The organism is Paraburkholderia sp. HD33-4, assembly GCF_021390635.1.
In the GTDB taxonomy this organism is placed as follows: Bacteria; Pseudomonadota; Gammaproteobacteria; order Burkholderiales; family Burkholderiaceae; genus Paraburkholderia.
Window position 1 is genome coordinate 4,135,001 of sequence record NZ_JAJEJS010000001.1, and the last position, 55,602, is coordinate 4,190,602.

Genomic DNA, 55,602 nt, shown 5'->3' on the forward strand with positions numbered 1-55,602 from the left:
AACTGCCCCGGCGCCATATAGTTACCACCGCCGAGCTCGAACGCCCGCTCCTCCCACTTGCGCTGGAACGCAATGCCGGCGAGCGGGCCGCCCGGATAGTCGTCTGGCGTAATGCCGACCACGATGCCCGCGTTCGCGTTGCGCTCCGCGCGCGAGTACTGGCTCATGCCGTTCGTGACGACGCGCCCCGGTTCCGACGTGGCCGCCACCACGGTGCCGCCGGGACACATGCAGAAGCTATAGACCGCACGCCCGTTGCTGCAGTGGTGCACCACTTTATAGTCGGCTGCGCCCAGCTGTTTGTGACCGGCAAACTTCCCAAAACGGCTGCGATCGATCACCCCTTGCGGATGCTCGATCCGGAAGCCGAGCGAAAACGGCTTCGCCTCGACGTACACGCCGCGGTCATGCAGCATCTGGAAAGTGTCACGTGCGCTATGACCGACCGCCAGAACCACGTGGTCGCAGCGCAGCGTCTCGCCGGTCGACAGCTTCAGCCCGCGCACCTGGCCGTTATCGATGTCGATGTCCTCGACACGCGTCTCGAAGCGCACCTCGCCGCCCAGTTCGTGAATGCTCGCGCGCATCTTCTCGACCATGCTGACGAGGCGAAACGTGCCGATATGAGGCCGGCTCAGATACAGAATGTCCTCCGGCGCACCGGCCCGCACGAATTCGTCGAGCACCTTGCGGCCATAGTGTTTCGGGTCCTTGATCTGGCTGTAGAGCTTGCCGTCCGAAAAGGTGCCCGCGCCACCCTCGCCGAACTGCACGTTCGATTCGGGATTCAGCACTGATTTGCGCCACAGGCCAAACGTATCCTTGGTGCGCTCGCGCACGGCCTTGCCACGCTCGAGGATGATCGGCCGGAAGCCCATCTGCGCGAGGATCAGCCCCGCGAACAGGCCGCACGGTCCCATGCCAATCACGACCGGACGCGGCGTGCTCAGTTCGGCCGGCGCCTTGGCGACGAACTTGTAGCTCATGTCGGGCGTGACGCCGCAATGCGGCACGTCGGCGAGCCGCTTCAGCGCGGCCGCTTCATCCTTGAGTTCGACATCGATGATGTAGTTGAGCTTGATGTCGGCGCGCTTGCGCGCGTCGTGCGCGCGGCGAAACACGGTGTATCGGATGAGTCCGTCCCGCGCCACGCCGAGTTCCGCGAGACGCGCACGGATGGCGGCTTCGAGGGCGCTTTCGGGATGATCGAGCGGGAGTTTGATTTCGCTTAGACGTAACATGAGTACCGGAGATGCAAGTGGGCCGCAAATCGCGGCCAATTCGCAATTTTACCGGTAAGTGTCGGAGCAGGGTGACGGCCGGTCTCGAACCGCCGGCACATCGAAACCGCGGCAATCCAGCGCGCCTGCCTCGACGTGCTCAATGGCCCTATCAACCCCATCACCTGTCCACAAAAAATTTATTAACCGACCGGTCGGTTGATTTATACTACGCCGACACAGACCACTCCCTCAGAGAGCGTCCCTCATGTACACGCAATCCCTCGATATCCCCGGCAACGTCGCCCCGCTGGACGCGGACGCGAATTCGCCCGAACAGGCGCGTTTCGACGCGGTCATGGCCGCCGACGGCAAGATCGAGCCGCAGGACTGGATGCCCGACGCCTACCGCAAAACGCTGGTGCGGCAGATCTCACAGCATGCGCACTCGGAGATCGTCGGCATGCTGCCCGAGGGCAACTGGATCACCCGCGCGCCGAGCCTCAAGCGCAAGGCGATCCTGATCGCCAAGGCGCAGGACGAAGCCGGCCACGGCCTCTATCTGTACAGCGCCGCCGAAACGCTGGGCGTCTCGCGCGACCAGCTGATCGACGCACTGCATGCCGGCAAGGCCAAGTATTCGAGCATCTTCAACTACCCGACGCCCACCTGGGCCGACGTCGGCGTGATCGGCTGGCTGGTCGACGGCGCGGCGATCATGAACCAGATCCCGCTGTGCCGCTGCACCTACGGCCCGTACGCCCGCGCAATGATCCGCATCTGCAAGGAAGAGTCGTTCCACCAGCGCCAGGGGTTCGACGCGCTGCTCGCGATGATGGCCGGCACCGACGCGCAGCGTGAACTGGTGCAGCAGGCGGTGAACCGCTGGTGGTGGCCGGTGCTGATGATGTTCGGCCCGAGCGACAAGGATTCGGTGCACAGCAACCAGTCGGCGCAATGGGGCATCAAGCGCATCACCAACGACGACCTGCGCCAGAAGTTCGTCGACGCGACCGTCGAGCAGGCCAAGGTGCTCGGCGTCACGCTGCCCGATGCGGACCTCAAATGGAATGAGGCGCGTGGCCACTACGACTACGGCGACATCGACTGGGAAGAGTTCTGGCGCGTCGTCAATGGCGACGGCCCGTGCAACCGTGAGCGCCTCGCGACCCGCGTGAAGGCCCATGAAGACGGCGCCTGGGTGCGCGAAGCCGCGCTCGCCCATGCGGAAAAACAGCGCCAGCGCGCGCAGCAGCACGCCGCCTGAGCGGCACGGCGCGGTTGCCGACAGATCAGCGAAAGTCAGGAATCAGGAGATCAGCAAATGAACAAGGAATGGCCGATTTGGGAAGTGTTCGTGCGCAGCAAGCAGGGACTCGACCACAAGCACTGCGGCAGTCTGCACGCCGCCGACGCGCCGATGGCGCTGCGCATGGCGCGCGACGTCTACACGCGCCGCCAGGAAGGCGTGAGCATCTGGGTGGTGCCGTCCTCGGCGATCACGGCCTCGGCGCCCGACGAGAAGGCGGAGCTGTTCGAACCGGCGGGCGACAAGATCTATCGCCACCCGACGTTCTACACGCTCCCCGACGAAGTCAACCACATGTAAGCGCGGCCATGACCACTATGTCCACTACGTCAGTTACGCCCGAACATCTGCAGTACGTGCTGCGCCTCGCCGATACCGCGCTGATCCTCGGTCAGCGCAACACCGAGTGGTGCGGCCACGGCCCGATCCTCGAAGAGGACATCGCGCTGTCGAACATGAGCCTCGACCTGATCGGCCAGGCGCGCCTGCTGTACACGCATGCGGCCGCGCTCGAACAGCAGCTCACCGGCCGTCAGCGCAGCGAAGACGACTACGCGTACTTCCGCGCCGAGCGCGAATTCGCCAACTACACGCTCGCCGAGCTGCCGCACTACGGGCCGCTCGCCGGCACCGCGCAGGCGCAGAAGGATTACGCGGTCACGATCGTGCGCAACTTCCTGTATTCGGCGCTGATGCTGCATCTGTGGAGCGCGCTGACCACCTCCACCGACGGGCAGCTCGCCGCGATCGCCGCGAAGTCGATCAAGGAAACGCAGTACCACGTGCATCACGCGAGCGAGTGGCTGATCCGTTTCGGCGACGGCACCGACGAATCGCACCGTCGCGCGCAGGCCGCGCTCGACTACCTGATGCCGTACACGTACGAGTTCTTCAGCGCGGACGCGGTGGAAGACGCGATTGCCGCGGCCGGCATCGGCCCGCGCACCTCGGCGCTGGAAGCCGCGTGGCTCGACGACGTGCGCGCCACGCTCGACGCGGCCACGCTGACGCTGCCCGCGGCGCTGCGCCACGTGAGCACCGGCAAGCACGGCGAGCATTCGGAGCACATGGGTTTCGTGCTCGCCGAAATGCAGAGCCTTGCGCGCCAGCATCCGGGCGCCAGCTGGTAAGCCCGCGATGACGACCTCGAGCGCCCCGCAGCCCCCGTACCCCACCGCGACCATGACCCACGCCACGATGGACACCACGACCGACGCCACGCTCACCCGCGCATGGAGCGTCCTCGAAGCGGTACCCGACCCGGAGATCCCGGTGGTCTCGATCCGCGAACTGGGCATCCTGCGCGACGTACGACGCGCGGCGGACGGCGCGCTTGAAGTCGTGATCACGCCGACCTACTCGGGCTGCCCGGCGATGTCGCAGATTGCCGAAGACATCGGCCGTGCGCTCGAGGCCGCCGGGCTCACGCGCTACCGCGTCGCCACCGTGCTCGCGCCGGCGTGGACTACCGACTGGATCACCGCTGAAGCCCGCGAAAAACTGCGCGTCTACGGCATCGCGCCGCCGACGGGCAACTGCGGCTCAGGCGCCAGCGTACAAACCGCGCCGCAGGAAAAAGTGCTGCGCTTCGTGCCGCGCAAGCTGCCCGCACCGTCGTGCCCACGCTGCGGCTCGGCGCATACCGCCCTGCTCGCGCAATTCGGCTCGACCGCCTGCAAGGCCCTGTATCGCTGCCTCGACTGCCGCGAACCCTTCGACTACTTCAAACCGTACTGATATGGCCACCCCGCAATTCCATCCGCTGCGTATCCGCGAAGTGCGTCCCGAAACTGCCGATGCCGTGTCGGTCGCCTTCGAAGTCCCGCCCGAACTGCGCGACCAGTATCGCTTCACGCAGGGGCAGTTCGTCACGCTGAAGACGCATATCGACGGTGAGGAGACGCGCCGCTCGTATTCGATCTGCGTGGGTGTCACCGACTACGATCGCGACGGCGAGTTGCGCATCGGCATCAAGCGCGTGCGCGGCGGGCGTTTCTCGAACTTCGCGTTCGACACGCTGCAGCCCGGCCACACGATCGACGTGATGACGCCGGACGGCCGCTTCTTCACGCACCTGAACGCGCAACAGGGTCAGCAGTACCTCGCGTTCTCGGGCGGCTCGGGCATCACGCCGGTGCTCGCGATCATCAAGACGACGCTCGAAGTCGAGCCGCGCAGCACCTTCACGCTGGTGTACGGCAACCGTAGCGTCGACCAGATCATGTTCGCCGAGGAGCTCGAAGACCTGAAGAACCGCTTCATGAACCGCTTCGTGCTGTACCACGTGCTGTCGGACGATCTGCAGGACGTCGAACTGTTCAACGGTGTGCTCGACCAGCCGAAATGCGCGGCGTTCATCGAGCAGTTGCTGCCGGCCGACGCGATCGACGAAGCGTTCATCTGCGGCCCCGCGCCGATGATGGACGCGGCCGAAGCCGCGCTGAAAGCGGCCGGCGTGCCGCAGGCGAAGGTGCACGTCGAGCGCTTTGGCTCACCGCTGCCGCAGGCGGGCGTGCCGCCCGTCGAGATCAGCGCGGACACGCCCGCGGCCGACCTCGAGATCGTGCTCGACGGCAAGCGGCGCAAGCTGCGCCTGCCTTATGAGGGCGTGAGCGTGCTCGACGTCGGGCTGCGTGCCGGTCTCGCGCTGCCGTATGCGTGCAAGGGCGGTGTGTGCTGCACCTGCCGCGCGAAGGTGCTCGAGGGCGAAGTGAAGATGGAAAAGAACTACACGCTCGAAGAACACGAGATCCGCGACGGCTTCGTGCTGACGTGTCAGTGTCATCCGGTTAGCGACAAGGTCGTCGTGAGTTACGACGAACGTTGAGCCGAGGACTTTCATGGCTTGGGTGCAAAGTGGCTTCGCGTAACGGCCGTCGCCGCTTTCGGCCGTTTCGCGATCCGCTTACACTAGGGGCCGCTCATCGATCGGGACATCGGTTTCCAGTCGGCGAGCGGCCTCTTTTCGTTACAGCAGCTGGCGTCACAGCAAGCCCTTGCCCATGAGCACGATTCACCTCACCAACGGAGACGTCGCCGCCGAGTCGCTGCGCATCGCGCTGGCCCAGGCGGGCCGCGACGATCGCGTGCAGCCGTTGCGGGACGACCTGGCGGTCGGTCCGTTACGCGGCGTCGACGACGCTCAGCCCATGCGCGCCGACTTCTGGGCACGCGTCACCGCCGACACGCAACGCGACTTCGCGCGCGAGTTCCGCGATCAGACCGCGGTGCTCGACGGCCTCGTAAGCGACCCAGCGAATCTCGTGGTGTGGCACGGCGAAAGCGCGTCCGATCAGCTGATGCTGCGCCGCGTCTGCTACCTGGTGCGCAATAGCCCGCAGCGTTTGCATGAAGTGCGTCTGTCGATCGCCGACCTCACCGATCCGCAAGCTTGGGCGCATACCCGCAAGGATCGCGCGACGTCGGTCGGCATGTTTCCGCCAGACGTGCTGCAGACGCATCTGCCGGACGCCGCGCCGATTTCGGTGCTACGCATCAGCCGGCTCGCGCTCGAGTGGCAGGAGCTCAAGCAGGCGAACGGCGAGACGCGGCGCTGGCGCGACAACACCTTCACGAGCAGCAGCTTCGCCGAACTCGACGCGCTGATCCTGGAACGCGCAACCGACGACTGGCAGCCCGCCGCGCGGGTCGCCGCCTACGTCATGACCGCCGAGCTGTGGTTCCTCGTCAGCGACAGCATCGTACTGTGGCGCATGCGCGAACTCGCGGCGCTGCGGCGCATCCGCCTGCGCGGCGACGCGAGCGAATGGCGTTCGCTCGAACTGCGCGCGGCACCCGCCCCCTGCTCACCCTAATAAGATAAGAACAGATCAATATGGCCCGCACCCGAGCCCCAGACCACGAAACCCAACGCGAGCAGATTCTCGAATTGGCCGCCGCGAAGTTCGCGCAGACCAGCTATCCCAGCACGTCGATGGCCGATCTTGCCGCGGCGAGCGGCACCTCGAAGGCGCGTCTCTATCACTATTACGAGAGCAAGGAAGCGATCCTGTTCGACCTGCTCGATCGCTACACGAAGCGGCTGATGCTGATCATCGCCGAGGTGGAAGGCTCGAGCCAGCGGCGCGGCCTGAGCGAGCGCGAAACCTTCGCGGAGCTGATCCGCGCGTTCCTGTCCGAGTATGAGACGTCGCACAGCCGGCACGTCGCGCTGCTGAACGACGTCAAGTATCTGGTTGATTCGCAGCGAGAGATCGTCCTGAACCGCCAGCGCGACGTGGTCGCCGCATTCGCGCGGCAGCTCGCGCGCGCCTACCCCGAACGCGCGACACGCGACAACCAGACCGCGCTGACGATGATGGTGTTCGGCATGATCAACTGGACCTTCACATGGCTGAAGCCGGACGGCCGTATGGGCTATCGCGAGTTCGCCGAGCAGGTGGTCGGCATGGTCGAGCATGGCCTCGGGACGGCGCCCGTCAAGTGAGACGACGGTCTGAACCGATCGCCGCCCGCGCCCTGGATGACGCACGGCAACAACATTCAGACGAAATAAGCTCGCCCAAGGAATGCATGCGGCATCGTGACCCGAACGGGCGTTCATTTTGAATTTTTCTTTTAAATCAATTACCTAAATTTAGGGCTCCAGCATTCCAGGTAATGGCCTCGGTTTTTGGTACGGGTTTTCCCTAGTGAATACCCTGGGTTTCCGCTAAAATCGGTTTTGCGGTGCACAACACCGCCTGATTAAAAGGAGAACCCGACCATGAACACGCTGACCCATCGCACCGCCGAGCCGATCTCGTTGAACGATCGTGCGTCGTTGTCTGCCGGACGCGCGCACGTTCTGGTCCGTGAACTCACTGCTGCTGACCGCGAACGCCTGCTCACGCACTTTCTCGCGCTCGACGAAGACGATCGTCTGCTGCGCTTCGGCCAGGTCGTCCCGAACCACGTGATCGAAAACTACGTGCGCGCGATCGACTTCACGCGCGACACGGTGTTCGGCGTGTTCAACAGCAAGTTGGAACTGAGCGGCGTCGGCCATCTGGCCTACCTGCCGGCCGAAGGCAACAAGCGCACCGCCGAATTTGGCGTCTCGGTGCTCGAAAGCGCACGCGGCATCGGTATTGGCTCGAAGCTGTTCGAGCGCGCGGCGATCCGCAGCCGCAACACGCATGTGACGACGCTTTACATCCACTGCCTGTCGCGCAATTCGACCATGATGCACATCGCCAAGAAGGCCGGCATGAAGATCGAATACGCGTATGGCGAAGCCGACGCCTATCTGACGCTGTCGCCGGCCGATCAGTCGAGCATCCTCGCGGAAATGCTGCAGGAGCAGGCCGCCGTGTTCGACTACGCACTCAAGCGCCACGCGCGCCAGGCATCGCGACTGTTCGAGTCGTTCATGCCGGTGGCTGTCGCTGCCTGAATAATCGCTACGGGGAAATGAGAAGGGGGCGGCCGCAAGGTCGCCCTTTTTTCTATCGGGAACCAGGCCAACGCCACGCGCAGGCCGTTGCGCGAGAAGGCTACAAAATTGGTAGCGCAGTCGTTTCCTTGATCTTTTCGAGTGAAAAGCTCGATTTCACGTCGATCACCGACGGATGCCGCAGCAACTGATCCTGCACGAAGCGCGAGAAGTGCGCCATGTCCTCCACCTGGACGCGCAACAGATAATCCATCTCCCCCGTCATCGCGTGACACGCGACCACTTCAGGCCATGTCTGCACGGCCGCGCCGAACAGATCGGCGTGCGTGGCCTCGCCATGCGGACTGAACGCGCGACCGCCGCCCTTCTCCAGCCGCACGCTGACATACGCGAGCAGATCGAGCCCAAGACGTTGCGCGTCGAGCAACGCGACGTAGCCGCGGATCACGCCGCTTTCCTCGAGCCGGCGGATCCGCCGCAGGCACGGACTCGGCGACAGATTGATCCGCTCCGCGATCTCCTGATTCGACAGCCGGCCATTCTCCTGAAGGATGGCCAGAATGCGTCGATCGATCGCATCTATCTCGTTATTCGCCATGTTCTGCCACGTATCGCTTGAATAGAGCCATAAACTGGCTCAAGCGTATCGATGCACGACTAAGTTCGCAAGTTCTTGCCTGCATCACAGTTCTACACTTGCTCTATCCGGTCGCGCTCAGCCGACCGTCCCGCGCGCGCACCACCGGCGCATCACGGCAACCCTCTTGCATGGGATTGGAGACAGACAATGCAGGTTTCAACCTGGGAAAATCCGGTCGGCACCGACGGCTTCGAATTCATCGAATACACGGCGCCGGACCCGAAAGCGCTCGGCAAGCTGTTCGAGCGGATGGGCTTCACGCCCGTCGCGCGGCATCGTCACAAGGACGTGACGCTGTATCGTCAGGGCGACATCAACTTCATCGTGAACGCGGAGAAGCATTCGTTCGCGCAGCGCTTCGCGCGCTTGCACGGCCCGTCGATCTGCGCGATCGCGTTTCGCGTGCAGGACGCCGCGAAGGCCTACGCCCAGGCGCTCGAAAAAGGCGCGTGGGGCTTCGACAACAAGACCGGCCCGATGGAGCTGAACATCCCGGCGATCAAGGGCATCGGCGATTCGCTGATCTATTTCGTCGACCGCTGGCGCGGCAAGAACGGCGCGGCGCCGAATAGCATCGGCGACATCGACATTTACGACGTCGACTTCGAGCCGATTGCCGGCGCGAACCCGAACCCGGTCGGCCACGGCCTGACCTATATCGATCACCTGACACACAACGTGCATCGCGGCCGCATGCAGGAATGGGCCGAGTTCTACGAGCGCCTGTTCAACTTCCGCGAGGTGCGCTACTTCGACATCGAGGGCAAGGTGACGGGCGTGAAGTCGAAGGCGATGACCTCGCCGTGCGGCAAGATCCGCATCCCGATCAACGAGGAAGGCTCGGACACGGCCGGCCAGATCCAGGAATATCTGGACGCGTACCACGGCGAAGGTATCCAGCACATCGCACTCGGCACCGGCGACATTTACCGCACCGTCGACGGCCTGCGTGCGTCGAACATTTCGCTGCTCGACACGATCGACACGTACTACGAACTCGTCGACCGGCGCGTGCCGAATCATGGCGAGCCGCTCGACGAGCTGCGCAAGCGCAAGATCCTGATCGACGGCGCACCGGACGACCTGCTGCTGCAGATCTTCACCGAAAACCAGATCGGCCCGATCTTCTTCGAGATCATTCAGCGCAAGGGCAACCAGGGCTTCGGCGAAGGCAATTTCAAGGCGCTGTTCGAGTCGATCGAACTCGACCAGATTCGCCGCGGCGTCGTGCAGGACAAGGCCTGATCGCAATGACTCGCGCGTCATCGGCGTGCGGATGAAAAAAGGGCGAGGATCACAGGATCCTCGCCCTTTTTCGTTGCTACGCCGCCGCTCGCGTCGGAACGGCGGCCGATCGTCATAAGACGCGCGCGACGCGGCGCGTCATGAATTCTGCCGGTACTCGTCGCTGCCGATCGAACCGTCGATCCGGCTCGTCCCCGGTCGCGCCGGCGCGACCTTCGCGGTGCGGATGATCGCGTTCGACAGTGCCCCCGTGCTGCCCGGATTCGACCGCATCGGCGCGCTCATCGCGAAAAAGGCGGCGGAAACCATCAGAAAGGTCTGGATGTTTCGTGTGTTCATGCGTACTCCTTTTCTAACTGCCCTGCTGTCCTGAAGCTGCGCAGAATGCGCAGCGTTCGGCATCGCTCGCAGGTCGGGGTTAGACAGTGGTTTTCACTGCGGTTCCGCAGATTTGTAGGTTTTACAGCTTGTTACATGCGAGATCTCCAGATAAGCCCATCCCGCTTGGAAATCATCTACAACTGCGCACAACGCGTCGGTAACTTGCCGCGAAGCCGGCTCAAATCAGATCGTATGAAGGCGCTTTTTGATCTGCTGCGGCGGGTTTCCACCAGTGCTACCATCGCTTAAAACCCGTCAATATGACGACCCCGGCCCCAGCATTCACAAGATGCCGGGGGCCAGAAAAGTTTTGGTGATCCCAAGCTGCAGTGGAGGAGTACACATAATGAATGCCCCGCTAGACGCAGGTCAGCGAGCCTCGCTCGAAGCCGCGTTGTCTACCGTCACGCTCGACGACAAATACACCCTCGATCGCGGCCGCGCGTACATGAGCGGCATCCAGGCGCTGGTGCGTCTGCCGATGCTGCAGCAGGAACGCGATCGCGCCGCCGGCCTCAACACCGCCGGCTTCATCTCCGGCTACCGCGGATCGCCGCTCGGCGGACTCGACCAGTCGCTGTGGAAAGCGAAAAAGCATCTGTCCGCGCATCAGGTCGTGTTCCAGCCCGGCGTCAACGAAGACCTCGCGGCCACCGCCGTGTGGGGTTCGCAACAGGTCAACCTGTACCCGAGCGCCAAATACGACGGCGTGTTTTCGATGTGGTACGGCAAGGGCCCAGGCGTCGACCGTTCCGGCGACGTCTTCAAGCACGGCAACTCGGCCGGCTCGTCGCGGCACGGCGGCGTACTCGTGCTCGCCGGCGACGATCACGCGGCCAAATCCTCGACACTCGCGCACCAGTCCGAACACATCTTCAAGGCGTGCGGACTGCCGGTGCTGTTTCCGTCGAACGTGCAGGAATATCTGGACTTCGGCCTGCACGGCTGGGCGATGAGCCGCTATTCGGGCCTCTGGGTCGCGATGAAGTGCGTGACCGACGTGGTCGAATCGTCTGCCTCGGTCGATATCGACCCGCACCGCACGCAGATCATCCTGCCCGAAGACTTCGTGATGCCCGACGGCGGCCTGAACATCCGCTGGCCCGATCCGCCGCTCGTGCAGGAAGCGCGTCTGCTCGACTACAAGTGGTACGCGGGCCTCGCCTACGTGCGCGCGAACAAACTCGACCGCGTCGAAATCGATTCGCCGCATGCGCGCTTCGGCATCATGACCGGCGGCAAGGCTTATCTCGACGTGCGTCAGGCGCTGACCGACCTCGGTCTGGACGACGAAACCTGCTCGCGCATCGGCATCCGGCTGTACAAGGTCGGCTGCGTGTGGCCGCTCGAAGCGCAAGGCGCACAGGCCTTCGCACGCGGTCTCGACGAAATTCTGGTGGTCGAGGAAAAGCGCCAGATCCTCGAATACGCGATCAAGGAAGAGCTGTACAACTGGCCCGACGCACAGCGCCCGCGCGTGTTCGGCAAGTTCGACGAAAAAGACGGTGCCGGCGGCGAATGGTCGGTGCCGATGGGCAACTGGCTGCTGCCGGCTCACTACGAGCTGTCGCCCGCGATCATCGCGAAGGCGATCGCCACGCGGCTCGACAAGTTCGATCTGCCGTCGGACGTGCGCGCCCGCATCGCCGCGCGCATCACGGTGATCGAGGCGAAGGAAAGGGCGCTCGCGCGGCCGCGCGTCGAAGTCGAGCGCAAGCCGTGGTTCTGCTCGGGCTGCCCGCACAACACGTCGACCAACGTGCCCGAAGGCTCGCGCGCGATGGCCGGCATCGGCTGTCATTACATGACGGTCTGGATGGACCGCAGCACCAGCACGTTCAGCCAGATGGGCGGCGAAGGCGTCGCATGGATCGGCCAGGCGCCGTTCACGAACGACAAGCACGTATTCGCCAATCTCGGCGACGGCACCTACTTCCACTCCGGGCTGCTCGCGATTCGCGCGGCGATCGCGTCGAAAGCGAACATCACCTACAAGCTGCTGTACAACGACGCGGTCGCGATGACGGGCGGCCAGCCGGTCGACGGCGTGCTGACCGTGCCGCAGATCACGCACCAGCTCGCGGCCGAAGGCGCGGCGAAAATCGTCATCGTCACCGATGAGCCGGAGAAGTACGCGGCGAACGTCGGCCTCGCGCCCGGCATCGACATTCATCACCGCGACCAGCTCGACGACGTGCAGCGACAGCTGCGCGAGGTGCCAGGCACCACGATCCTGATCTACGACCAGACCTGCGCGACCGAAAAGCGCCGTCGCAGGAAGCGCGGCGCGTATCCCGATCCGGCGCGGCGCGTCGTGATCAACGAGGCGGTGTGCGAAGGCTGCGGCGATTGCTCAGTGAAGTCGAACTGCCTGTCGGTCGAACCGCTCGACACCGAGTACGGCACCAAGCGCCAGATCAACCAGTCGACCTGCAACAAGGACTTCTCGTGCGTGAACGGCTTCTGCCCGAGCTTCGTCTCCGTTGAAGGCGGCCAGTTGCGCAAGCCGAAGGCGGCCTCGGGCGCCAGCGCCGATATGCCGCCGGTGCCGGATCCCGAGTTGCCGTCCATCGAGCGTCCGTACGGGGTGCTGGTGACGGGCGTCGGCGGCACCGGCGTCGTCACGATCGGCGCGCTGCTCGGCATGGCCGCGCATCTCGAGAACAAGGGCGTCACCGTGCTCGACGTCACCGGCCTCGCGCAGAAGGGCGGCGCCGTGATGAGCCACGTGCAGATCGCGAACCAGCCCGCCGACATCCACGCGACCCGCATCGCGATGGGCGAAGCGAGCCTCGTGATCGGCTGCGACGCGATCGTGACCGCCAGCGACGAATGCGTGTCGCGCATCCAGGCGGATCACACGCGCGTCGTGCTGAACAGCGCGCACACGCCGACGGCCGAGCTGATCAAGAACCCGAACTGGCGCTTCCCCGGCAGCAGCACCGAAGCCGACGTGCGTGCCGCGGCCGGCGATGACAACGTCTCGACCGTCGACGCGAATCACTTCGCGGTCGCGCTGCTCGGCGACGCGATCTACACGAACCCGTTCGTGCTGGGCTACGCGTGGCAGCGCGGTTGGGTGCCGCTCACGCACGAGTCGCTGGTTCGCGCGATCGAGCTGAACAACGTGCAGGTCGAGAAAAACCTGGCGGCGTTCGAATGGGGCCGGCGTGCCGCGCACGATCTCGCCGCGGTGCGCAAGCTCGCGCAAACGCAAGGACGCGGCGACCCGGCTGACAGCGCAAGCGGCAAGATCATCGCGCTGCATACGCCGAAGGCGCTCGACACGCTGATCGACAAGCGCGCCGACTACCTGAGCGCGTGGCAGAACCGTGCGTATGCGCAGCGTTATCGCGCGCTGGTGTCGCAGGTGCGGGCCGCGGAAGAAGCGCTCGATTCCGCCGACGGCCAAATGCCGCTGACCGAAGCGGTCGCGAAGAATCTGCACAAGCTGATGGCGTACAAGGACGAATACGAAGTCGCGCGTCTGTACAGCGACCCGGCGTTCATCGAAAAACTGAACGCAACGTTCGAAGGCGACTGGAAGCTGCATCTGCATCTCGCGCCGCCGACGCTATCGAAGAAGGACTCGCACGGCCACCTGGTGAAGAAGAAGTACGGCCCGTGGATGTTCCGCGCGATGCACGTGCTCGCGAAGCTCAAGTTCCTGCGCGGCACCGCGTTCGACGTGTTCGGCAACACCGAGGAGCGTCGCACCGAGCGCGCGCTGATCGGCGAATACGAGGCATTGGTGCGCGAACTGATCGGCGGGCTGACTTCGCAAAAACGCGATCTCGCGGTCGAACTCGCGAATCTGCCCGACGGCATCCGCGGTTATGGGCACGTCAAGGAGAACAACCTGAAAGGCGTGCGCATCAAGTGGAACGAGTTACTCACGCGTTGGCGTTCGCCGGATGCGGGTAAGGCGGCACACGCGGCTTGATCGACTCTGGCAGTTGAATCGAAAGCGGCGGTCTTCACGGACCGCCGCTTTTTTTCGAGCCGAAAAAAAGCGCTACGGAACCGGAGTTCCGTAGCGCTTTTGCCGAGGCCGCCGCGCGCGCGTTACCGCCGCGCCCGCCTCGCCCTTACGCGATGCAGATTACTTCGCGTTCACCGACTTGCGCGCGTTCGCCGAAGCAACCGCCGTCATGTTGATGATCCGGCGCACGGTCGCGGCCGGCGTCAGGATATGCACCGGCTTTTCCGCGCCGAGCAGGAACGGGCCGACCGTCACGCCCTCGCCGCCCACGACCTTCAGCAGGTTGTACGCGATGTTCGCCGCTTCGACGTTCGGCATGATCAGCAGGTTCGCTTCGCCGGCGAGCGTCGTGCCCGGGAACGCGGCCTTGCGGATCGTCTCCGACAGCGCCGCGTCACCGTGCATTTCACCGTCGATTTCGAGCGACGGCGCGCGTTCCGTGATCAGCTTGCGCGCCGCGGCCATGCGCTGCGACGACGACGACGGCGCGCTGCCGAAGTTCGAGTTCGACAGCAGCGCGACCTTCGGCGTAATGCCGAACTTCTCGATTTCGCGCGCGGCGAGCATCGTCATGTCGGCGAGCTGCTCGGCGGTCGGCACTTCGTTCACGTACGTGTCGCAGATGAACAGGTTGCGGCCCGGCAGCATCAGCAGGTTCATCGCGGCGAAGTTCTCGACGTCGTCGGCCTTGCCGAGCACCTGCTCGATGAAGTTCAGGTGCGTGTGATACTGGCCGATCATGCCGCAGATCATGCCGTCCGCATCGCCGAGATGCACGAGGATCGCGCCGATCAGCGTATTGAACTTGCGCATCGCGGCCTTCGCGACGTCCGGCGTCACGCCTTCGCGCGCGCCGAGTTCGTGATACGCCTGCCAGCTCTTCTGATAGCGCGGATCGTCTTCCGGATTGACGATCTCGACATCCTCGCCGCACTTGAGCTTCGAGCCCATCTTCTTCAGACGCATCTCGATTACCGACGGACGGCCGACCAGGATCGGCTTGGCGATCTTTTCCAGCAGCACGAACTGCGCGGCGCGCAGCACGCGCTCGTCTTCGCCTTCCGCGAACACGATGCGCGCCGGCGCCGACTTCGCCGCCGCGAACACCGGACGCATCACCATGCCGGTGCGATAGACGGTCGTGGCGAGTTGTTCGCGATACGCGTCCATGTCCTGGATCGGACGGGTCGCGACGCCCGAATCCATCGCGGCCTGCGCGACGGCCGGCGCGATCTTGATGATCAAACGCGGATCGAACGGCTTCGGAATCAGGTATTCGGGTCCGAATTCGAGCGAGTGGCCTTCGTAGGCCTTCGCGACTTCATCGCCCTGGTCGGTTTCCTCGGCGAGTTCGGCGATCGCGCGCACGCACGCGAGCTTCATTTCTTCGGTGATCGTCGTTGCGCCGACGTCCAGCGCGCCGCGGAAGATGAACGGGAAGCACAGCACGTTGTTGACCTGGTTCGGATAGTCCGAACGGCCGGTCGCGATGATGCAGTCCGGGCGCACCTTGCGCGCTTCTTCCGGACGGATTTCCGGCTCGGGGTTCGCGAGCGCGAGAATCAGCGGCTGCGTGCCCATTTCGGCGACCATCTCCGGCTTCAGCACGCCGGCGCTCGAGCAGCCGAGGAACACGTCGGCGCCACGGATCGCATCGGCGAGCGAGCGCGCTTCGGTGTGCGCCGCGTAACGCTCCTTCGACGGATCGAGGTTGCCGCGCCCTTCGTAAATCACGCCTTTCGAGTCGGTGACGAGAATGTTCTTCTTCGACAGGCCGAGATTGACGAGCAGATCCAGACACGCAATGGCCGCCGCGCCCGCGCCCGAACACACCAGCTTCACTTCGTCGAGCTTCTTGCCGACCACTTTGAGGCCGTTCAGGATGGCCGCCGACGCGATGATCGCGGTGCCGTGCTGATCGTCGTGGAAGACCGGAATCTTCATACGTTCGCGCAGCTTCTTCTCGATGTAGAAGCACTCGGGCGCCTTGATGTCCTCGAGGTTGATGCCGCCCAAGGTCGGCTCGAGCATCGCGATCGCCTCGACGAGCTTGTCCGGATCCGACTCGGAGAGCTCGATATCGAACACGTCGATGCCGGCGAACTTCTTGAACAGACAGCCCTTGCCTTCCATTACCGGCTTCGCGGCGAGCGGGCCGATATTGCCGAGGCCGAGCACCGCGGTCCCGTTCGTGATCACGCCGACCAGGTTGCCGCGCGACGTGTACTTCTGCGCGTCGAGCGGTTCTTCGTGAATCGCCATACAGGCTGCGGCCACACCCGGCGAATACGCGAGCGACAAATCCAGCTGGTTCGACAGCGGCTTGGTGGGCGTCACCGAAATCTTGCCGGGTTTCGGATTCTGGTGATATGCGAGAGCGCTTTGCTTGAGTTGTTCGTCCATTTCTAGGCCTGCGAGACGTAAGTGATTGGGCCCGGTGCCCCACACCATTGCAGCGCTTTCATCTGTCGGATGGATAGCCGACCGAGGCGGTTTTCGCACGCGCCCGGTTAGGCGCGATGGCTTACCTCGACGAAGACGGGACGATGTGGAGTGCTTCGCGGGTCGATCAGTGTACACCCCGGATGTGTCGATGCACTGAGTGGTTAACAGGACTCGCCATTAGCGAAACAGACGCATTGAATGCCACGTCGCTATAGCCCGACCGTGCTTTTTTTCACGCCGCGGGGCGTTATGCGCGGCGCATGGTCCGCGCATTCGCGGGATTCGAAGCGATTGAACGACGATTGAACGACGATTGAACGACGATTGAACGACGTGCCGCGTCGACGCGCTCAGTCGAGTTCGACGCCGCGTCGCTCAGGAATCAGAAACAGTGTCGCGAAGATGTCGAGCAGGTAAATCGACGCCAGCAGCACGAGCGCCGCGCCGAACGAGTAGCGCGCCGCCAACGCGCCCACGACAATCGGACCAAAGCCGCCCACCGCTCGGCCCGCGTTGAACAGCACGTTTTGCGCAGTGGCGCGCGCATCGGTTGGATAGAGCTCCGAAATCAGCGCACCGTAGCCGCCGATCATGCCGTTCACGAACACCCCCATCGCCGCGCCGCCGATCAGCAACGCCATCGGTGTCGTCAGTTGCGCATACACGAACACCATCACCACGGCGCCCGCCTGGTAGAACAGAAAGGTCGGCTTACGGCCGAAGCGGTCAGCGGCAACGCCGAATAGCCAGATGCCGGCCGCCATGCCGAGAATCGTCGCGGCGGTCCACAACCCCGATTTGGTGAGCGAATAGCCGAAGGTCTTCGACAGATAGCTGGGCAGCCAGATCATCAGCCCGTAGTAGCCGAAGTTCTGTACCGAGCACAGGATCGTGACGCCGAGGCTCGCGCGCGTCGTGCGCGCATCGACGAACAGCAGTTTCAGCGGCAGCTTGCGCATGCCGCGCGCGACACGCTGGTTGAAAAGCGCCGGCTCCTCGACGCGGCGTCGCACGAAGAACGACACGACCGCCGGCAGCAGCCCGAGCGCGAACATGCCGCGCCAGCCGATCAGCGGCAGCAGGAGCGGCGTCAGCAACGCGGCCGCCAGCACGCCAAGCTGCCAGCCCAGCCCGACATACGACGACACCCGCGCCCGCTGCGACGCCGGCCACGCTTCGGCGACCAGCGTCATACCGATGCCGAATTCGCCGCCCAGCCCGATGCCGGCGATGGTCCGATAGACCAACAGGTCCGCGTAGCCTTGCGCCAGCGCGCACAGTCCGGTGAACACCGCGAAGATCAGGATCGTCCACGTCAGCATGCGCACGCGCCCGAAATAATCGCTGAGCACGCCGAACAGCACGCCTCCCGCGACTGCCCCGATCAGCGTCCATGTGACCAGCGCGCCGGCCTGCGACGAGCTCAGATGCAGGTCGACGGCGATCACCGGCAGCATGAAACCGAGGATCAGCAGATCGAAGCCGTCCATTGCGTAGCCCAGCACCGACGCGAGCAACGCGCGGCCCGCATAACCCTTTTTGACAGCGGGGCGGGTCTCGGTGGCGCAGGCAGAGGCGGGTGGAGCGGCGTTCATTGAAAGCATTCCGTAGGTCTGAGGGCGGCTGCGTGGGTGCCGCCCGGGAAAGTCGCGTGAGTGTAAAGGCGGCCTCAACCGGTCACAAGACGATGCGCGCGCCGAAGCGGCCGCCGGCCGCGCCGCCGCGCACGACGGCCTCCTCGGTGCGACCCATTTCAGGTAAAATAGCCGCCCACGCGCGCAGCAAAAGCCGGTCTGTGTTCTTCCCCCGGCCGCGTATCCCGCCCAGCATGGCGCGGCATACTCCGCTTGCTGCGCCACCGGGCCCGGCGCCCGCTTCTCCCCCGCTCACTCCGAAGGATCCGCCCATGACAGGCTTCGATCGCCAGACGATCTCCGACACCACCGCCAAGATGCTGCTCGAAGTGCAAGCAGTGCATTTCAACGCGGAGAAACCGTATATTTTCACGTCCGGCTGGGCGAGCCCGGTGTATATCGACTGCCGCAAGCTGATCTCGTATCCGCGCGTGCGCCGCGGCCTGATGGAAATGGCCGAAGCGACGATCCTGCGCGACGTCGGCTATGAGCAGATCGACGCGGTCGCCGGCGGTGAAACCGCGGGCATCCCGTTCGCGGCGTGGCTGTCGGACCGACTGATGGTGCCGATGCAGTACGTGCGCAAGAAGCCGAAGGGTTTCGGCCGCAACGCGCAGATCGAAGGTCTGCTGACCGAAGGCCAGCGCGTGCTGCTCGTCGAAGACCTGACGACCGACAGCCGCAGCAAGATCAACTTCATCAACGCGCTGCGCACCGCCGGCGCGACGGTGAACCACTGCTTCGTGCTGTTCCACTACAACATCTTCAAGGAAAGCGTGTCGGTGCTGAAAGACATCGACGTCGATCTGCACGCGCTCGCCACCTGGTGGGACGTGCTGCGCGTCGCCAAGCAAAACAATTACTTCGACACGAAGACGATCGACGAAGTGGAGAAATTCCTGCACGCGCCGGCCGAGTGGTCCGCTGCGCATGGCGGCGCTACGTCTACGCCGCAATAAGGCCGTCGCGGTAAAGCAGTGAAGATGAAAACGTAACCGCTTTATGCGGGTTGAATGAAAAAGCCGCCTGTTGCAAAGCAGGCGGCTTTTTTATCGCCGATTATTCAGCGGACAAAACGAGGCGCGAATTCAGGATTCGCTCGTGATGTCGTTGCGCGAGTTCGACGACAGATTCAGCAAACCATTGCTCTGCGCATACTGGAATAGTTGGGAGTCGCGATCGATTCCGAGCTTGCGCATGGCCGCGTTTTTCTGGGTGCTGATCGTCTTGATGCTGCGATTCAGACGCTCCGAGATTTCCTTGATCGTCAAACCCGATACGAACAGGCGCACGACTTCGAGTTCGCGCCGCGACAGCGTCGAGTCGTCGCGCTTGCCGACTGAATTGACTCGCAACCCATCGAGCACGGCCTTCACCGACGGACTCATATAAGTCATGCGACGGCCGACGTGCTGTACCGCAAGCGCAATATGGCTCATGTCGTCCGATTTGTTCACGACCGACGTCACGCCAAGCTCCCTGAGCCGTTTCACCAACGCGGCGTTCTCGAGCATGGTGAGCACGACGATAGGCAGGTTCGGGAAATTGCGGCGCAAATAATCGATGAGTTGCAAGCCATCGCCGTACTGGCCGCCCGGCATGGCCAGGTCGGTGACGAGCACGTCGCATTCGGTGGATTGCAACATTTTGACGAGTTCAGTGGACTGTCTCGCACGCCCAACGACCTGGATGCCGGGAAACTTGAGCAGCGCGTGTTCGGCGCCGAACAGAATAACCGGATGATCATCTGCCACCACGACCCTGAGTGAAACTTGCATCGTCCTCCTCTGACCGGATATACCGACCTCCACAAATTTATCTCGACGCTCGCAATTCAAACAAGTCAAATGCAGCCAGGGTCGCGCGACATCGGCTGCCACTATAGCTGAATTCCTATCTGCTAATTCCGCGACACGCGAACATATTGCGTCGCAGAGCTAATCAGCGCTGATGTTAGACTTGATTCGACCTTGGGGCACAATTCAGGACAACGACCATCGCGAGGACCCGCGCCTCGCGCCCTGACAGGAGAACCGGCATATGCGCATGCGTTGCCTGGTTGTTTCGCTGACTTCATCTAGGCGGCATCGATCGATCGCCGTCGGCGCGATGCTCGCGCTATCCGCGGCACATAGCGCCGGTGCGCGGGCCGACGGGGCATTCACGCTGACGAGCGCGAACGTGCGCGCGGGCGGCGCCGTGCAGAATGCGCAGGTGTTCGACCAGAACGACTGCAAGGGCGCCAACCGTTCACCGCAGCTCTCATGGCGCGACGCGCCAGCCGGCACGCGCGGCTTCGCGGTCACGATGTTCGACGAGGACGCGCCGGGGCGCGGCTGGTGGCACTGGGCGGTCGCGGGCATCCCGGCCACGGTCGACAGCCTGCCCGAGAATGCGAGCTCGTCCGGTTTCCTGCACAAGCTAGGCGCGGTCGAAGCGCGCAACGACTTCGATACCGACGGCTACGGCGGTCCATGCCCACCGCCCGGCAAACCGCATCGCTATATCATCACCGTGTACGCGCTCAACTCGGCCGATCTGCGTCTCGCGCAAGGACGTCCCGCGTTGATGTTCGATCACGAGATCGGCACGGCCACGATCGGCAGCGCGCGGCTGGTGGTCAATTACGGGCGCTAGCGGCTGCCATCATGGCGCGCTTGCCGCGCCGCATCGCCTGACTTGTGCCGTTCACCTCTCCGATTGCTTTGCTGGAGCGCTCCATGCCGAAGATCGTCATCGTTTATCACAGCGGCTACGGTCACACGAAGAAGGTCGCCGAAGCCGTGCTCGCGGGCGCGCTCGAAGCCGGCGCGCAGGCGAAGATGATGGCGGTCGGCGACCTCGACGACGCCTCGTGGGACGAACTCGCCGCCGCCGACGCGCTGATCTTCGGCGCGCCGACCTACATGGGCGGCCCGTCGGCCGACTTCAAGAAATTCGCCGACGCGAGCTCGAAGCCGTGGTTCGGCCAGGTGTGGAAAGACAAGATCGCGGCCGGCTTCACGAACTCGGCGACGATGAACGGCGACAAGTTCTCGACGATCCAGTACTTCGTCACGCTGGCGATGCAGCACAGCATGATCTGGGCAGGCACCGGCATGATGCCGTCGAACACGAAGGCCGCGACGCGCAACGACCTGAACTTCGTCGGCGGCTTTACCGGACTGCTCACGCAATCGGCGGCCGATGCGTCGCCCGACGAAGCACCGCCGCCGGGCGATCTCGAAACCGCGCGCCTGTTCGGCGCGCGCATCGCGGGCGTCACCGCGCGCTGGATCTCAGCGCGCGCGGCTAATGGCTGAACGGCGCGGGAATAACGTCCCGGCGCATCTGTGGTTCATCTTCGGTCATCAGCCCGCTTTCGCCACGCAACGAGTCACGCCGATGTCACGTTGCGCGCGCATCGTCGTTTTTTCGCGCTGCACCGCACGGTCGCGGCGATGAAGTCTTAAAATAACGTTCCGGCGCGGCGTCGCGCCCCGTTTCCAGCGAGTGAGATCGAGATGAGCACGAAAGTTTTTGTCGACGGACAGGAAGGCACGACCGGCCTGAAGATTTTTGAATACCTGTCGCAGCGCGCCGACGTCGAAATCCTGCGTATCGAAGAAGCGAAGCGCAAGGACCTCGACGAGCGCCGTCGTCTCATCAACGCGTCGGACGTCACGTTCCTGTGCCTGCCCGATGTCGCCTCGCGCGAATCCGCGTCGCTCGTCGAGAACGACCGCACGGTGCTGATCGACGCCAGCACCGCGTTCCGCACCTCGCCCGACTGGGCCTACGGCCTGCCCGAGCTGGCCCGCTCGCAGCGCGAGCGTCTGCGCACCGCCAGGCGCATCGCGGTGCCGGGCTGCCACGCCTCGGCGTTCGTGCTCGCGATGCGCCCGCTCGTCGAAGGCGGCGTCGTCGCGCCCGAATTCGCCGCGCACGCCTATTCGATCACCGGCTACAGCGGCGGCGGCAAGAAGATGATCGCCGACTACGAAGCCGGCGGCAACGACAGGCTCAAGAGCCCACGCCCGTACGCGCTCGGACTCACGCACAAGCATCTGCCGGAAATGGCCGCGCATACGGGCCTGAAGTCGGCGCCGATCTTCACGCCGATCGTCGGCGACTTCTACAAGGGCCTCGCGGTCACCACGTACTTCTCGCCGGGCCAGCTTGCGAAGAAGGCGACACCGCGCGACGTCCAGGCTCTATTCGCCGAGTACTACGCGGGCGAAGCGTTCGTGCACGTCGCACCGTTCGACGCCGACGCGAATCTCGACAACGGCTTCTTCGACGTGCAGGCGAACAACGACACCAATCGCGTCGACCTGTTCGTGTTCGGCAACGAGGAGCGTTTCGTGACCGTCGCGCGTCTGGACAATCTTGGCAAGGGCGCGTCGGGCGCAGCGATCCAGTGCATGAATCTCGCGGTCGGCGCGGCCGAAGACAGCGGTTTGAAGCGCTAGGCGCTTCGCCCCGTGGGACATCGACATCAAGTCGAGCGTTTCCGCAGTTCCCAGATAAAGCCGGTCTTTGCAGACCGGCTTTTTTGTTTTAACGCGTAACCATTAAAATTGAAACGAAATGTTTCTATTCGGTAGTCACCCGGATTACTCAAAATATAAAAATCAAATTATTCATTCGAATCGGTAATTCATTCCTCACAATTACATCGTCCTGCATTGTCTTCCGCATAGGGAAATTCCGGATTTTTTTGCGAACGAGCGTGCCAGGATGATAGAGCCTTTTTGCCAGGACGCCTGCCGATAAAGGCTGTGCGGCAAAGCAACGATGCCATGTTCAGCGTAAAAAATTCTTTTCTGTTTAAAAGAACCGCGTATGTCCGTGCAGTTCGCACACGCTTAAATTTGCACTGTTTGAATTGCTCTTTTTAGACGGCTCATTCAATTGACAGCCAATAAGCGCACAGCAAAATGACTCCCGCACAATTAAACCAAGGGAGACAGCAGCATGTCGCACGCCATGACTCGCGGCCTGGCAATCGCCATTGCCACGGCACCTTTTCTTATCGCTTGCGGCGGCGGCAAAGCCGACAATCCGGGCCCCGTCACGCCGACGCAATGCTCGGGAGCGAGTTGCGGCACGCAGGGCGCGCCGACGCCGAGCGCGACCACCGCGTCGCTGTGCCCCGACACCGCGGACATCGTCAAAAGCATCTACCTCGGTGGCGCGGGCAGCGGCGAAATCGTGCAACTGAATATCGACGCGACCGCGATGACCTACACGCTGAAGTGGCTCGAGTCGCCGATTCCGCTCACCAGCGCGAGCGTCTCCGTCACCCGCAAGGGCACGCGGATCGCGGGCGCGGTGATTCACCCGCCCACCGGCATGCTGCCGACCGCCGAGCAGACGCGCTGCGCGTTCATCCTCGGCGCGGGCACCGGCACCGCGTCGGACGGCACGACCTACACGACGCCCGACTTCGTCAACAACCCGAACCCGCCGATGATCCTGATCGGCCAGGGCGTTGCGGGCGGCGGAATTCCGGGCGCGACGATCCAGTACGCGGGCATCACGCTGCTGCCCGGCGTTCCCGCCATCGGCGCGGTCAACAGGCGGCACTTCGACTTCTATCCGTTCCTCGGCTTCGCGAGCACCACCACCGACATCACGAAGCTGCCCGGCACCTATAACGCGCTGCTCTACCACCTGTCGCCGACCGCGAACTACGAAACCGTCGCCACCAACTCCGTCGAAACCTTCGACGCGAGCGGCAACTGCACGTCATCGAGCTCGACCGGCTGTCTGAGCACCGGCAACGCGTTGACGCCGAACGGCAACGGCTATTTCGACAGCGCCAACCCGCCGCAGATCGTGCCGAGCACCGGCGCCACCAGCAATCCGCTGCGCACCGGCAAGTACGGCACCGCGCACATGATCCTCGGCCAGCTCAACGGCGCGACGGTCCCGCTCGTGGTCCGCACCGGCTACGTCGACACGAGCAACCTGCTCTCCCCGCAAGTCGACGACGAATCCGGCATCGCAATGCTCGCCGCGGCCACGCCGCTTGCCTCAGGTGGTTTCGACGGTGGCTACGTCGGCGCGGATTCGAACTTCAAGTACACGGCGACGCTGGTTCAGGGCGCGGCCGCGACGTTCATCAATCCATCGACGTCGGCCGCGGAAAGCTCGCTCGGTCTGAGCTACGGCGCGTCGAGCCTCGGTCTCGTCAACGTGCAGGACGGCACGGGCCACGCCGGCCTCGCGATCGCGTCGGGCGGGCTGTACGCGACCGTGATTCAGGGCGCGGAAAACGGCGGCATCACCTCGACGTCGGCGAATGCGGATACGCCGAGTGAGCCGTACTTCGGCATCGGCGCGCAGATCAGCAAATAAAAGCAACAGGCACCCGCTGCGCGCAACGCGCAGTCGACCCGCGCTGCTCAGTGCGGGACACATGAGCGGAAGGTGGCCGGAATGGGAGCCGGCCACACACAACGAGAACATCCGGGAGGCGGTATGAATTCGAAAATCATTTCGGTGCTGGCACTGTGCGCACCGTTGCTAGGGGCGTGCGGCGGCGGTGGCGGCGGCAGCAGTAACGGCGACGGACCGATGACCGAAACGCGGCTGTGCCCTGCGTCGCTCGACTACGGCACGGTCTTCACGGGCGGCGGCGGCGACGGCGAACTCGTCAAGCTGCAGCTCGATACGACGAAGATGACGTGGCAGGTCACCTACATCCAGTCGCCGATTCCCGCCACCACCGGCACCGTCACTCCGACGCGCGCGGGCCAGACCGCGAGCGGCACGCTGACTCAGGAAACCCTGCTGCCGACCAGCAAGCTGAACCAGTGCGCATTCCGTCTGAACGGCGCGAGCCTCGATACGAGCCGGCCAGCGCGGATTTTCGTAGGTGTTGGTGTAGCGGGCGGCACGATTCCCGGCGCGGAAATCTCGTTCGGCGGTGTGCTCGGCGTCGGCGCCGTGCCCGATACGACGTTCCCGTACTACCCGTTCATCGGCTTTTCGTCGATCGAGACGAATCTTGCGAACGTCGCGGGCACGTACAACCAGCTCGGCTATCACCAGGTGCCGTCGCAGAACTTCGCGCCGGTCGCGGTCGATTCGAAGATCACCATCAACAAGGACGGCACGTGGACCGAGTGCGACAACACCGGCGTCAATGCCGGCATCTGCCAGCAGCCCGGCAGCAACTTCCCGGTCACGGGCGATAGCAACAGCGGCGCGTTCGAAATCGACAACTTCCAGGGCCAGGCGAAACCGACGCTCGCGACGACGCCCAAAGCGCGCGGCTACATGATCGTCGGCAAGCTGAAGGGCCAACTGGTGCCGATCCTCGTGCGCACCGGCGCGGCGAACCCGTCGGCGACCACGCCGGTCAACGGCTCGACCGGGCCCTACGCCGACGACGAGTCCGGCATCTCGATCCTCGCGCCGCAAACCCCCACCGCGGTGAACGCGCAGAACGGCGAGTACATCGGCGTGGATAGCCAGTTCGATTACCGCACCACCGCGCTCGAGGGCACCGAGGCCACGCTGCTCGATCCGTTCAACGCGTCGCAGGCTTCGCTCGCGACCGCGCTGAATCTGGACTTCACGCAGACCGTGCCAGGTGTCGCGACGACCACGCAGGTGGGCGCATCGACCGGCACGAAGCCGACCGGAAAGATGATCTTCACGGGCGGCGTGTTGGGCTACCTCGACATGACCAACGCCGCTTCGCCGTACTTCACGATCGGCGCCTTCGTCCAGTGACCGGCGCCGCGCGCCGTGGTGCCTGCCTCGCCGGCAGCGCACCCGGCGACGCGGCGGCCGACGCCCTCCGAACCTCCCACTCAGCGGCCGGGCCGACGGCTCGTCGCCGCCCGCCGCGCGCGCCCGCGCGCTGCGGTGCCCGAAGAGGAACACGATGAAAAAAATCTGGATTGCGATACTGGCGACGCTGCTGTCGGCCAGTGCATACGCCCAGCATGCGGGCGACAACGTCGCCGCGCTCGGCTGGTTCCACGTGATGCCGCAGGATTCGAGCACGCCGCTCACGACCTACGTCGCGCCGACGCCGATCAATACGCCGCTGCGGCTGCCCAGTTCGTTCACGTCGCCCGGCACGGGTCTGTCGACCAACTCGGCCAACACGGTCGGCCTGGTGTTCAGCCATTACCTGACCGACCACATCGCGGTGACGACAGTCGCGGGCCTGCCGCCGACGTTCAAGATCTACGGCCACGGCACGATCAAGCCGCCGGGACCGGCCGGCGCGCTCGGCCAGCAGGATCTCGGCGATCCGCAGGCCAATCCGATCGTGAAGAGCGTGCGCCAGTGGAGCCCGGCACTGCTGTTCCAGTACTACTTCAACGCGCCGAGCGCGAAGCTGCGGCCGTTCGTCGGCGTCGGCGTGTCGTACAACTGGTTCTCCGATGTCCAGCTAAGCCAGAACTTCGTGCAGTCGACGCAGGAAAACCTCGGCGCCGTGCTCGCCGCCGGAGCGGGCAAGCCGGGGCTGACACAGGTGTCGGCGAAGGCGTCGTCGTCGTGGGCGCCGGTGTTCAATGCGGGCCTCGCGTACAACATCACCGAGCACTGGGGGCTCGTCGCATCGGTCACGTATATCCCGCTGAAGACGACGTCGTCGGTCATCATCAAGGCGGCGGATGGGACGGAGCTTGGCGTGTCGAAGGCGGATCTGAGCGCGAACCCGATCATTTCTTACCTGGCCGTGTCGTATAAGTTCTGAGTTCGGCTTGCTTTCGGATCGCGGTGGCGCTTGCCACGCAGCTGGCGAATTTCAGGCAAAAAAAAAGCCCGCCTAGGTTGGCGGGCTGAATCCATATCAGAGGAGACATGGAGGAGACAAGACGTACTATAGCAAACCGCTTGGTGCGTTGCAACATTAAAATTAGGGTTGACCCTCAAGTTGCAAACATACAACGGTCACATCAATACGCTTCAGTTTCCCCTTGTCTGCCTGGAGGCGCGGTGCTTAGTGCCGAACCAGCGCCATCATCGCTCCGAAACCGACGAACACACCGCCCGTCAGCCGGTTGAACATTCGCGCGACGCTGCGGCTCTTCAGCTTTGCACCAATGCGCGTGCCGAAACCCGCGTACACCAGATACCAGCTGACCTCGATCGACGCGAACGTCGCCAGCAGCACGCCGAACTGCGGCAACTTCGGCTGGGCGGCATCGATGAATTGGGGCAGCAGCGCGGCCGCGAACAGGATCGCCTTTGGGTTGCTGCTTGCGACCAGAAAGCCGTTGCGAAAGAGCGCGAAGCGCGAGCGCGCGGGCCTGAGCGTCAGTTCGTCGACGTTTTGCGCGGCGGTTTCGTCAGCCGGCGCGCGCCATGCCTTGATGCCCAGATACACGAGGTAGGCCGCGCCGATCATGCGCAAAGCGTTGAACATGGTCGGCCATGCCGCCAGAAACACGCCGAGTCCCGCCGCCGATACCGCCAGCATCAGCACCAGCGCCGACAGACAGCCGGCCATCGTCGCGCTCGCGCGGCGCAGGCCGTGCTGGGCGCCGTGCGTCATCACGAGCAGCATGTTGGGACCGGGAATCGCGGAAACGACGAAAACGGTGGCGGCGAACAGCCACCAGGTATGCAGAGTCATCGGAATCGGGGATAGGGAAATCGGGCGGCTATTATGCCTTGCCGCCCGCCGTGGCTGCACGCGGCCACGTTGCGTCGATCGCTCGCGTGCGGCGATCGACGGCCACCGTCAACGGCCCGCGCGCCGCGCCGCCACCTGGCCCAGCACCGCGAAATCCTTCTCGCCGTCGCCGTGCGCGATCGCTTCGATCAGGCTGTCGCGAACCACGCTCGCGACCGGCATCGGTGTCGTCACCGCATCGGCGGCGGCGAGCGCGAGGCGCACGTCCTTCAGCCCCAGGCGCGCCTTGAACAGCGCCGGCTCGAAGCGCTGCTCGGCGATCAGCTTGCCGTAACCCGAGTACACCGGTCCCGGGAACAGGCCGCTCGTGATCACGTCGAGGAAGTCCTGCATCGCGACGCCGTGGCCCGTTACGAGCGCGGACGCTTCGCCGAGCGTCTCGATCGCCGCGCCGAGCATGAAGTTCGCGGCCAGCTTCATCACGTTCGCCTGCTGCGGCAGCGAGCCGATGCGCCAGGTCTTCTGGCCGAGCGCGTCGAAAATCGGCTGGATCCGGTCGATCGATTCGGCCGGGCCGCCGGCGACGATCGTCAGCTTGCCCGCGGCCGCGACGTCAGGGCGCCCGAGCACCGGCGCGGCCACATAGTGCACGCCGCGCGACGCGTGCGCAGTCGCCAGTTCCTCGGCGAGGGTCACGGAAATCGTCGCCATGTTCGCGTGGATCAGCCCGCGCGGCGCATGTTCGAGCAGCGACGCGGTGATGACTTCGCGCAGCGCGGCATCGTCGGCGAGCATCGAGAACACGGCGTCGCCCGCAAACGCTTCTGCCGGCGTCGCGACGATCTGCGCGCCCAGCCCGGCCAGCGGCTGCGCCTTTTCCGGCGAACGGTTCCACACGCGCACCTGATGCCCGGCTTTCAGAATGTTTGCAACCATCGCGGCGCCCATCTCGCCGAGACCGATAAAACCGATGTCCATCTATCGCTCCGTCTTCTAAAGAACCCGAAGTAAAGCACACTCATGCGACAAGCGCAGGACAACCCGCCACCCGAGCGGTGCGATACTGCAGGCATGGTCACCGCGACATTCCGCTTCTACGAGGAGCTGAACGACTTCATCGCCCGGCCGCTGCGCCGGCGCGAGTTCACCTGCGTCTGCGCGCGCGACGCGACCGCCAAGCACATGATCGAGGTGCTCGGGGTGCCGCATACCGAGGTCGAATTGATCCTGGTGAACGGCGACTCGGTCGGTTTCGATCATCCGCTCGCCAACGGCGACCGCGTCGCGGTCTATCCGAAATTCGAGGCGCTCGATATCCAGCCGTTGCTACGCGTGCGCGAGCGGCCCCTGCGGGTGATGCGCTTCATCGCCGATGCCCATCTCGGCGGTCTCGCGCCGCTGCTGCGGCTCGCGGGCTTCGATACGCTGTACGACAACCACTTCCCCGACGCCGACATCGAGGCACTCGCCGCCGCGCAGCAGCGCATCGTGCTGACGCGCGACCGCGAGTTGCTCAAACGCCGCAACATCACGCATGGCTGCTATGTGCGCGCGCTGCGGCCGCGCGAGCAGTTGCGCGAAGTGTTCGAACGACTCGATCTCGCGCGCAGCGCGCAACCGTTTCGGCTATGCCTGGTATGCAACGCGCCGCTCCGACGTATCGCGCGCGAGGAAGCGGGCCCGCGCGTGCCGCACGGCGTGCTGCAGCGGCATACCCGCTTCGTCACCTGCGACGTATGCGGACGCGTATTCTGGGAAGGCACGCATTGGCAGAGGATGCGCGCGTTGATGGACAGCATGTCCGCCGGCACACCGGAGCGCATCGGCTGACGCCGCGCGCTTGCGTACAATGCGGGTTGATCTATCTAGCAGAGGCCTTTCCGATGGCGATGAAAAAAACCGACCTTGAAAAAAACAAGGCGCTGAAACTGGGCAATGCGATGAAGCACGCGGCCGCAAGCCGCGGCGGCATGGGCACGGCGAGCGAGCCGAAAATCGACCGGCGCGAGCAGCGCAAGCTCGACCAGGCACAGGGCCTCGTCCCGTTTGCTTGCAAGCTCAACAACGAGCTGGTGGAAGAGTTGAAGACGCGCGCCGCCGCGCATCCGGACGGCCTGAACGGGCTGCTCGATGAAGTGATCCGGCGCGGGCTCGCGGGCTGATCTCCGGCCCGCCAAATCCGCCGCAAAAGCAAAAAGGCCAGAGCGTGAGCTCTGGCCTTTTTGCTGGCAACGCATCTGCCTTCACGGCTACATCGGCCGACAAGCGGCACGGCGCAGCGGTACGGCCCGCCCGACGGGCGGGCGTTGGCTTAGTTCTGCGTGCCCTTGTCGTTCGTGCCAGCGGCCGAAGCTGCAGCGGAAACCGGAGCCTTCTTGCCGTGGGTTTTCAGTTGCTTGACGTGGTGCTTCTTCGGTGCGCTTGCAGCTGCCGCAGGAGCGGCATCCGATGCCTGTGCGAAAGCCTGAACGGAAACGAGAGCGATCGAAGCGGCTGCGAGCGAGACGATAACTTTTTTCATGTGTTGATCCCCAAACCAGACGACTGAGTCAATGTGAATGAATACAGCTGCACGGTAGAGCAGGCTGGACTTCGAGGCGCCTTGTGCTCCCCGCGGGAGAGTATTACCCAAGCGTAGGCGTTTTGTCATGCGTAAAACTCGATATGTATTTTCCGGGAGACAGCCTGCTTTCAGCGTGCTTTCAGTCGACCGGCAAGCCATACCAGGGACATTTTTCCGAGTGCGCGAAAATCCCTGCCGCGCGCTTCACCGGCCGCTTCACCGGCCCCTTCGCCGCGCTCAAACGAGGTTCCGCAGCAGGCTCGCGGTCTCCTGCAGCGCCGGCAAAACGCGGTGCAGCGCGGCGTTCGCCGACTCCTCGCCGATCGGCATGCTGACGCTGATCGCCGCGACCACCGTACCGTGCCGGTCGCGCAACGGTACCGCGACGCCGCGCACGCCGATCTCGAGTTGCTGGTCGGTGACCACGTAGCCGTTGCGGCGGATTTCGCCGAGCACTTCTCTGAGCCGTTCGACCGTCGAATAAGTGTATGGCGTGAAAACCTTGATCGGATACGACGCGAGCCACGGGTCGATGCTGTCGGGCGGCTGGAACGCGAGCAGCACGAGCCCCGCCGACGATAACGGCGCCGGCGCGCGCGAGCCTGTCACGAAACCGACCGCCATCGCCCGATTCACGCCGTTGCGCGCGACATAGACGACGTCGTGTTCGTCGAGGATCGCGACCAGCGCGGTTTCCTGCACCGTTGCGGTGATCCGCTGCAGGAACGGCTGCACAGTGCGCGGCAGGCGCGCCGAATCGAGGTACGACTGGCCGAGCCGCAGCACCCGCGGCGCGAGCCAGAACAGCTTGCTGTCGGTGTCGACATAGCCGAGCTCGCGCAGCGTCAGCAGATAGCGGCGCGCGGCCGTGCGCGACAGGCCGGCGCGCGCGGCGACCATCGTGGGCGTCATGCGCGCGTGCTCTTCGTCGAATGCTTCGATGATCGCAAGCGCCTTCGCGGCACCCGCGATCCAGTCCTTGTCGTCCATGTCGTTTGCTCGTGGTAGGGAGCGAGGCTTCGCGGCCCGCTCGGCAAGTCGCACGACCACGGTGATTCACACGCCGGTGACCGCGCGGCCGTTGCGCGATTATCGCGCGACTCGCGGGCTTTGCCTGCCCCGGTGCGCGAGGCCCGCGTATCATGTGAGCGATTCCTTACCGGCCTGGTACCGCGCGGTGCGCCTGCGCGGCTGCCCGGCGCGATCCACACGACAAATCAGAAGAACATTTTGAATCCCGATACCCGCCAACACCTGCGCGCGAACGTGCTGATGCTGATCGCCGCGATGATCTGGGGCTCCGCGTTCGTCGCACAGCGGCTCAGCCTCGACACGATCGGCCCGTTCCTGTTCACTGGTTTGCGCTTTCTGCTCGGCGCGCTCGTCGTTCTGACGATGATCGTTTGCGTGCGCCGCCCGGCGCTCGCCGAGCTGACGAAGCGCGCGCCCGGCGGGGCCCGCGAACTGCTGGGCGCGGGCGGGCTGCTCGGTGTCGTGCTGGCCGTGTCGATCTCGCTGCAGCAGATCGGCCTGCAGTACACGAAGATCGCGAACGCGGGCTTCATCAGCTCGCTTTATGTGGTGATCGTGCCGCTGCTCGGCGTGCTGTTTCGCCACCGGACCGGCCTCGGGACGTGGCTTGGCGCGCTGCTCGCGGCCGTTGGCATGTACTTCCTGAGCGTCGACGAGCACTTCGCGATGCTCTATGGCGACTGGTATCAGCTCGCCGGAGCGCTGGTGATTTCCGCGCAGATGATGCTGGTCGGCCGCTTCGCGGCGCGCCACGACACGCTGATGCTCGCGCTCGTGCAGTTCGTGACTTGCGGGCTCGTGTGTCTGGCGATTGGTGTGGTCGTCGAGCCCCTCAGCGCCGAGGTGATTGCGCGGGCCGCGCCGACGATCGCGTACGGCGGAGCGTTGTCGGTAGGCGTCGCGTATACGATTCAGGTGGTCGCGCAGCGCTACGCGGCGCCCTCGCATGCGGCGGTGATTTTCAGCATGGAAGGCGTGTTCGCGGCATTCGCGGGCTGGCTCGTGCTCGGCGAAACGCTGACAGCTCGCGCGTTGTTCGGCTGTGCGCTGATGCTGGCGGGATTGATCGTGTGTCAGGTACTGCCGGGGTGGAAGCGTGCCCGGCAGCGTGCGCCGCAGACGTCGTAAATAAGTGGTTGCGCAGTGAGCTATGCCGCGCGCGGATGGGCGAGCAGGTTCTGCGTATCGGCGGTCGGCGGAAACACGCACCAGCAGCCGTCGTCGTGACGAAAGAAGAACAAACCGCGCCCGCCCTCTTCCGACGACGTCTGCACCCTCACATAACGCCGCCCGCCCGTGCGCGTGCGGCTGAACTCCGTCACGTGAACTGGCTCGGCCGGCGACGGCGCCAGCCACTTCTCGACCAGAAACCGCAACGACTGCTCGCTCGCGGCTCTCATGATCTGCTCCGGAACAGCTTGTCCCGCTGCGCGTCGCGCGTGGATTCGGGGCTGTCGTCGTCGCGAGTGGAGTCGCCGTCCTCGGCGGCCTCGGCGGCCGCCAGCGCCATCACCCGATTGGTCGCGGCAGCGCGTAACGTACTGCAATGGGCCGCATGTCGAAGGTCCGAGAGAAGACGGACTAACTGTCGTGCTGATCTGCGTTTCATACATCCCCCCGCACTGCACCAGAAACCTCACAAAGCACTTTAACTTTATGCCGGATTCGGCTCTGGCCAAATGGTTTTGACTAAATAGCAACAGTTGCGCTTGCAATAAGAACGTACGCAATCTTCGTACCGCGTTATCAATTTGCGCGTTCGGCGGGCGGAAATCTGTGCGTTGGCGAGCGCTTCGCATCGTGCGAAGCGCGGGTGCAGCGGCCGGTGTCGGCGGGGGAGCAACGGGAAGCGTCGTTCGGACGCGGCAGTTATCCACAGCCGCCTCTGAATAACGTCGGGATAGAGCAATGAACAGCCTGTGCGCGAAATCTTGATAAAGGTGGGGGTCGGTTAACAGGTGTTGGAAGTTATCCAACTTATGTAGTTTTTCTACCGACGTGTTCCGCAGGGTTATGGATTTCGCATGCTGTTGAAGCGGCGCGATATTTGCGAGTTATCCACAGAATCGGTGAGCCCTTGTTAACTACTACTACGTATGTATACGTATCAAGTAAACACCATAAGGTGAATATCGCTGCGCGCCTGAATCAGAGGCTGATCGGATCTTGATCAGCCTCGATACGAAAGCGGCTGCGCCCTGATCACGGCACCAGCGTCGTACCGCTCGCGGGTTCGATCGCTGCCGCCTGGCCGATCGGGTCGGCGGGTTGGGTGACGGGTAAGGATGGGGTTAACGGAACGGGTGCGGGCGCGGTTAACTGCACCAGTGTGGGCGCGGGCACTGACTTGACCGCCTGAGCCGCGACTGGCGGCATGACCGCGATGGGCGTGCCGGTCGTCAGCGGCACGGGCGCTGGCGACGTCGTCGGAACCGGCACGCTCGGCGCCGTCTGAACGGCAGCGGGAGTCGTTGGCGGTATCGGCTCGGGTACCGGTTCAGGAATCGTCAGTTGGAGCGGCGTGGCTACCGGCATCGGCAGCGTGCGCGTTTCGATCGCACTGCTCGTCACCGGCTGCGTGCGCACGACAGTCTGCAGATAATGATCGACGAGGCTGAAAAAGCGGTCGTAGAACTTGCCCGACGGAATCGTCTCGCTCGAGATCTTCACCATCGCGTCGCTATTCGAGCGGATCGGCAGCGACAGCGAACCGAGCACGCTGAGCCCGACGCTCGCCGACGTATCGCTCTTCTTCAACGCGAAGCCGTTCTGCACCGCGTTCACATAAACGATGCTGGTATCGGCAGCCTCTTCGCCGGGCGTGCAGACGACGTGAAATTCGACGACCACGTGCGAATCGCCGGTCGGCTGGAAATTCTTCGTGCCGTCGACGGTATCGGGATGCGACATCGTCGTCAGATAGCCCTGGCTCAGCAGCGCGCGGCGCGCGGCTTCGCAGCTATCGCCCGTACTCGAATTGAAATTGCGCGCGTACGGGCTTGCGCCGGTTTCGAACAGTTCCTGAGTGAATTTGGGTTGCGGCGTGCTGCTGCATGCCGTGAGCGCGAGCAGGCCGAACAAGGCCGCGGCGGTGGTGCGGGAAAAGGAGATCTGCATGATCAGGTGCAAGAAGCGCCTCGTGAGCGCGAATGGGAATGCATTGTAGAGCGGGCAGCGTCAGGTGCGTAAAAGGCGTGCAAGGTGCAGCCCAGGCCTGGTTGCGGCAGGCAACAGCACACAGTTTGATGCACACCGCAGGGGCTTCGCGGCGTGAGCAGTCGGGAACGGGACAAGAAAACCCGCGAGCGCGAGCGCGCCTAGTTCGACGGCGTGCGCGTCGAACTGACTGCCGCGGCCGCCCCGCTCGCCGCCGTTGCCCCAAGTGGAGTGAGCGGCCCCGGCACGCTGAACGCGTCGGCCCACGGGCTTGCGCCGGCGCAACGATCGGCCTCGCACGACGGAGCCGGTCCAGCGGCCCCTGAAGCGCCGTCTGCAGGCGTCGCAACCGCCGCGAAATCCTCGACACGCAGATTCACCTTCTGCGCATAGGCCTTCGAGCCGCCATAGCTCTTGAGCGCGGCGTCCAGATCGCCGTTTGCCGAGCGCATGTAGCCGTACAGGATCGCCGAGCCGGCTTCGATATTCGCGCCCGGCTCGGTCAGGTCCTTCACGTTGCGCAGCAGCCCGCGGTGCGCCTGCGGCACGACCTGCATCAGCCCAGTCGCGCCATTGGCGCCGTGGGCTTTTTCCTTGAAGCGGGATTCGATCGAGATGATGGCGAGCAGCAGCGCCGGAGGGAGGGAGTATTTGTTGGCGGCGGATTGCACCGCGTCGGAAATCTTTTGAGCTTTCTCTTTGCCGACCCCGAACTTCTGCGTCAGGTACGCCGATATTCGGTCAGTGTTTTCGTCGGCCGTCGCGGTTTGCGCGAGGCCCAACGAAAGCACGATCAGGCAAAGTAACCGGCTCATGGCGGACGACGGAGGAAGCAAAGATCCGCGCATTATAGCGCCGCTGTGCCGGGCGGCGCCCTTCTTCGACAATTTTTGTCTTTTAAATCAAGGGCGACCAGAACTCTTCGCATTCTTCGATGCGCTTATTTGACCGCTTTGGCCTTCAGGTCGTAGCCGTCGGTCAGCGTCGCGAGGAATGCGGCGACGTCGTCGATATCGTGCTCGGACCAGACCGGACGCTCGCCCGTTTTGCGGGTCAGCGGCTCGTCGGTCGTGTCGACGTTCACACGCAAGGCGACCGGCAGATCGTTGAATTTGTCGACTTTGCCGTGCGCATCCTTCGGATACCACTTGTCCGGGTTCGTATCGCGTTGCACATAGAAGCGCAGCGCATCCTTCAGCGTATGGAAGCGGCCGTTATGGAAAAACACCTGACGCGTCGCGGTATTGCGTAACGATACCGACTTGAACAGCCCGCAGTTCCCCTTGTCGCTCTGATCCGTGCGCAAGGGTCCACACAGGCCCATGTCGAAATACTTCGGATCGGCGTTGACCTTCAGCTCCGGGTTGCGGGGCACGCCTAGCGCCTGAAAGTTGAAGTCGGTGAAGAGCGGATGGGCGCCGTTCACGCCCGACTGGTCGATATGACAGGACGCGCAATTGCCGCCGGCGGGGTCGTCGAATAGCTTTTTGCCGTGCAACTCTTGTGCAGTTAGTTGCACTTTTCCGTCCAGGTAGTAATCGAACTTGCTCGTGTACGGATGAAAACTCGGGTCTTCGAGCTCGAAGCGCTCGATCGCGTACATCGCCTGCGTGAACGCTTTCGACGGATCGGCAAAAATGTTCTGGCCGAACACTTCCTTGAAGCGCGTCGCGTACGGCGCGCGTTGCAGCTTCGCGAGCAAGGCGGCCGGATCCTTGTTGGCCATCTCGTTCGGGTTGAATAGCGGGAAGCTCGCCTGATCGTACAGATAGTTGAAGCGCCCGTCCCAGCCGAAGCCGCCGACCGGCGCGTTATCCGTTTCGCTGAGCCGCTCGGACAGGCTCGCCGCCTGCGCATGCGTCCAGATTGGCGTGCGGTTCAGCACGTAGCGCAAGCTCGGCACCGCGCGCGTGCCCTGCTGACGCATGTCCGCGCCGCCCAGTTGCGCGGCGAGACCGTTGGGCGGCCCGTACGCGTGCTCGGGACTGTGACAGCTCGCGCACGACATCTTGCCCGAGCCCGACAGCGCGGGATCGAAGAACATCAGCTTGCCGAGCGCGGCGGCGTCGCTGTAGACGGGCTTCGCATCGGCGGGCGTCGGGGTCGGGGTCGGCGTCGACGCAACGGCGCCCGCCGCGCCGGCGCTCCCCAGCAACGCGCCGCCCATCAGGGCGGCGAGCGCCATCCGACGCGCGCTCGCGCGCGCCGTGAATCGCATGACAGAAGACAGCATCGAGTCTTTTACAGGTTCGTGAAGATGTCGCTACCGAACCCGACCAGACCGGCCTGTCCCGCGTAGCCGAGGTGATCGAGCTGGAAGATGTCTTCAATGCTCTTGAGCATCGAATAGTGGTTGTACGGCACCGTCGACACCGTGCCGGGCTTGATGAACTTCGAGATCATCACCGCGCCGGTCTGGTCGCCGCCGTAGCTCGTCTTGGTCAGGCTGATCGTGATGCCGTTATATGCGAGCGACGAAGTCTCCGGGAACGACGGCAGATTCGGGCCCGGCTGCTGGCTACAGCAGGTCGTGCCGGAAAACACCAGGTCCTCGCCCGACGCGGACTGCGTGACCGTCGCGTAGCTGCTTTCGTCGAAGTTGATGATCAGCAGGCCGTCCTTCTGGAACGCCGGCGACGCGGTGATGATCGGCACCCACTTCTGCAGGAACGTGTTCGCGCTCGTCAGGCCGCCCGGCTGACCGTTCACGCAAGGCGCGTCGTGGCCGTCGTCGCACAGGCTCGGCGTGATCAGGTTGAAGTTCGCCGTGGTCGAGACCGATTGCAGATCGCTCTGCAGGTTATTCAGATTGACCACGTGCTGCCCGCAGTCCGGCGAGTCGATGATCGAGTGGAAGTACATGAACGGGTTGTGGCGCGTCGCGTACTGGTCGCCGAGCGGAACGGCCGCGCTCGGTGCCTCGGCCGACTGCGTCAGGTCCGTCGTGTTCAGCGTCGGGTGGCCGCAGGTGGCTGCTTCGCGCGACGGGTCGTTGCCCATGTCGCCTTCATAGCCCTTCCACGTGTAGCCCGCTGCCTTCAGCTGGTCCGGCAGCGTCTTGACGCTCGCCGGATACACGCAGCCCGAGCCGATCGCCTGGCCATCGGACGTCATGCCGGTCAGCTTGAAGTCCTGATAGGTGATGCAGTCGTTGTCGGTCTCGTTGGTCGGCGACTGGCCGCTGATCATCGAGACGTAATTGTCGAGACTCACGTGGCCCGTGCCGTAGTACTGCTGCACGAACGCGCCTTGCGACGCAAGCGTTTTTGCGAGATACGGGGCTTTGGTGTTGGCGCCGAACGTGGTCGCGTAGTTTTCGTTTTCGAGCGTGATGACGAAGACGTGGCGGATCTGCTGCTGGCCGGTCAGTTGCACCCCGCCGGAAGAAGACGAGCCACAGGCGGCCACGATCAATGCGAGTAAAGCCGCGCAAGCGGCCATGATGAATGCGCGTAACCCGATGCGGTGTGACATGTTGGTTGCCCTTTGTTGTTACCTTTTTGTTGCCCTGTAGGGAGTGCTGTTTTATTTGCGGGCAGACTTTAGGGAGCGCTGATGACATCGGCGTGAAATTTGACGTTAGTTCACCGATAAGTCCGCCGGCGAAACAGCGAACGTGTCGGCATCGCGAATTTGCTCGTATCGCGACGGGTTGCCCGCTCGCTTCACGCTTCGAGCGGATTTGAGACAATGCAGGTCGGCCGTGCGTATCGTTGCGCACCGCTTCGATGAACAACCGATGTTTTCAGCTATGAGCAAGACCGCGTTTATTCCCAGCGTCCCGGGCACCACGGAAGACGACTTCGAGATTTCGGCGAGCGCGAAGATGGCCGGCTACCGGCGCTTCTTCGGCGTGTTGAAGGTGGTGCGCACGACCGACGCCCGCGTGCTGTTTCCGTTCGACGGCGCACCTGAGCTGGGCCCGCATCCGAGCCGCGTCGAAGCGCTCGCGGCCGCGCAGGTGTATGGCGAACATATCGTCGCGAGCGATCTGGCGCGGCCGGAGTTGTAAGCCGAGACGTTCTCGAACTGCTTGCGTCCCCGTGCGCGGGACATCCGCGTCAGCGCACCCGCACCCGGCGTGCCGCCCCGGCCCCTGAACGCGCGGCGAGCACACCCCCGAGCACGCCGCCGACATGGCTCTGCCACGACACATCAGGATAGATCGGCAGCACACCGAACAGCAGGCTCAGACCGTAGCTGCTGATCACCACCAGGGCCACGAGGATCGACGCGAGATTGCGCGTGTAGTAGCCGCGTGCGACCAGGTAACCCGCGTAGCCGAACACCAGCCCACTCGCACCGATATGCACCGAATACGGCGCGCCGAATAGCCACGCGCAAACACCGGCGCCGAGCATCGCGCCGATGGTCGCGCGCCAGAAGCCGCCGATGTCCGGCCACGTACACAGCCAGCCGAGTACGACGAGCCCACTCGTGTTGGCGGCGATGTGTCCAACGCTCGCATGCAGCCACGGCGCGAACAGGATGCCCTGCAAGCCGCCGAGCGAACGCGGCACGACGCCGTGTTCATTCAGACGCAGGAACGGCAACGCAACCGACAGAAAGAACACGGCCCACATCGAACCGACGAACAGCGCGATCAGCACGACGCGCGACTTGAGCTTCCCGGTCAGCGTGTTGGGGGATGAGGTCTTCATGGTGACGGAGCCACGGGGGATGTCGACAGAGGGTAGTCGATGTGGCGTCGTCAAGTCGAGGCATCGTGGAACGACAGATGCCGGTTGAAGCGGTGGGTGTTTCGTCAGCCGCACCGCGTGACGGTGCGGCTGATTTGGCGCGAGCCTGCGGCCCGGTGTGCGCCGTTACGTCTTCTGCTTCGTCACTCCACCGTCACCGATTTCGCCAGGTTGCGCGGCTTATCCACATCCGTACCCCGCGCACAAGCAGTGTGATACGCGAGCAATTGCAGCGGCACGACGTGCAGGATCGGCGAGAGCAGCCCATAGTGCTCCGGCATGCGGATCACATGCAGCCCTTCGTCGTTGACGATCTTCGTATCCGCATCGGCGAACACATAAAGCTCGCCGCCACGCGCGCGCACTTCCTGGATGTTCGACTTCAGCTTTTCGAGCAGCGCGTCGTTCGGCGCGACCGTCACCACCGGCATCGCTTCGGTCACGAGCGCCAACGGCCCGTGCTTCAATTCGCCGGCCGGATATGCCTCGGCATGGATATACGAAATCTCCTTGAGCTTCAGCGCGCCTTCGAGGGCGATCGGATAGTGCAGGCCGCGCCCGAGGAACAACGCATGTTCCTTGCGAGAAAATTCCTCCGACCACGCGATGATTTGCGGCTCCAGCGCGAGCACGCTGTTGAGCGCAGCCGGCAGGTGGCGCAGCTGCTTCAGATAGCTCGCTTCCTGCTCGTCGTTCAGACGTCCGCGCAGCTTCGCGAGCGTTGCCGCCAGCGTGAACAACGCGACCAGCTGCGTCGTGAACGCCTTGGTCGACGCGACACCGATCTCGCGGCCCGCGTGCGTGAGGAACGACAACTCGGTCTGCCGCACCATCGCGCTCGTGCCGACGTTGCAGATCGCGAGCGTGTGCTTGTGGCCGAGCGCCTGCGCGTGTTTGAGCGCCGCGAGCGTGTCGGCGGTTTCACCCGACTGCGAAATCACCACCACCAGCGACTTCGGATTCGGCACCGACTCGCGATAGCGATACTCGCTCGCAATCTCGACCTGAGTCGGGATCTTCGCGAGCGATTCGAGCCAGTACTTGGCGGTGAGCCCCGAGTAGTAGCTGGTGCCGCACGCGAGAATCAGCAGGCTGTCGATGTCCGCGAACACCTGAGCCGCGCCTTCACCGAAGATCCACGCATCGAATGAATCGGCTTGCGGAATCGTGTCGGTGATCGCTTGCGGCTGCTCGAAAATTTCCTTCTGCATGAAGTGGCGATACGGGCCGAGTTCGACGGCGCCGCCATAGGCCGCGACCTGGCGCACCTCGCGCGGCGCGACCTCGCCGTGGCGATCGGCGATCCGCACGCCATCGAGCGACAGTTCGCAGACGTCGCCTTCCTCGAGGAAGATGAAGCGCTCGGTGCTGCCCGCGAGCGCAAGCGCGTCCGATGCGAGGAAGTTCTCGCCGTCGCCGAGTCCGACCACGAGCGGCGAGCCCTGGCGGGCGCCGACCACCGTGTGCGGCTGGTCCTTGTGCAGCACCGCGATCGCGTACGCACCGTGCAGTTGCGCGATCGCCTCGCGCACCGCGGCGAACAGATCGCCGCGATACAGGCTATGGATCAGGTGCGCAATAACCTCGGTGTCGGTCTGCGAGACGAACTCGTAACCCTTGCCACGCAGCATTTCGCGCAAGGTCTCATAGTTCTCGATGATGCCGTTGTGTACCAACGCCAGCGCATCGCGCGAGAAGATCGGGTGCGCGTTGTCGGTGACCGGTGCGCCATGTGTGGCCCAGCGCGTATGTGCGATGCCCGTCACGCCTTCGAGGCGACCGTCGCGCACCTGCCCGTCGAGGTCGGCGACGCGCGCGACGCTGCGCGCGCGGCTCGGTCCGCGAGCGCCGAGCACGGCGACGCCGCACGAATCGTAGCCGCGATATTCGAGGCGTCGCAGTCCTTCGATCAGGACGGGAACGATATTACGTTGCGCAACCGCGCCGACAATGCCGCACATGGTGAATTCCTTTTCAGTGCCGGATTCAGTGAGCGCGCCTCGTGGGCGCGCCGTATCGATCAGCTTTTCTTTTTGACCGGGCGCACGTAGCCGGTCCTGCTGGTTTGGGTTTTATCGTTCAACACCAGCGCGCCGGCGGCGACGTCTTTCCACACCGTGGTGCCGGCCGCGATCGTCGCGCCGCGCTGCACACGCACCGGTGCCACCAGTTGCGTGTCCGAGCCGACGAACACGTCGTCCTCGATCACGGTGCGGAATTTGTTGGCGCCGTCGTAGTTGCAGGTGATCGTGCCCGCGCCGATATTCACACGCGCGCCGACATCCGCATCGCCGATGTAGCTGAGGTGGTTGGCTTTCGAGCCATGACCGAGCACTGCGTTTTTGACCTCGACGAAGTTCCCGACGTGAGACTCGTCGTGCAGTGCCGCACCTGGGCGCAAGCGCGCATATGGACCGATGACGGCGTTCGCGCCGACTTCCGCGCCCTCGATGTGCGTGAACGCCTCGACGCGCGTACCGGCGCCGATACTCGCGTTGCGGATCACGCAGTTCGGACCGATGGTGACGTTGTCGGCCAGCGTTACGCGGCCTTCGAACACGCAGTTGACGTCGATCGACACGTCGCGGCCGCAGTCGAGCGTGCCGCGTACGTCGACGCGGGCCGGATCGGCGAGCGTCACACCCGCGACGAGCAGCGCGTCGGCGACATTGCGCTGATGAATCCGCTCGAGTTCGGCCAGTTGCTGCTTGCTGTTGACGCCGAGCGTTTCCCACTCGTGCTCGGGCTGCGTGGTGACGACTTCGAGGCCGGCTTCGATCGCCATCTCGACCGCGTCGGTCAGATAGAACTCGCCTTGCGCGTTGTCGTTCCTGAGCGCCGCGAGCCAGCCAGCGAGACGCGCGGTTGGCGCGACGATGATGCCGGTGTTGATTTCGGCGATCTTCAGTTGTTCGGGATTCGCGTCCTTCTGCTCGACGATGCGCTGCACGTTGCCGTGCTGATCGCGCACGATGCGGCCATAGCCGGTCGGGTCGTCGAGCGTGACGGTGAGCACGCCGTAGCCGTTCTGGCCGGCGCGCCCGGTCAATGCGCGCAGCGTCTGCGTGCGCGTCAGCGGCACGTCGCCATACAGCACCAGCGTGGGCAAGGAAGGATCGAGCAGCGGCAGCGCCTGCTGCACCGCGTGGCCGGTGCCGAGCTGCTGCTCCTGCACCGCGAACTGGATATCGGGCGCCGCGACGGCTTCACGCACGGCTTCGGCGCCGTGGCCGATCACGACGATCAGGCGCGCGGGCTGCAGCGCGCGGGCGGTGTCGATGACATGAGCGAGGAGCGGCCGGCCGGCCAGAGGATGGAGCACCTTGGGAAGCGCGGACCGCATGCGCTTGCCGGTACCTGCCGCCAAAATGACGATGTTCATGGCGTCGGCAACTAGACGAGTTTGGAGCGCACGATTCTATCATGCTGCACCTGCAAAAAAGGCCGCTGACGCGGCCCCTGCGGGGCTTGCAAGCCGGCGCAACAGCGCCGGAGTGCCGCCGGAACAGGCACTTTTCGCGCGTTACAGGTCGTCGAACTGGACCAGCGAAATGGTCTTCGCGCCGGTGAGCGGCGCGCCTTCGTCGCCGCTCGAGCACGGTTCTTCGTCGAACGCGATATCGCCTTGCGGGTCGGCCTCGCCGGTCGCGCGCAGCCCCGCGAACGGAAACAGCCGGTGATCCATCAGATGCGACGGCACCACGTTCGACAGCGCGTTGAACATGTTCTCGATGCGCCCCGGGAAGCGCTTCTCCCAGTCGCGGACCAGCGCCTTCATTTCCGCGCGCTTCAGGTTCGGCTGGCTACCGCACAGATTGCACGGAATGATCGGGAATTCGCGCAGCTCCGCGTACTTCTCCAGATCGGTTTCCTTCACGTAGGCGAGCGGCCGGATCACGATGTTCTTGCCGTCGTCCGATTGCAGCTTGGGCGGCATGCCCTTCAGCTTGCCGCCGTAGAACAGGTTCAGGAGCAGCGTCTGCAGGATGTCGTCGCGATGATGGCCGAGCGCGATCTTGGTCGCGCCGAGCTCGCCGGCGACCCGGTACAGGATGCCGCGCCGTAGCCGCGAGCACAGCGAGCAGGTGGTCTTGCCCTCCGGCACGAGCCGCTTGACGATGCTGTAGGTGTCCTGGTTCTCGATGTGAAACGGGATGTCGAGCTGGGTCAGATACTCGGGCAGCACGTGCTCGGGGAAGCCCGGCTGCTTCTGGTCGAGGTTGACCGCGACGATATCGAAATTGATCGGCGCACGCTCGCGCAGCCGCATCAGAATGTCGAGCATCGCGTAGCTATCTTTGCCGCCCGACAGGCACACCATTACCTTGTCGCCGTCCTCGATCATCTTGTAGTCGCCGATCGCCTGGCCGACCTGGCGCGCGAGACGCTTGAACAGCTTGTTGTTCTCGTACGCTTCCTTCTGCTCGCGGCGCGTGAGCGGCGATTTCGGGGCGCGAGCGGCGCTCGGCGCCGCGCTGGCCTCGGCGGCCTGGTTGGCTGCGTTCAGCATGTCCGGTGCGTTCATCGCTCAGTCCTCCTTGATGCGGAAGACTTCGACGCCGACCGCATCGCAGTCCGGATACACATCCGGCTTCTCGGTCGACACGCGCGCGCCGCGCACTTGCGGATGTTCGAGCATCGCACGCACGAGGTCGTCGCACAGCGTTTCCTGCAGATGGATATGGCCTTGCGACACGCGTTTGGCGATCGTCGAGCGCATGAAGTCGTAGTCGACGACTTCGTTGAGCTTGTCCTGTACCGGCGTGGACATCGCGAGCGGCACGAACAGTTCGACGTTGATCACGACGCGCTGCTCGCCGCGCTTTTCGAAGTCGTGCACGCCGATATTGATGTGCACTTCGTAATTGCGCAGAAAAAGCCGGCGGCAATCGGCGAGCCGGGGGTGCGAAAGAGCGGCAAACATGTTCGTTCCAATCAAAAAAGCGTGCGGGGCACGCAAAGGGGCGCTTCGCTACATGCGACGGCCGCCTCGAAGGCCGGCCGCGCGCGCGTATCAGGCGCCCGTCAAAAACATCACGTCGCGCGGCAGCGGCACGAGGTGCTGCCCGCCGTCGACCACCAGCGTCGTTCCGGTGACGCCGGCTGCATCCGCGAGATACAGCGCGGCGGCGACGATATCCTCGGGCCGCGACGCACGGCCAAGAGGCGTCATACGGTGAGCGACCTCGAACCCGTCCTGGGTCTGGTCGCCCGATTGCATGGTCAGGCCGGGCGCGAGCCCGACCACCCGGACTTTCGGCGCGAGCGCCTGAGCGAGCGCGACCGTCGCGGTCTGCAGCGCCGCCTTCGACAGCGTGTACGACAGATAGTCCGGGTTCATGTTGTACAGCTTCTGGTCCAGCACGTTGATGACGACGCCGCGCTGACTTTCGTCGCGCAGCGCCGCATTGGGCGTCGCGTCGTAAAGCATGCGCGCGAGCACCAGCGGCGCGCCGACGTTCATCGCGGTCAGCTTCAGCAGCAGCTCGTAGCCGACGTCGCGCGCCGTGTCTTCCTCGAAGCGCGACGCGTTGTTGACGATGCACGATGGGCGCCCGAGCGCGGCGGTGCAGTCCGGCAGCAGCCGCGCGACCTGCGCCTCGTCGCCGAGCTCGGCGTGCAGCGCGACCGCGCGGCGGCCCAGCGCGACGATTTGCGCGACGACTTCGTCGGCCTCCTCACGCGAGGCGCCGTAGTGCACGGCCACGTCCCAGCCGCGTGCGGCGAAGCCGAGCGCGAGCGCGCGGCCGATGCGGCGCGCCGCGCCGGTAACCAGCACGACGCGGGGCGGTTCAGTCGGCGCTTCGGCCGCGTGGGCCGCGATGTCCGGAGAAACGGTCATTTACAATGCGGGGATGAATCCGAAAGCTCACCAACCCGATAGTTTACCTGCTCCCGGCCCGAGCGCGCTCGCGCAGTCCGATGCGCTCGTCGCCGAGATCCGCGCGCAGCTCGACGCGGCCGGCGGCTGGCTGCCGTTCGACCGCTACATGGAGCGCGCGTTGTATGCACCGGGGCTCGGCTATTACAGCGGCGGTGCGCGTAAATTCGGCCTGCGCGCCGACGACGGCAGCGACTTCGTCACCGCGCCGGAATTGTCGCCGCTGTTCGCCGCGACGCTTGCGCGCCCGGTCGCCGAAGCGCTGGAGGCGAGCGGCACGCGCGCGGTGATGGAGTTCGGCGCCGGCACCGGCAAGCTCGCCGCGGGGCTGCTCAATGCGCTCGACACGCTCGGCGCCGAATTCGACAGCTATTCGATCGTCGATCTGTCGGGTGAGTTGCGCGAGCGGCAGCGCGAAACGATCGCGGCGGCGGCGCCCGCGCTGCTCGCCAAAGTGCGTTGGCTCGACGCATTGCCGGAGCGTTTCGAAGGCGTGGTGATCGGCAACGAGGTGCTCGATGCGATGCCGGTGCGGCTCTTCGCGCAAAGCGGCGGGGTCTGGCACGAGCGCGGCGTGGTGTGGCGCGACGGCGCATTCGGGTTCGACGACCGTCGCGTCGCGGCCGCCGCGGATCTCGCGCTGCTCTCCGAAATCGATGCGATCCGCGAGCCGGCCGCCGACGACTACCTGACCGAAACGCACGAAGCCGCGCGCGCCTTCACGCGCACCATCTGCACGATGCTCGCGCGCGGCGCGATCTTGCTGATCGACTACGGCTTTCCGCGCCACGAGTACTACCACGACCAGCGCGCGCAGGGCACGCTGATGTGCCACTACCGGCATCGCGCGCACGGCGACCCGTTCCTGTATCCCGGTCTGCAGGACATCACCGCGCACGTCGAATTCACCGGCATCGCCGAGGCCGGCGTCGAGACCGGCGCGGACCTGCTCGGCTTCACGTCGCAAGCACGCTTCCTGCTGAACGCGGGCGTCACCGAGGCGCTCGGCGAGATCGATCCCGACGACACCGCGCGCTTTCTACCCGCGGCCAACGCGGTGCAGAAGCTGCTGTCCGAGGCGGAGATGGGCGAGCTCTTCAAGGTGATCGCGTTTTCGCGCGGACTCGACGATACGCTGCGCGCCTTTTCGAGCGGCGACCGCTCGCATACGCTGTGATTGTGGATCCGCTCTGGTTCGAGGAATCGCGATGATTCGCTGGCTTTTGACTACCTTCGTTGCCGTCGCGGTGCTGTCGTCGTGCTGGCCGTGGCTGCGCAAGCTCGGCATCGGCCGGATGCCCGGCGACGTGACCTTGCGGCTGTTCGGCCGCGAGTATCCGTTTCCGTTCATGTCGACGCTGGTGCTGTCGATGCTGTTGTCGCTGCTGGCGCGGGTGTTGTAGACGCCGTCGCGCTACTCCACACCCGCATGAGCTCAAACCAGCGCAGCCTCTACCGCTCGCACCCGCTCCTCATGCACGGCATCCTTGATGCCGGCCGGCGCATCGGCGAGCCGCTGCGCCACCGCCCCCGCATCCACGCCTCGCGCGGCCACCAGCGCAACCCTCAGCCGCTCCGCCTGCGGGTACTCGCTCGTCTCGAAGCCGAGTCGCCCGCGCGCATCGGACTCGCAGGCCTGTAGTGCCTCGGCGAAGCGCGCCGGCTTCCTGATCGCGTCGCTGCGCTCGAGCAGGCGCACCAGAGCCGCCGCCCCCATCTCCATCACGCGATGAATGTTGCCGTGCTCACGCGCGACCAGCACCGCGAGATCGCGGCACTCATTCGGCACGCGCAACCGCTCGCACAGCGGCTTCAGCAGATCGACGCTGCGGCCCTCATGGCCGATGTGCCGCGGCAGCAGGTCCTCCGGCGTGGTGGCCTTGCCGAGGTCGTGCGTCAGCGCCGCGAAGCGCACCGGCAGCGCGTAGCCCTGCTGCGCGGCATGGTCGAGCACCATCATCACGTGGACACCGGTATCGACTTCGGGGTGATAGTCGGCGCGCTGCGGCACGCCGAATAGCGCGTCGATCTCGGGCAGAATCCGCGCGAGCGCGCCGCAGTCGCGCAGCACGTCGAACATCCGCGACGGCTTCTTCTCCATCAGTCCGCGCGACACCTCCTGCCACACGCGCTCGGCTACCAGCGCGTCGGCTTCGCCGTCGGCGACCATCTGGCGCATCAGCGCCAGCGTTTCCGGCGCGACCGTGAAATCGACGAAGCGCGCCGCGAAACGCGCGATGCGCAGAATCCGCACCGGGTCTTCGAGGAACGCATCGCCGACATGGCGAAAAAGCCGCGCCTGCAAGTCGGCCCTGCCATTGAACGGATCGATGACCGGCCCAGTCAGCTCGCCGTCCGGACGTACCTCGCGAGCCATCGCGTTGATCGTCAGATCGCGGCGCGCGAGGTCTTCCTCCAGCGTCACGTCGGGCGCATAGAAAAACTGGAAGCCGTGATAGCCGGCCGCCGTCTTGCGCTCGGTACGCGCGAGCGCGTACTCCTCGTGCGTCTGCGGATGCAGGAATACCGGAAAGTCCTTGCCCACCGGCCGATAGCCCTGCGCGACCATCTGCTCGGGGGTCGCTCCCACCACTACGTAGTCGCGGTCCTGCACCGGCACGCCGAGCAACTCGTCGCGAACCGCGCCGCCTACTGCGTAGATATTCATGGGCATTCGTCTTGATAGGCAATCGCGTGCGTTTCGCGGCGCGAGGCGTCGATCCATGCATTGACCGCGGGCAGCGCGGTAAGCCGCTCGACATAGGCGGCCGCGGTCTCCGACAACGCCGGCTTCCACGTGTTGAAGCGCATCGCGACCGGCACGTACATCGCGTCGGCAATGCCGAATTCGCCGAACAGGAACGGACCGCCGTAGATTTCGAGGCAGTCGCGCCAGATCGTCTCGATCCGCGCGATGTCGGCGAGCGCGCCCGGCGTTGCGTTCTTGCCCGGGAACGACGCGCGGATATTCATCCACATCTTCGAGCGCAATTCACCGAAGCCCGAGTGCATCTCGGCACTGACGCTGCGCGCATGCGCGCGCGCCGCCGTGTCGCGCGGCCACAGCGCGTGCTGCGGGAAGCGCTCGGCGAGCGTTTCGGCGATCGCGAGCGAATCCCACACGGCCTGCCCCGCGTCGTCGATCAGGCACGGCACCTTGCCCGGTCCGCGCGGTGCCTGAGCATTGATCTTCGCATTGGTGTCCGCTTCGTACAGCAGGATCAGCTCCTCGTCGAACGGAATGCCGAAGTGCGTGAGCAGCAGCCACGGACGCATCGACCACGACGAATAGTTCTTGTCACCTATCAGCAGTTTCATGCTTGTTATCAGGAAGAGAGAGGAAAAGGATCTAGCGCCCGGCGCTGGCGCGGAACGTGTCGAGTCGCGAACCCGAGGCCGCGCCGGTCAGATACGTCGGCACGATCGCCTCGATGCTGACCGGTTCGAGTCCGAGCTCCGGCGCGAGCGGCCCGCTCAGAATATTGGCGACCTTCATCGAATCGAGATTGTCGCGCGAAATCACCGGTTCGCCCGGCGCCATTTCGAAGCTCAGCGCCTGCAGACGCGCGAGCGGCTCCGGCAGACGGATGATGCGCGCATGCTTGCCGATCACGTCGCCGCAGTATGAAACCAGATCTTCGAGCGTGTAGACGGTCGGGCCGCCGAGCTCGTAGGTGTGGCCGCTAGCGCCGTCGAGATCGAGCACGTTGACGATCGCCTTCGCGACGTCGCCGACATAGACCGGCTGGAATTGCGCGTCCGGCATCGCGAGCGGGATCGCCGGAAACACGCGCTGCAGAAACGCGAACTTGTTCAGAAATGCGTCCTCGGGGCCGAACACGACCGACGGCCGGAAGATCGTCCACGCGACGTTCGCCGCATGCACGGCCTTCTCGCCGTCGGCTTTCGAGCGCGAATACATGCTCGGGCCGTTTGGATCGGCGCCGAGCGCGCTCAGATGAATCAGCCGATGCACGCCCTTGCCTTCGCAGGCGGCGACGATGCGCGTGGGCAGCTCGACGTGCGCATGCGCGAACTCCTTTCCATAGGGTTTGCCGCGTTTGCCGTTCAGGATGCCGACGAGGTTGATCACGCAATCCACGCCTTCGACGAAGCGCGCGAGCTGCACCGGATCGAACACGTCGGTTTCGAGCACGTCGATCGGCAGCATGGTCAGATGGCGCGCGTTGTAGCGTCGCCGGGTGGCGACGCGCACGTCCTTGCCCATCTCGACGAGCGCGTTGACGAGGTAGCTGCCGATGAACCCGGAGCCGCCGATGACCGCGATGGCTTGATGTCGCATTTTTCGACTCCCTGGTGGAAGCCGCGGCAACGGCTGGCGAAGCGCGCCGCAACCTCTGAGCGAGGTTGCGGCGCCAAGGCGCTTACGGTGCGATGTAACCCAGGCGCGCCTTCAGCGATTGCGGACGGCCTTCGAACAATGCCGCGTAGTAGACCGTGTTAGACAGCACATTCTTCACGTAGTCGCGAGTTTCCTGGAACGGAATCGCCTCGGCGAAAACCGCGCCTTCGACCGGGTGCTGCAGCGACTGCCGCCAGTTGCGCGGACGGCCCGGACCTGCGTTGTAGCCAGCGGTGGCCAGCACGGCGGATCCGTCGAACTGATTGTAGATCATCGCCAGGTAGTTGGTGCCGAGCAGGATGTTGGTGTTGATGTCGTTCATCTGCTCGCGCGACACCGGTCCCAGACCGATCTTCTTCGCGACCAGTTGCGCGGTTGCGGGCATCAGCTGCATCAGTCCGCCCGCGCCGACGTCCGAGCGCGCGTTGATGATGAAGCGCGACTCCTGGCGAATCAGCCCGTACGCCCACTCGACGTCGAGCCCGCTCGACTGCGCGTCCTGCTCGACGATGTTGCGGAACGGCGATAGATAGCGCAGCGAGAAATCGTGCTCGCTCTTCGTGCGGTCCGCGGTGTTGACGGTGCGGTCGTACAGTTCGATGCGGCGCGCGTACTCGGCGGCCGCGAGCAGTTGCCGGTCGGACATGTTGCGCAGCGGCCAGTTCCACTCGCGGTTGCCCTCGAGCCGCAGATTCAGCGCATAGAAACGCTGCGCCAGATCGAAGCCCGGCGTGGTGCCGGCCTGCTGTACTTCGGCGTCGGTCACGGTGGTTTTCGGCGGCACGCTGATCTTCTGGCCGAGCTCTTCGAGCGCGAGCTGGCCGTAGAAGTTGAAGTTCGACGCGATCGACTGGAATTCCTGGCTCGCCGTGGCCGTGTCGCCGGCCTGCTTCAGCGCGCGCGCGTGCCAGTACACCCACGACGGCTGCTTGCGCAGCGACTCGGGCATCTGCTCGATCGACCAGCGCACCATGTTCCAGTCGCCGGCGAGCAGCGCGCTGCGGGTGCGCCATTCATACGCGGGATTCGACAGCGGCGCGTTCGCCGACAGCCTGAACCAGTCGACCGCGCCGGGCATCTGCTTGAGCGCGCCCTGATAGCCGATCGTGCCCCAGCCGATCGCGCGCTCCGGCGAATTCAGCGACGGCGCGACCGACGCGAACGTGGCCGCGGCCATGGCCGGATCGTTGCGCGCCATGCGCGTGATCGCGAGCAGCGCCAGCTGATGCGATTGCGCATCCGGCCCGACGCCGCGGGCGAGCAGCAGCGGCGGCGTATTGGCAGCCTGGTCGAACAGCACCGGGTCGGGCGGCGGGTCGCCGAGCGCGTCGACCAGCTTGCTGCCGGTGCTCGCGTAGTTCTGCTCGTACGCGAGACGGATTTGCGCCCAGATGTCGTCGGCGCTGAACTGATGGTTCACGCCAAGCACCGTGATCAGATCGACGCAGCCGTCGCCGTACCATTTCGGATCGACGAGCAGCGCGCGCGCCGCGTCCGCGACGTTCTCGCCGCGCGACGCGCGCGATTCGAGCGCGTAGCACTTGACCTGCGTGTCGTCGTCGAGCACGAACTTCGCGTACTGCTGGTCGAAGTTGCGCCAGTCGTGGCGGGTGCCGAGCACGGTCAGGTAGTCGTTGCGCATGCGATCGGCGATCGCCTGGCCGTCGTACTTCTGCAGGAACGCGAGCACGGGCGCGTCCGGCGCGTCGACGCGCGCATGGCCGGTCGAATCGAACAGCTGCGGCTTGATCTGGAAATACTCCAGATACGACGGTGCCGGATAGTTCGGGATCATGCTCGCGAGCTGGGCCGCACGCGCCGCGTCGTTAGTGCGCGCGGCTTCGCGAAGCTGGATGAAAATCTGGTCGTCGTTGCTGAGTTGCGAGAGCGGGAGGGGCTTGACGGCCGAGGCGGTGCTGCAGGCAACGAGTGCCGCTGCAGCCAGCGCGATACCGGCCGCGCGATATACTCGAAAAAGGCGTTTTGACATCGTTGTTTCTGGAGCGCGAATTGGACCCAAGCATAGCATGCAACCCTGTCCCCGCAACGAAAAAGGCGCTGCGCCGGATGTTGCTGGAAAGCCGTCTGCAAGCGGCTTCCGAGCCGGCGAAGAATGCCGCGCTCGGGCGTCGGATGCTCGACGCGCTGAAGCACTATGCGGTACGCAGCGCGGGATTCTACTGGCCCCTCGCCGGCGAGTTCGACGCGCGCGGCGCGATCGCGATCTGGCTCGCGGCCGACCCGCATCACGAAGCCAGTCTGCCAATCATTAAAGAACGTGGCATGGCGCTCGAATTCCATGCGTGGACGCCCGCGACGCCGATGAAAATCGGCCATCACAAGATTGCCGAGCCGACCTCGGGGCGCATCGTGCTGCCCGAGCTGCTGTTCGTGCCTTGCGTGGGTTTCGACTCGGACGGCTATCGTCTCGGCTACGGCGGCGGCTATTACGACCGCACCCTGGCGCACTGGCCGGCCGCGCATAAGCCGGTCACGGTCGGCATCGCGTACGAAGCGTGCCGCACCGACACGCTGGAGCGCGAGGCGCATGACATTCCGCTGGATCTGATCATCACCGAGGCGGGGTTTCATCCGGCGCTGCCGGGCTGAACGCGCGACGCGCGGCAGGTGACGCGCGGCGCTCGCGCGGTATCGGTCGTTACAGCGAAGCCGCCGCGCGCGCCGCCGTGTCGTACAAGCCCGACGCGTTGCGCATCAACTGCGCGGCCTCGCCGATCTGCTGGTTGGTCAGGCCGCTTTCCTTGAGCGTTGAGATCAGGCAGTTTTCGCGCACCTCGCGATATTTCAGGCATAGCTCGCGGCCGGCGTCGGTTGCCGAAAAGAACACTTCCTTGCCGGTCTTTTCGCTTTTTACATACCCTCTAGCTACGAGCTTTTTCAACGCGTAAGTCGCGACGTGGGTGTCTTCGATGTTGAGCACGAAGCAGATGTCCGCGAGCTTCTTGCGACGTTCGCGATGGCTCACGTGGTGCAGCAGCGACACCTCGATCGCGGTCATGTCCTTGTCGCCGGCCGCCGACATGCAGCGCACCATCCAGCGGTTGAACGCATTGCCCGCCATGATCAGCGCGTATTCGAGTTCGGACAGTTCCGCGCTGCTCTCGGAGACGAGGTGTTCGGACGAAACGATCTTGGTGGGATGACGCGTCATTCGAGGTTCCGGGGATGAATATGGGCTGGAAAAGTGTCGCAAGTGTACGACGATGCCCCGCCGCCGACGAGCCTGGCAAAAACGCTTATTGGTAAATCGTCGATATTTTATTGATAATGTACGCTCCAAACGTCGCCGACTCCATGCCGGGCATGCGCCAACGCGCCGCGCTGTCCGCCTCATTTTCCGACTCGATCCGGGCCGCCCAGTCATGAGCCAACCACGAATCTTTCCGCTCGGCGATGCCGCGCTCGTCTGCGAGGCGCCGCCGCCCGCCACGCTGGAGTGCCAGCAGCGCGTGTGGGCCGCAGCCGTTGCCGCGCGCGACTGGCCGCAGGTGCTCGAAGTCGTACCCGGCATGAACAATCTGACGCTCGTGTTCGACCCGCTCGCGACCGACGCCGGCGCGCTCGGCGAGCAGTTGCTCGCGGCCTGGAACGCGGCGCCCAAAGCCGCCATACCCGGGCGCGATGTCGACATTGCGGTGCAGTACGGCGGCGCATTCGGTCCCGATCTGCGGGCGGTCGCCGAACATACGGGCTTGAGCGCGCGCGAGGTCGTCGAGCGTCATGCGGGCGGCGCCTACGTGGTGTTCTTTCTCGGCTTCCAGCCCGGCTTCGCCTATATGGGCGGGCTCGATGCCGCGCTGCACACGCCGCGCCGCGCATCGCCGCGGCTCGAGGTGCCGGCGGGCTCGGTCGGCATCGGCGGCGAGCAGACCGGCATCTATCCGGCGGTGTCGCCGGGCGGCTGGCAGCTGATCGGCCGCACCGAGGTGCCGCTGTTCGATCCGGCGCGCCGCCCGCCCACACTGCTGCAGCCCGGCGACCGGGTGCGCTTCACGATCGCGGGGATCCACGCATGATCGACGTAATCCGCGCGGGTCTTCAGACCACGATCCAGGACCTCGGCCGCCATGGCTACCGGCATCTCGGCGTCGCGATGAGTGGTGCGCTAGACCGGCTGTCGCTCGAAGTCGGCAACCGGCTGGTGGGCAACCGCCCCGACGCGGCCGGCCTCGAAATCACCTTCGGCCCGACCGTGCTGCGCTTTCTGCGCGCGACGCGCGTCGCGATCACCGGCCCCGACTTCGGCGCGACGCTCGACGGCAAACCCGTCTATTCATGGTGGAGCCTGCCCGTGCAGGCCGGCCAGGAACTCGTGCTGAACGCGGCGAAACGCGGCATGCGCGGCTATGTGTGCGTGGCGGGCGGCATCGACGTGCTGCCGATGCTCGGCTCGCGCAGCACCGACCTCGCCGGACGTTTCGGCGGACTCGGCGGGCGCGCGCTCAACGACGGCGACCGTCTGCCGGTCGGCGCGCCGCAGCAGCGCGGCCACCTCGGCTTCACGCCCGAGGCGCCCGCGTTCGGCGTGAAGGCGCCCACATGGTGCAAGTTCGTGCTGGTTCCCGAGCCATTGCGGCGTGGCCGGCATCCGTCGGGGGTGCCGTGGGCGATACCGATCCGCGTGCTGCGCGGCCCCGAATACGACAGCTTCACGGCGGACGCGCAGCAGTCGTTCTGGTCCGACGAGTGGCTCGTCACGCCGAACAGCAACCGCATGGGCTATCGCCTTGCCGGCACGGAACTGAAACGCACGCACAAGGCCGATCTGCTGTCGCACGCGGTGCTGCCCGGCACGATCCAGGTACCGCCGAACGGCCAGCCGATCGTGCTGATGAGCGACGCGCAGACCACCGGCGGCTATCCGAAGATCGGCGCGGTGATCCAGGCCGATCTGTGGAAGCTCGCGCAGGTGCGGCTGAACGCGGCGGTCCGTTTCATCCCGACGACGCCGTACGAGGCGCGCCAGGCTTTGCTGGAAGAACGTGCGTATCTGCGGCAGATCGATGCCGCGATCGCGATGCATGAAGAGCGTTGCGCGCGCCAGGCGGCGCTCGCGGCGCTGTAACACTGAATAAAGGAGTCCCCATGGAAATCGATCTGAACGCCGATCTCGGCGAAGGCTGCGGCTCCGACGAGGCGCTGCTCGACCTCGTGAGCTCGGCCAACATCGCATGCGGCTGGCATGCGGGCGGCCCCAACGCGATGCGCGAGTGCGTGCGCTGGGCCGTACAGAAGGGCGTGTCGATCGGCGCGCATCCGAGCTTCAACGATCCCGAGAATTTCGGCCGCAAGGAAATGGATCTGCCGGCGGGCGAGATCTACGCGGGCGTGCTGTATCAGCTCGGCGCGCTGTCGGCGATCGCGCAGGCCGAGGGCGGGCGCATCGCGCACGTGAAACCGCACGGCGCACTGTACAACCAGGCCGCGCGCGACGCGAAGATCGCCGACGCGATCGTCTCCGCGGTGCACGACTTCGATCCGTCGGTGGCGGTGTTCGCCCTCGCGGGCAGCGGACTCGTTAGCGCCGCGCGCAACGCGGGCCTGACCGCGATCGAGGAAGTGTTCGCTGACCGCGGCTATCGAGCCGACGGCTCGCTCGTGCCGCGCAAGGAGCCGGGCGCACTGCTCGACGACGAGGACGAAGTGCTCGCGCGTACGCTCACGATGATCCGCGAGCAACGCGTGAAGGCCGTCGACGGGCAGTGGGTGCCGCTGAACGCGCAGACCATCTGCCTGCACGGCGACGGCCCGCACGCGCTCGCGTTCGCGCGACGCATTCGCGGCGCGCTCGCCGAGGCCGGCATCGAAGTGCACGCGGCAAGCGCCGCGCGCGTCTGAGCGTTCGCATCACCGCCGTCCCCACCGCTCGCGCCGATCCGATCCGGCGCGCGTGACCGATCCAGCGCCCCGCTCCCACGCGGGGCGTCTGCCAGCCGGGGCATGAATCGCAATCGCGATGCCGGCTGCACACCCGCGGATGCCGACGCACGCGCATCCGCGGGGCAGGAAAAGAGAGTTCGACGCGGCCGCAGAGCCGCGGCAGCACGCC

Annotated in this window: 54 protein-coding genes (1 of these 54 running past the window's edge); 27 read left to right on the forward strand and 27 right to left on the reverse strand. The window is 64.8% G+C overall.

Annotated elements, in window-relative coordinates; all coding sequences use genetic code 11:
- Positions 1–1,241 carry the 5' portion of an NAD(P)/FAD-dependent oxidoreductase gene (locus L0U84_RS18530; RefSeq protein WP_233851599.1) on the reverse strand. The gene continues 382 nt to the left of window position 1, outside the view, so 1,241 of the gene's 1,623 nt are visible here — the first part of the coding sequence; it begins with the start codon at positions 1,239–1,241; the stop codon falls past the left edge of the window.
- A 247-nt stretch (positions 1,242–1,488) separates the two neighbouring features.
- Here L0U84_RS18530 and paaA point away from each other — a divergent pair, with 247 nt between their 5' ends.
- The 8 genes from paaA (at position 1,489) to L0U84_RS18570 (ending at position 7,924) form a co-directional block, all read left to right on the forward strand.
- Positions 1,489–2,487 (forward strand): 1,2-phenylacetyl-CoA epoxidase subunit PaaA, encoded by a 999-nt coding sequence (paaA, locus tag L0U84_RS18535; RefSeq protein ID WP_233851600.1) that lies wholly within the window; start codon positions 1,489–1,491, stop codon positions 2,485–2,487.
- Between the two features lie 57 nt (positions 2,488–2,544).
- Positions 2,545–2,829 (forward strand): 1,2-phenylacetyl-CoA epoxidase subunit PaaB, encoded by a 285-nt coding sequence (gene paaB / locus L0U84_RS18540; protein WP_013090772.1) that lies wholly within the window; start codon positions 2,545–2,547, stop codon positions 2,827–2,829.
- Positions 2,830–2,846: 17 nt separating this feature from the next.
- Positions 2,847–3,659, forward strand: a complete 813-nt coding sequence (gene paaC, locus L0U84_RS18545; RefSeq protein ID WP_233851601.1) for a 1,2-phenylacetyl-CoA epoxidase subunit PaaC — start codon at positions 2,847–2,849, stop codon at positions 3,657–3,659.
- Positions 3,660–3,666: 7 nt separating this feature from the next.
- The gene (gene paaD / locus L0U84_RS18550) at positions 3,667–4,266 is read left to right on the forward strand and encodes a 1,2-phenylacetyl-CoA epoxidase subunit PaaD (protein ID WP_442794015.1); all 600 of its coding nucleotides are present in this window, start codon (positions 3,667–3,669) and stop codon (positions 4,264–4,266) included.
- Between the two features lies 1 nt (position 4,267).
- Positions 4,268–5,356, forward strand: a complete 1,089-nt coding sequence (gene paaE / locus L0U84_RS18555; protein WP_233851603.1) for a 1,2-phenylacetyl-CoA epoxidase subunit PaaE — start codon at positions 4,268–4,270, stop codon at positions 5,354–5,356.
- Positions 5,357–5,531: 175 nt separating this feature from the next.
- A complete protein-coding gene (locus L0U84_RS18560) occupies positions 5,532–6,344 on the forward strand; it encodes a DUF1835 domain-containing protein (protein WP_233851605.1) in 813 nt (270 codons plus the stop codon).
- A gap of 20 nt (positions 6,345–6,364) precedes the next feature.
- Positions 6,365–6,976 carry a TetR/AcrR family transcriptional regulator gene (locus tag L0U84_RS18565; RefSeq protein WP_233851607.1) on the forward strand — a complete coding sequence of 204 codons (612 nt, stop codon included), beginning with the start codon at positions 6,365–6,367 and terminating at the stop codon, positions 6,974–6,976.
- A 279-nt stretch (positions 6,977–7,255) separates the two neighbouring features.
- On the forward strand, positions 7,256–7,924 hold the full coding sequence (locus tag L0U84_RS18570) for a GNAT family N-acetyltransferase (RefSeq protein WP_233851609.1): 669 nt from the start codon (positions 7,256–7,258) through the stop codon (positions 7,922–7,924).
- A 100-nt stretch (positions 7,925–8,024) separates the two neighbouring features.
- On the opposite strand, the gene L0U84_RS18575 is transcribed toward L0U84_RS18570, so the two are convergent.
- Positions 8,025–8,522 (reverse strand): Lrp/AsnC family transcriptional regulator, encoded by a 498-nt coding sequence (locus L0U84_RS18575; RefSeq protein ID WP_233851611.1) that lies wholly within the window; start codon positions 8,520–8,522, stop codon positions 8,025–8,027.
- 189 nt (positions 8,523–8,711) lie between these two features.
- Here L0U84_RS18575 and hppD point away from each other — a divergent pair, with 189 nt between their 5' ends.
- Entirely contained in the window at positions 8,712–9,809 is a 1,098-nt protein-coding gene (gene hppD, locus L0U84_RS18580) for a 4-hydroxyphenylpyruvate dioxygenase (protein ID WP_233851613.1), read from the forward strand.
- Positions 9,810–9,947: 138 nt separating this feature from the next.
- On the opposite strand, the gene L0U84_RS18585 is transcribed toward hppD, so the two are convergent.
- On the reverse strand, positions 9,948–10,148 hold the full coding sequence (locus L0U84_RS18585) for a hypothetical protein (RefSeq protein ID WP_233851615.1): 201 nt from the start codon (positions 10,146–10,148) through the stop codon (positions 9,948–9,950).
- A gap of 388 nt (positions 10,149–10,536) precedes the next feature.
- On the opposite strand from L0U84_RS18585, the gene L0U84_RS18590 reads away from it, so the two are divergent.
- Positions 10,537–14,133, forward strand: a complete 3,597-nt coding sequence (locus tag L0U84_RS18590; protein ID WP_233851617.1) for an indolepyruvate ferredoxin oxidoreductase family protein — start codon at positions 10,537–10,539, stop codon at positions 14,131–14,133.
- Between the two features lie 159 nt (positions 14,134–14,292).
- On the opposite strand, the gene L0U84_RS18595 is transcribed toward L0U84_RS18590, so the two are convergent.
- The 3 genes from L0U84_RS18595 to L0U84_RS18605 all read right to left on the reverse strand — a co-directional run bounded on the left by L0U84_RS18595 (position 14,293) and on the right by L0U84_RS18605 (position 18,447).
- Entirely contained in the window at positions 14,293–16,575 is a 2,283-nt protein-coding gene (locus tag L0U84_RS18595) for an NADP-dependent malic enzyme (protein ID WP_233851618.1), read from the reverse strand.
- A gap of 392 nt (positions 16,576–16,967) precedes the next feature.
- Positions 16,968–18,212 (reverse strand): MFS transporter, encoded by a 1,245-nt coding sequence (locus tag L0U84_RS18600; RefSeq protein WP_233851619.1) that lies wholly within the window; start codon positions 18,210–18,212, stop codon positions 16,968–16,970.
- 82 nt (positions 18,213–18,294) lie between these two features.
- The gene (locus L0U84_RS18605; protein WP_233851620.1) at positions 18,295–18,447 is read right to left on the reverse strand and encodes a hypothetical protein; all 153 of its coding nucleotides are present in this window, start codon (positions 18,445–18,447) and stop codon (positions 18,295–18,297) included.
- Between the two features lie 76 nt (positions 18,448–18,523).
- On the opposite strand from L0U84_RS18605, the gene L0U84_RS18610 reads away from it, so the two are divergent.
- Complete coding sequence (locus L0U84_RS18610; protein ID WP_018418686.1) at positions 18,524–19,210, forward strand: orotate phosphoribosyltransferase; 687 nt, start codon at positions 18,524–18,526, stop codon at positions 19,208–19,210.
- Between the two features lie 129 nt (positions 19,211–19,339).
- Here L0U84_RS18610 and L0U84_RS18615 read toward each other — a convergent pair whose 3' ends face one another.
- Positions 19,340–20,029 carry a response regulator gene (locus L0U84_RS18615; protein ID WP_233851621.1) on the reverse strand — a complete coding sequence of 230 codons (690 nt, stop codon included), beginning with the start codon at positions 20,027–20,029 and terminating at the stop codon, positions 19,340–19,342.
- A 262-nt stretch (positions 20,030–20,291) separates the two neighbouring features.
- Here L0U84_RS18615 and L0U84_RS18620 point away from each other — a divergent pair, with 262 nt between their 5' ends.
- From L0U84_RS18620 to L0U84_RS18645, 6 genes are all read left to right on the forward strand, one after another.
- A complete protein-coding gene (locus L0U84_RS18620) occupies positions 20,292–20,888 on the forward strand; it encodes a YbhB/YbcL family Raf kinase inhibitor-like protein (protein ID WP_233851622.1) in 597 nt (198 codons plus the stop codon).
- Positions 20,889–20,971: 83 nt separating this feature from the next.
- Complete coding sequence (locus L0U84_RS18625) at positions 20,972–21,553, forward strand: flavodoxin family protein (protein WP_233851623.1); 582 nt, start codon at positions 20,972–20,974, stop codon at positions 21,551–21,553.
- Positions 21,554–21,754: 201 nt separating this feature from the next.
- Entirely contained in the window at positions 21,755–22,702 is a 948-nt protein-coding gene (gene argC / locus L0U84_RS18630; RefSeq protein ID WP_233851624.1) for an N-acetyl-gamma-glutamyl-phosphate reductase, read from the forward strand.
- A gap of 505 nt (positions 22,703–23,207) precedes the next feature.
- On the forward strand, positions 23,208–24,593 hold the full coding sequence (locus L0U84_RS18635; protein WP_233851626.1) for a DUF2957 domain-containing protein: 1,386 nt from the start codon (positions 23,208–23,210) through the stop codon (positions 24,591–24,593).
- Between the two features lie 123 nt (positions 24,594–24,716).
- Positions 24,717–25,976 (forward strand): DUF2957 domain-containing protein, encoded by a 1,260-nt coding sequence (locus L0U84_RS18640; protein WP_233851628.1) that lies wholly within the window; start codon positions 24,717–24,719, stop codon positions 25,974–25,976.
- Between the two features lie 154 nt (positions 25,977–26,130).
- Entirely contained in the window at positions 26,131–26,955 is an 825-nt protein-coding gene (locus L0U84_RS18645; RefSeq protein WP_233851630.1) for an OmpW/AlkL family protein, read from the forward strand.
- A gap of 246 nt (positions 26,956–27,201) precedes the next feature.
- Here the strand turns inward: L0U84_RS18645 and L0U84_RS18650 are convergent, their stop codons facing one another.
- Positions 27,202–27,837, reverse strand: coding sequence for a LysE family translocator (locus L0U84_RS18650; protein WP_233851632.1), 636 nt, complete (start codon positions 27,835–27,837; stop codon positions 27,202–27,204).
- Positions 27,838–27,945: 108 nt separating this feature from the next.
- Positions 27,946–28,815 carry an NAD(P)-dependent oxidoreductase gene (locus L0U84_RS18655; protein WP_233851633.1) on the reverse strand — a complete coding sequence of 290 codons (870 nt, stop codon included), beginning with the start codon at positions 28,813–28,815 and terminating at the stop codon, positions 27,946–27,948.
- Between the two features lie 93 nt (positions 28,816–28,908).
- Here L0U84_RS18655 and L0U84_RS18660 point away from each other — a divergent pair, with 93 nt between their 5' ends.
- A complete protein-coding gene (locus L0U84_RS18660; RefSeq protein WP_233851634.1) occupies positions 28,909–29,667 on the forward strand; it encodes a Mut7-C ubiquitin/RNAse domain-containing protein in 759 nt (252 codons plus the stop codon).
- Positions 29,668–29,720: 53 nt separating this feature from the next.
- Positions 29,721–29,999: a hypothetical protein gene (locus L0U84_RS18665; RefSeq protein WP_233851635.1), complete on the forward strand. Its 279-nt coding sequence runs from the start codon at positions 29,721–29,723 to the stop codon at positions 29,997–29,999.
- Positions 30,000–30,148: 149 nt separating this feature from the next.
- Here the strand turns inward: L0U84_RS18665 and L0U84_RS18670 are convergent, their stop codons facing one another.
- Together L0U84_RS18670 and L0U84_RS18675 are read right to left on the reverse strand one after the other, a co-directional pair.
- Positions 30,149–30,358 (reverse strand): hypothetical protein, encoded by a 210-nt coding sequence (locus tag L0U84_RS18670; RefSeq protein WP_233852063.1) that lies wholly within the window; start codon positions 30,356–30,358, stop codon positions 30,149–30,151.
- A gap of 279 nt (positions 30,359–30,637) precedes the next feature.
- Positions 30,638–31,390 (reverse strand): IclR family transcriptional regulator domain-containing protein, encoded by a 753-nt coding sequence (locus tag L0U84_RS18675; RefSeq protein ID WP_233851636.1) that lies wholly within the window; start codon positions 31,388–31,390, stop codon positions 30,638–30,640.
- Between the two features lie 240 nt (positions 31,391–31,630).
- Between L0U84_RS18675 and L0U84_RS18680 the strand changes: the two genes are divergently transcribed.
- Positions 31,631–32,560, forward strand: a complete 930-nt coding sequence (locus tag L0U84_RS18680) for a DMT family transporter (RefSeq protein WP_233851637.1) — start codon at positions 31,631–31,633, stop codon at positions 32,558–32,560.
- Between the two features lie 20 nt (positions 32,561–32,580).
- Here the strand turns inward: L0U84_RS18680 and L0U84_RS18685 are convergent, their stop codons facing one another.
- The 5 genes from L0U84_RS18685 to L0U84_RS18705 all read right to left on the reverse strand — a co-directional run bounded on the left by L0U84_RS18685 (position 32,581) and on the right by L0U84_RS18705 (position 38,062).
- Positions 32,581–32,832, reverse strand: a complete 252-nt coding sequence (locus L0U84_RS18685) for a hypothetical protein (protein WP_233851638.1) — start codon at positions 32,830–32,832, stop codon at positions 32,581–32,583.
- A gap of 802 nt (positions 32,833–33,634) precedes the next feature.
- On the reverse strand, positions 33,635–34,549 hold the full coding sequence (locus L0U84_RS18690; RefSeq protein ID WP_233851639.1) for a DUF2242 domain-containing protein: 915 nt from the start codon (positions 34,547–34,549) through the stop codon (positions 33,635–33,637).
- 200 nt (positions 34,550–34,749) lie between these two features.
- Positions 34,750–35,403: a lytic transglycosylase domain-containing protein gene (locus tag L0U84_RS18695; RefSeq protein ID WP_233851641.1), complete on the reverse strand. Its 654-nt coding sequence runs from the start codon at positions 35,401–35,403 to the stop codon at positions 34,750–34,752.
- Between the two features lie 125 nt (positions 35,404–35,528).
- Complete coding sequence (locus tag L0U84_RS18700; protein ID WP_267939690.1) at positions 35,529–36,821, reverse strand: cytochrome-c peroxidase; 1,293 nt, start codon at positions 36,819–36,821, stop codon at positions 35,529–35,531.
- A gap of 8 nt (positions 36,822–36,829) precedes the next feature.
- Positions 36,830–38,062, reverse strand: a complete 1,233-nt coding sequence (locus L0U84_RS18705) for an alkaline phosphatase family protein (RefSeq protein WP_233851643.1) — start codon at positions 38,060–38,062, stop codon at positions 36,830–36,832.
- Between the two features lie 277 nt (positions 38,063–38,339).
- Between L0U84_RS18705 and L0U84_RS18710 the strand changes: the two genes are divergently transcribed.
- Positions 38,340–38,600, forward strand: a complete 261-nt coding sequence (locus L0U84_RS18710; protein ID WP_233852065.1) for a DUF6723 family protein — start codon at positions 38,340–38,342, stop codon at positions 38,598–38,600.
- 49 nt (positions 38,601–38,649) lie between these two features.
- Here the strand turns inward: L0U84_RS18710 and L0U84_RS18715 are convergent, their stop codons facing one another.
- The 6 genes from L0U84_RS18715 to L0U84_RS18740 form a co-directional block, all read right to left on the reverse strand.
- Positions 38,650–39,249 carry a rhomboid family intramembrane serine protease gene (locus tag L0U84_RS18715; RefSeq protein WP_233851645.1) on the reverse strand — a complete coding sequence of 200 codons (600 nt, stop codon included), beginning with the start codon at positions 39,247–39,249 and terminating at the stop codon, positions 38,650–38,652.
- Positions 39,250–39,431: 182 nt separating this feature from the next.
- A complete protein-coding gene (gene glmS, locus L0U84_RS18720) occupies positions 39,432–41,249 on the reverse strand; it encodes a glutamine--fructose-6-phosphate transaminase (isomerizing) (protein WP_233851646.1) in 1,818 nt (605 codons plus the stop codon).
- Positions 41,250–41,308: 59 nt separating this feature from the next.
- Positions 41,309–42,670: a bifunctional UDP-N-acetylglucosamine diphosphorylase/glucosamine-1-phosphate N-acetyltransferase GlmU gene (glmU, locus tag L0U84_RS18725; RefSeq protein WP_233851647.1), complete on the reverse strand. Its 1,362-nt coding sequence runs from the start codon at positions 42,668–42,670 to the stop codon at positions 41,309–41,311.
- 141 nt (positions 42,671–42,811) lie between these two features.
- On the reverse strand, positions 42,812–43,813 hold the full coding sequence (gene ttcA, locus L0U84_RS18730) for a tRNA 2-thiocytidine(32) synthetase TtcA (protein ID WP_233851648.1): 1,002 nt from the start codon (positions 43,811–43,813) through the stop codon (positions 42,812–42,814).
- A gap of 3 nt (positions 43,814–43,816) precedes the next feature.
- Positions 43,817–44,212, reverse strand: a complete 396-nt coding sequence (locus L0U84_RS18735; RefSeq protein ID WP_187632602.1) for a dihydroneopterin aldolase — start codon at positions 44,210–44,212, stop codon at positions 43,817–43,819.
- A gap of 90 nt (positions 44,213–44,302) precedes the next feature.
- Complete coding sequence (locus tag L0U84_RS18740) at positions 44,303–45,130, reverse strand: SDR family oxidoreductase (protein WP_233851649.1); 828 nt, start codon at positions 45,128–45,130, stop codon at positions 44,303–44,305.
- Between the two features lie 13 nt (positions 45,131–45,143).
- Here L0U84_RS18740 and L0U84_RS18745 point away from each other — a divergent pair, with 13 nt between their 5' ends.
- Positions 45,144–46,346 (forward strand): class I SAM-dependent methyltransferase, encoded by a 1,203-nt coding sequence (locus L0U84_RS18745; protein WP_233851650.1) that lies wholly within the window; start codon positions 45,144–45,146, stop codon positions 46,344–46,346.
- Between the two features lie 31 nt (positions 46,347–46,377).
- Positions 46,378–46,572 carry a DUF2905 domain-containing protein gene (locus L0U84_RS18750; RefSeq protein WP_018418711.1) on the forward strand — a complete coding sequence of 65 codons (195 nt, stop codon included), beginning with the start codon at positions 46,378–46,380 and terminating at the stop codon, positions 46,570–46,572.
- 32 nt (positions 46,573–46,604) lie between these two features.
- Here L0U84_RS18750 and L0U84_RS18755 read toward each other — a convergent pair whose 3' ends face one another.
- The 4 genes from L0U84_RS18755 to L0U84_RS18770 form a co-directional block, all read right to left on the reverse strand.
- Complete coding sequence (locus tag L0U84_RS18755) at positions 46,605–47,837, reverse strand: multifunctional CCA addition/repair protein (RefSeq protein WP_233851651.1); 1,233 nt, start codon at positions 47,835–47,837, stop codon at positions 46,605–46,607.
- On the reverse strand, positions 47,834–48,487 hold the full coding sequence (locus L0U84_RS18760) for a glutathione S-transferase family protein (protein WP_233851652.1): 654 nt from the start codon (positions 48,485–48,487) through the stop codon (positions 47,834–47,836). Before L0U84_RS18760 ends, L0U84_RS18755 begins: the two co-directional genes overlap by 4 nt.
- Before the next feature lie 31 nt (positions 48,488–48,518).
- Complete coding sequence (locus L0U84_RS18765; RefSeq protein WP_233851654.1) at positions 48,519–49,472, reverse strand: complex I NDUFA9 subunit family protein; 954 nt, start codon at positions 49,470–49,472, stop codon at positions 48,519–48,521.
- Between the two features lie 82 nt (positions 49,473–49,554).
- On the reverse strand, positions 49,555–51,522 hold the full coding sequence (locus L0U84_RS18770; RefSeq protein WP_233851656.1) for a lytic transglycosylase domain-containing protein: 1,968 nt from the start codon (positions 51,520–51,522) through the stop codon (positions 49,555–49,557).
- A 77-nt stretch (positions 51,523–51,599) separates the two neighbouring features.
- Here L0U84_RS18770 and L0U84_RS18775 point away from each other — a divergent pair, with 77 nt between their 5' ends.
- Positions 51,600–52,142: a 5-formyltetrahydrofolate cyclo-ligase gene (locus L0U84_RS18775; protein WP_233851658.1), complete on the forward strand. Its 543-nt coding sequence runs from the start codon at positions 51,600–51,602 to the stop codon at positions 52,140–52,142.
- Positions 52,143–52,191: 49 nt separating this feature from the next.
- Here the strand turns inward: L0U84_RS18775 and L0U84_RS18780 are convergent, their stop codons facing one another.
- The gene (locus tag L0U84_RS18780; RefSeq protein WP_018418717.1) at positions 52,192–52,704 is read right to left on the reverse strand and encodes a winged helix DNA-binding protein; all 513 of its coding nucleotides are present in this window, start codon (positions 52,702–52,704) and stop codon (positions 52,192–52,194) included.
- Between the two features lie 211 nt (positions 52,705–52,915).
- Here L0U84_RS18780 and pxpB point away from each other — a divergent pair, with 211 nt between their 5' ends.
- The 3 genes from pxpB to pxpA are packed head-to-tail and all read left to right on the forward strand — an operon-like array spanning position 52,916 to position 55,391.
- On the forward strand, positions 52,916–53,569 hold the full coding sequence (gene pxpB / locus L0U84_RS18785; RefSeq protein WP_233851659.1) for a 5-oxoprolinase subunit PxpB: 654 nt from the start codon (positions 52,916–52,918) through the stop codon (positions 53,567–53,569).
- Entirely contained in the window at positions 53,566–54,618 is a 1,053-nt protein-coding gene (locus tag L0U84_RS18790; RefSeq protein ID WP_233851660.1) for a biotin-dependent carboxyltransferase family protein, read from the forward strand. The genes pxpB and L0U84_RS18790 overlap by 4 nt, the downstream gene beginning before the upstream one ends.
- Positions 54,619–54,638: 20 nt before the next feature.
- Positions 54,639–55,391 carry a 5-oxoprolinase subunit PxpA gene (gene pxpA / locus L0U84_RS18795; RefSeq protein ID WP_233851661.1) on the forward strand — a complete coding sequence of 251 codons (753 nt, stop codon included), beginning with the start codon at positions 54,639–54,641 and terminating at the stop codon, positions 55,389–55,391.
- Positions 55,392–55,602 lie beyond the last annotated feature (211 nt).

What these genes read in the sequence shown, in the direction of transcription:
- paaA (WP_233851600.1), top strand. Translation starts at nt 1,489, where the DNA reads ATGTACACGCAATCCCTCGATATCCCCGGCAACGTCGCCCCGCTGGAC.
- paaB (WP_013090772.1), top strand. Translation starts at nt 2,545, where the DNA reads ATGAACAAGGAATGGCCGATTTGGGAAGTGTTCGTGCGCAGCAAGCAG.
- paaC (WP_233851601.1), top strand. Translation starts at nt 2,847, where the DNA reads ATGTCCACTACGTCAGTTACGCCCGAACATCTGCAGTACGTGCTGCGC.
- paaD (WP_442794015.1), top strand. Translation starts at nt 3,667, where the DNA reads ATGACGACCTCGAGCGCCCCGCAGCCCCCGTACCCCACCGCGACCATG.
- paaE (WP_233851603.1), top strand. Translation starts at nt 4,268, where the DNA reads ATGGCCACCCCGCAATTCCATCCGCTGCGTATCCGCGAAGTGCGTCCC.
- L0U84_RS18560 (WP_233851605.1), top strand. Translation starts at nt 5,532, where the DNA reads ATGAGCACGATTCACCTCACCAACGGAGACGTCGCCGCCGAGTCGCTG.
- L0U84_RS18565 (WP_233851607.1), top strand. Translation starts at nt 6,365, where the DNA reads ATGGCCCGCACCCGAGCCCCAGACCACGAAACCCAACGCGAGCAGATT.
- L0U84_RS18570 (WP_233851609.1), top strand. Translation starts at nt 7,256, where the DNA reads ATGAACACGCTGACCCATCGCACCGCCGAGCCGATCTCGTTGAACGAT.
- L0U84_RS18575 (WP_233851611.1), bottom strand. Translation starts at nt 8,522, where the DNA reads ATGGCGAATAACGAGATAGATGCGATCGATCGACGCATTCTGGCCATC.
- hppD (WP_233851613.1), top strand. Translation starts at nt 8,712, where the DNA reads ATGCAGGTTTCAACCTGGGAAAATCCGGTCGGCACCGACGGCTTCGAA.
- L0U84_RS18585 (WP_233851615.1), bottom strand. Translation starts at nt 10,148, where the DNA reads ATGAACACACGAAACATCCAGACCTTTCTGATGGTTTCCGCCGCCTTT.
- L0U84_RS18590 (WP_233851617.1), top strand. Translation starts at nt 10,537, where the DNA reads ATGAATGCCCCGCTAGACGCAGGTCAGCGAGCCTCGCTCGAAGCCGCG.
- L0U84_RS18595 (WP_233851618.1), bottom strand. Translation starts at nt 16,575, where the DNA reads ATGGACGAACAACTCAAGCAAAGCGCTCTCGCATATCACCAGAATCCG.
- L0U84_RS18600 (WP_233851619.1), bottom strand. Translation starts at nt 18,212, where the DNA reads ATGAACGCCGCTCCACCCGCCTCTGCCTGCGCCACCGAGACCCGCCCC.
- L0U84_RS18605 (WP_233851620.1), bottom strand. Translation starts at nt 18,447, where the DNA reads ATGCTGGGCGGGATACGCGGCCGGGGGAAGAACACAGACCGGCTTTTG.
- L0U84_RS18610 (WP_018418686.1), top strand. Translation starts at nt 18,524, where the DNA reads ATGACAGGCTTCGATCGCCAGACGATCTCCGACACCACCGCCAAGATG.
- L0U84_RS18615 (WP_233851621.1), bottom strand. Translation starts at nt 20,029, where the DNA reads ATGCAAGTTTCACTCAGGGTCGTGGTGGCAGATGATCATCCGGTTATT.
- L0U84_RS18620 (WP_233851622.1), top strand. Translation starts at nt 20,292, where the DNA reads ATGCGCATGCGTTGCCTGGTTGTTTCGCTGACTTCATCTAGGCGGCAT.
- L0U84_RS18625 (WP_233851623.1), top strand. Translation starts at nt 20,972, where the DNA reads ATGCCGAAGATCGTCATCGTTTATCACAGCGGCTACGGTCACACGAAG.
- argC (WP_233851624.1), top strand. Translation starts at nt 21,755, where the DNA reads ATGAGCACGAAAGTTTTTGTCGACGGACAGGAAGGCACGACCGGCCTG.
- L0U84_RS18635 (WP_233851626.1), top strand. Translation starts at nt 23,208, where the DNA reads ATGTCGCACGCCATGACTCGCGGCCTGGCAATCGCCATTGCCACGGCA.
- L0U84_RS18640 (WP_233851628.1), top strand. Translation starts at nt 24,717, where the DNA reads ATGAATTCGAAAATCATTTCGGTGCTGGCACTGTGCGCACCGTTGCTA.
- L0U84_RS18645 (WP_233851630.1), top strand. Translation starts at nt 26,131, where the DNA reads ATGAAAAAAATCTGGATTGCGATACTGGCGACGCTGCTGTCGGCCAGT.
- L0U84_RS18650 (WP_233851632.1), bottom strand. Translation starts at nt 27,837, where the DNA reads ATGACTCTGCATACCTGGTGGCTGTTCGCCGCCACCGTTTTCGTCGTT.
- L0U84_RS18655 (WP_233851633.1), bottom strand. Translation starts at nt 28,815, where the DNA reads ATGGACATCGGTTTTATCGGTCTCGGCGAGATGGGCGCCGCGATGGTT.
- L0U84_RS18660 (WP_233851634.1), top strand. Translation starts at nt 28,909, where the DNA reads ATGGTCACCGCGACATTCCGCTTCTACGAGGAGCTGAACGACTTCATC.
- L0U84_RS18665 (WP_233851635.1), top strand. Translation starts at nt 29,721, where the DNA reads ATGGCGATGAAAAAAACCGACCTTGAAAAAAACAAGGCGCTGAAACTG.
- L0U84_RS18670 (WP_233852063.1), bottom strand. Translation starts at nt 30,358, where the DNA reads ATGAAAAAAGTTATCGTCTCGCTCGCAGCCGCTTCGATCGCTCTCGTT.
- L0U84_RS18675 (WP_233851636.1), bottom strand. Translation starts at nt 31,390, where the DNA reads ATGGACGACAAGGACTGGATCGCGGGTGCCGCGAAGGCGCTTGCGATC.
- L0U84_RS18685 (WP_233851638.1), bottom strand. Translation starts at nt 32,832, where the DNA reads ATGAGAGCCGCGAGCGAGCAGTCGTTGCGGTTTCTGGTCGAGAAGTGG.
- L0U84_RS18690 (WP_233851639.1), bottom strand. Translation starts at nt 34,549, where the DNA reads ATGCAGATCTCCTTTTCCCGCACCACCGCCGCGGCCTTGTTCGGCCTG.
- L0U84_RS18695 (WP_233851641.1), bottom strand. Translation starts at nt 35,403, where the DNA reads ATGAGCCGGTTACTTTGCCTGATCGTGCTTTCGTTGGGCCTCGCGCAA.
- L0U84_RS18700 (WP_267939690.1), bottom strand. Translation starts at nt 36,821, where the DNA reads ATGCTGTCTTCTGTCATGCGATTCACGGCGCGCGCGAGCGCGCGTCGG.
- L0U84_RS18705 (WP_233851643.1), bottom strand. Translation starts at nt 38,062, where the DNA reads ATGTCACACCGCATCGGGTTACGCGCATTCATCATGGCCGCTTGCGCG.
- L0U84_RS18710 (WP_233852065.1), top strand. Translation starts at nt 38,340, where the DNA reads ATGAGCAAGACCGCGTTTATTCCCAGCGTCCCGGGCACCACGGAAGAC.
- L0U84_RS18715 (WP_233851645.1), bottom strand. Translation starts at nt 39,249, where the DNA reads ATGAAGACCTCATCCCCCAACACGCTGACCGGGAAGCTCAAGTCGCGC.
- glmS (WP_233851646.1), bottom strand. Translation starts at nt 41,249, where the DNA reads ATGTGCGGCATTGTCGGCGCGGTTGCGCAACGTAATATCGTTCCCGTC.
- glmU (WP_233851647.1), bottom strand. Translation starts at nt 42,670, where the DNA reads ATGAACATCGTCATTTTGGCGGCAGGTACCGGCAAGCGCATGCGGTCC.
- ttcA (WP_233851648.1), bottom strand. Translation starts at nt 43,813, where the DNA reads ATGAACGCACCGGACATGCTGAACGCAGCCAACCAGGCCGCCGAGGCC.
- L0U84_RS18735 (WP_187632602.1), bottom strand. Translation starts at nt 44,212, where the DNA reads ATGTTTGCCGCTCTTTCGCACCCCCGGCTCGCCGATTGCCGCCGGCTT.
- L0U84_RS18740 (WP_233851649.1), bottom strand. Translation starts at nt 45,130, where the DNA reads ATGACCGTTTCTCCGGACATCGCGGCCCACGCGGCCGAAGCGCCGACT.
- L0U84_RS18745 (WP_233851650.1), top strand. Translation starts at nt 45,144, where the DNA reads ATGAATCCGAAAGCTCACCAACCCGATAGTTTACCTGCTCCCGGCCCG.
- L0U84_RS18750 (WP_018418711.1), top strand. Translation starts at nt 46,378, where the DNA reads ATGATTCGCTGGCTTTTGACTACCTTCGTTGCCGTCGCGGTGCTGTCG.
- L0U84_RS18755 (WP_233851651.1), bottom strand. Translation starts at nt 47,837, where the DNA reads ATGAATATCTACGCAGTAGGCGGCGCGGTTCGCGACGAGTTGCTCGGC.
- L0U84_RS18760 (WP_233851652.1), bottom strand. Translation starts at nt 48,487, where the DNA reads ATGAAACTGCTGATAGGTGACAAGAACTATTCGTCGTGGTCGATGCGT.
- L0U84_RS18765 (WP_233851654.1), bottom strand. Translation starts at nt 49,472, where the DNA reads ATGCGACATCAAGCCATCGCGGTCATCGGCGGCTCCGGGTTCATCGGC.
- L0U84_RS18770 (WP_233851656.1), bottom strand. Translation starts at nt 51,522, where the DNA reads ATGTCAAAACGCCTTTTTCGAGTATATCGCGCGGCCGGTATCGCGCTG.
- L0U84_RS18775 (WP_233851658.1), top strand. Translation starts at nt 51,600, where the DNA reads ATGTTGCTGGAAAGCCGTCTGCAAGCGGCTTCCGAGCCGGCGAAGAAT.
- L0U84_RS18780 (WP_018418717.1), bottom strand. Translation starts at nt 52,704, where the DNA reads ATGACGCGTCATCCCACCAAGATCGTTTCGTCCGAACACCTCGTCTCC.
- pxpB (WP_233851659.1), top strand. Translation starts at nt 52,916, where the DNA reads ATGAGCCAACCACGAATCTTTCCGCTCGGCGATGCCGCGCTCGTCTGC.
- L0U84_RS18790 (WP_233851660.1), top strand. Translation starts at nt 53,566, where the DNA reads ATGATCGACGTAATCCGCGCGGGTCTTCAGACCACGATCCAGGACCTC.
- pxpA (WP_233851661.1), top strand. Translation starts at nt 54,639, where the DNA reads ATGGAAATCGATCTGAACGCCGATCTCGGCGAAGGCTGCGGCTCCGAC.